The organism is Kribbella sindirgiensis (assembly GCF_004331435.1).
Taxonomy (GTDB): domain Bacteria; phylum Actinomycetota; class Actinomycetes; order Propionibacteriales; family Kribbellaceae; genus Kribbella; species Kribbella sindirgiensis.
This window is the reverse complement of sequence record NZ_SJKA01000006.1, coordinates 1-57,671: the sequence shown is the minus strand read 5'-3', so window position 1 is coordinate 57,671 and position 57,671 is coordinate 1. Positions and strand designations below refer to the sequence as shown.

The 57,671-nt window shown below is 67.4% G+C and carries 50 protein-coding genes (1 of these 50 running past the window's edge); 18 read left to right on the top strand and 32 right to left on the bottom strand.

Annotated elements, in window-relative coordinates; all coding sequences use genetic code 11:
• The 6 genes from E0H50_RS18110 to E0H50_RS18085 form a co-directional block, all read left to right on the top strand.
• Window positions 1-768 carry the 3' portion of an ArsB/NhaD family transporter gene (locus E0H50_RS18110; protein WP_131289764.1) on the top strand. 522 nt of this gene lie to the left of the window's left edge, so only the last 768 of its 1,290 coding nucleotides appear in the window; the start codon falls outside the window, past its left edge; the stop codon is at window positions 766-768.
• Between the two features lie 177 nt (window positions 769-945).
• Window positions 946-1,614 carry a TetR/AcrR family transcriptional regulator gene (locus E0H50_RS18105; RefSeq protein ID WP_131289762.1) on the top strand — a complete coding sequence of 223 codons (669 nt, stop codon included), beginning with the start codon at window positions 946-948 and terminating at the stop codon, window positions 1,612-1,614.
• Between the two features lie 81 nt (window positions 1,615-1,695).
• Window positions 1,696-2,598, top strand: a complete 903-nt coding sequence (locus E0H50_RS18100) for an ABC transporter ATP-binding protein (protein WP_131289760.1) — start codon at window positions 1,696-1,698, stop codon at window positions 2,596-2,598.
• Window positions 2,595-4,199, top strand: coding sequence for an ABC transporter permease (locus tag E0H50_RS18095; protein WP_131289759.1), 1,605 nt, complete (start codon window positions 2,595-2,597; stop codon window positions 4,197-4,199). The genes E0H50_RS18100 and E0H50_RS18095 overlap by 4 nt, the downstream gene beginning before the upstream one ends.
• A 129-nt stretch (window positions 4,200-4,328) precedes the next feature.
• Window positions 4,329-5,309: a calcium/sodium antiporter gene (locus E0H50_RS18090; protein ID WP_131289756.1), complete on the top strand. Its 981-nt coding sequence runs from the start codon at window positions 4,329-4,331 to the stop codon at window positions 5,307-5,309.
• A gap of 267 nt (window positions 5,310-5,576) precedes the next feature.
• On the top strand, window positions 5,577-6,527 hold the full coding sequence (locus E0H50_RS18085) for a hypothetical protein (protein WP_131289754.1): 951 nt from the start codon (window positions 5,577-5,579) through the stop codon (window positions 6,525-6,527).
• A 132-nt stretch (window positions 6,528-6,659) separates the two neighbouring features.
• Here E0H50_RS18085 and E0H50_RS18080 read toward each other — a convergent pair whose 3' ends face one another.
• The 4 genes from E0H50_RS18080 to E0H50_RS18070 all read right to left on the bottom strand — a co-directional run bounded on the left by E0H50_RS18080 (window position 6,660) and on the right by E0H50_RS18070 (window position 10,391).
• Window positions 6,660-7,169, bottom strand: a complete 510-nt coding sequence (locus E0H50_RS18080; RefSeq protein ID WP_238151044.1) for a CinA family protein — start codon at window positions 7,167-7,169, stop codon at window positions 6,660-6,662.
• On the bottom strand, window positions 7,166-8,350 hold the full coding sequence (locus tag E0H50_RS18075) for an alcohol dehydrogenase catalytic domain-containing protein (RefSeq protein ID WP_131289752.1): 1,185 nt from the start codon (window positions 8,348-8,350) through the stop codon (window positions 7,166-7,168). Before E0H50_RS18075 ends, E0H50_RS18080 begins: the two co-directional genes overlap by 4 nt.
• 167 nt (window positions 8,351-8,517) lie before the next feature.
• On the bottom strand, window positions 8,518-8,817 hold the full coding sequence (locus E0H50_RS43005) for a hypothetical protein (RefSeq protein ID WP_165547189.1): 300 nt from the start codon (window positions 8,815-8,817) through the stop codon (window positions 8,518-8,520).
• 62 nt (window positions 8,818-8,879) lie between these two features.
• On the bottom strand, window positions 8,880-10,391 hold the full coding sequence (locus E0H50_RS18070) for an alpha-L-arabinofuranosidase C-terminal domain-containing protein (protein WP_131289750.1): 1,512 nt from the start codon (window positions 10,389-10,391) through the stop codon (window positions 8,880-8,882).
• A gap of 121 nt (window positions 10,392-10,512) precedes the next feature.
• Between E0H50_RS18070 and E0H50_RS18065 the strand changes: the two genes are divergently transcribed.
• Window positions 10,513-11,772, top strand: coding sequence for an ROK family transcriptional regulator (locus E0H50_RS18065; protein ID WP_131289748.1), 1,260 nt, complete (start codon window positions 10,513-10,515; stop codon window positions 11,770-11,772).
• Between the two features lie 81 nt (window positions 11,773-11,853).
• On the opposite strand, the gene E0H50_RS18060 is transcribed toward E0H50_RS18065, so the two are convergent.
• From E0H50_RS18060 to E0H50_RS43000, 9 genes are all read right to left on the bottom strand, one after another.
• Window positions 11,854-13,452 (bottom strand): arylsulfatase, encoded by a 1,599-nt coding sequence (locus tag E0H50_RS18060; RefSeq protein WP_131289746.1) that lies wholly within the window; start codon window positions 13,450-13,452, stop codon window positions 11,854-11,856.
• A gap of 34 nt (window positions 13,453-13,486) precedes the next feature.
• Entirely contained in the window at window positions 13,487-14,224 is a 738-nt protein-coding gene (locus E0H50_RS18055) for an SDR family NAD(P)-dependent oxidoreductase (protein ID WP_131289744.1), read from the bottom strand.
• Entirely contained in the window at window positions 14,221-15,114 is an 894-nt protein-coding gene (locus E0H50_RS18050) for a carbohydrate ABC transporter permease (RefSeq protein ID WP_131289742.1), read from the bottom strand. The genes E0H50_RS18055 and E0H50_RS18050 overlap by 4 nt, the downstream gene beginning before the upstream one ends.
• Window positions 15,104-16,024 carry a carbohydrate ABC transporter permease gene (locus E0H50_RS18045; RefSeq protein WP_131289740.1) on the bottom strand — a complete coding sequence of 307 codons (921 nt, stop codon included), beginning with the start codon at window positions 16,022-16,024 and terminating at the stop codon, window positions 15,104-15,106. The genes E0H50_RS18050 and E0H50_RS18045 overlap by 11 nt, the downstream gene beginning before the upstream one ends.
• Window positions 16,021-17,130 (bottom strand): enolase C-terminal domain-like protein, encoded by a 1,110-nt coding sequence (locus tag E0H50_RS18040; protein WP_131289738.1) that lies wholly within the window; start codon window positions 17,128-17,130, stop codon window positions 16,021-16,023. The genes E0H50_RS18045 and E0H50_RS18040 overlap by 4 nt, the downstream gene beginning before the upstream one ends.
• On the bottom strand, window positions 17,127-18,353 hold the full coding sequence (locus tag E0H50_RS18035) for an ROK family protein (protein ID WP_131289736.1): 1,227 nt from the start codon (window positions 18,351-18,353) through the stop codon (window positions 17,127-17,129). Before E0H50_RS18035 ends, E0H50_RS18040 begins: the two co-directional genes overlap by 4 nt.
• On the bottom strand, window positions 18,350-19,672 hold the full coding sequence (locus E0H50_RS18030; protein WP_131289733.1) for an ABC transporter substrate-binding protein: 1,323 nt from the start codon (window positions 19,670-19,672) through the stop codon (window positions 18,350-18,352). Before E0H50_RS18030 ends, E0H50_RS18035 begins: the two co-directional genes overlap by 4 nt.
• A complete protein-coding gene (locus E0H50_RS18025; RefSeq protein WP_131289731.1) occupies window positions 19,669-21,165 on the bottom strand; it encodes a sulfatase-like hydrolase/transferase in 1,497 nt (498 codons plus the stop codon). Before E0H50_RS18025 ends, E0H50_RS18030 begins: the two co-directional genes overlap by 4 nt.
• Before the next feature lie 294 nt (window positions 21,166-21,459).
• A complete protein-coding gene (locus E0H50_RS43000) occupies window positions 21,460-22,044 on the bottom strand; it encodes a helix-turn-helix transcriptional regulator (RefSeq protein ID WP_165547188.1) in 585 nt (194 codons plus the stop codon).
• A gap of 65 nt (window positions 22,045-22,109) precedes the next feature.
• Between E0H50_RS43000 and E0H50_RS18015 the strand changes: the two genes are divergently transcribed.
• Window positions 22,110-22,838 (top strand): 4a-hydroxytetrahydrobiopterin dehydratase, encoded by a 729-nt coding sequence (locus tag E0H50_RS18015; protein WP_131289729.1) that lies wholly within the window; start codon window positions 22,110-22,112, stop codon window positions 22,836-22,838.
• 2 nt (window positions 22,839-22,840) lie between these two features.
• Here the strand turns inward: E0H50_RS18015 and E0H50_RS18010 are convergent, their stop codons facing one another.
• Genes E0H50_RS18010 through E0H50_RS17990 form a run of 5 tightly spaced genes read right to left on the bottom strand, consistent with a single transcriptional unit; the run spans window position 22,841 to window position 30,351 of the window.
• Window positions 22,841-24,274, bottom strand: coding sequence for an alpha-L-fucosidase (locus E0H50_RS18010; RefSeq protein ID WP_202868195.1), 1,434 nt, complete (start codon window positions 24,272-24,274; stop codon window positions 22,841-22,843).
• Window positions 24,275-24,286: 12 nt separating this feature from the next.
• Window positions 24,287-25,981, bottom strand: a complete 1,695-nt coding sequence (locus tag E0H50_RS18005) for a type 2 periplasmic-binding domain-containing protein (RefSeq protein WP_131289725.1) — start codon at window positions 25,979-25,981, stop codon at window positions 24,287-24,289.
• Between the two features lie 44 nt (window positions 25,982-26,025).
• On the bottom strand, window positions 26,026-26,976 hold the full coding sequence (locus tag E0H50_RS18000) for a carbohydrate ABC transporter permease (protein WP_131289723.1): 951 nt from the start codon (window positions 26,974-26,976) through the stop codon (window positions 26,026-26,028).
• On the bottom strand, window positions 26,973-27,962 hold the full coding sequence (locus E0H50_RS17995; RefSeq protein WP_131289721.1) for an ABC transporter permease: 990 nt from the start codon (window positions 27,960-27,962) through the stop codon (window positions 26,973-26,975). The genes E0H50_RS18000 and E0H50_RS17995 overlap by 4 nt, the downstream gene beginning before the upstream one ends.
• 25 nt (window positions 27,963-27,987) lie before the next feature.
• Window positions 27,988-30,351, bottom strand: a complete 2,364-nt coding sequence (locus E0H50_RS17990; RefSeq protein ID WP_131289719.1) for a glycoside hydrolase family 95 protein — start codon at window positions 30,349-30,351, stop codon at window positions 27,988-27,990.
• A 135-nt stretch (window positions 30,352-30,486) separates the two neighbouring features.
• Between E0H50_RS17990 and E0H50_RS17985 the strand changes: the two genes are divergently transcribed.
• The 3 genes from E0H50_RS17985 to E0H50_RS17975 are packed head-to-tail and all read left to right on the top strand — an operon-like array spanning window position 30,487 to window position 34,596.
• Window positions 30,487-31,803, top strand: coding sequence for an L-fuconate dehydratase (locus E0H50_RS17985; protein WP_131289717.1), 1,317 nt, complete (start codon window positions 30,487-30,489; stop codon window positions 31,801-31,803).
• Window positions 31,800-32,537, top strand: coding sequence for a FadR/GntR family transcriptional regulator (locus E0H50_RS17980; protein ID WP_131289715.1), 738 nt, complete (start codon window positions 31,800-31,802; stop codon window positions 32,535-32,537). Before E0H50_RS17985 ends, E0H50_RS17980 begins: the two co-directional genes overlap by 4 nt.
• A gap of 7 nt (window positions 32,538-32,544) precedes the next feature.
• On the top strand, window positions 32,545-34,596 hold the full coding sequence (locus tag E0H50_RS17975; protein ID WP_131289713.1) for a glycoside hydrolase family 36 protein: 2,052 nt from the start codon (window positions 32,545-32,547) through the stop codon (window positions 34,594-34,596).
• Here the strand turns inward: E0H50_RS17975 and E0H50_RS17970 are convergent.
• Both E0H50_RS17970 and E0H50_RS17965 read right to left on the bottom strand, forming a co-directional pair.
• Window positions 34,554-37,109 carry a glycosyl hydrolase gene (locus E0H50_RS17970; protein ID WP_131289711.1) on the bottom strand — a complete coding sequence of 852 codons (2,556 nt, stop codon included), beginning with the start codon at window positions 37,107-37,109 and terminating at the stop codon, window positions 34,554-34,556. The two genes, E0H50_RS17975 and E0H50_RS17970, sit on opposite strands and share 43 nt — an antisense overlap.
• Before the next feature lie 4 nt (window positions 37,110-37,113).
• Window positions 37,114-39,876, bottom strand: coding sequence for a GH39 family glycosyl hydrolase (locus E0H50_RS17965; protein WP_131289709.1), 2,763 nt, complete (start codon window positions 39,874-39,876; stop codon window positions 37,114-37,116).
• A gap of 99 nt (window positions 39,877-39,975) precedes the next feature.
• Between E0H50_RS17965 and E0H50_RS17960 the strand changes: the two genes are divergently transcribed.
• Window positions 39,976-40,971 carry a LacI family DNA-binding transcriptional regulator gene (locus tag E0H50_RS17960; protein WP_131289707.1) on the top strand — a complete coding sequence of 332 codons (996 nt, stop codon included), beginning with the start codon at window positions 39,976-39,978 and terminating at the stop codon, window positions 40,969-40,971.
• Here the strand turns inward: E0H50_RS17960 and E0H50_RS17955 are convergent.
• The 5 genes from E0H50_RS17955 to E0H50_RS17935 form a co-directional block, all read right to left on the bottom strand.
• Window positions 40,944-41,816 (bottom strand): NAD-dependent epimerase/dehydratase family protein, encoded by an 873-nt coding sequence (locus E0H50_RS17955; protein WP_131289706.1) that lies wholly within the window; start codon window positions 41,814-41,816, stop codon window positions 40,944-40,946. The two genes, E0H50_RS17960 and E0H50_RS17955, sit on opposite strands and share 28 nt — an antisense overlap.
• On the bottom strand, window positions 41,813-42,685 hold the full coding sequence (locus E0H50_RS17950; RefSeq protein WP_202868194.1) for a carbohydrate ABC transporter permease: 873 nt from the start codon (window positions 42,683-42,685) through the stop codon (window positions 41,813-41,815). The genes E0H50_RS17955 and E0H50_RS17950 overlap by 4 nt, the downstream gene beginning before the upstream one ends.
• A complete protein-coding gene (locus tag E0H50_RS17945; RefSeq protein WP_238151043.1) occupies window positions 42,682-43,524 on the bottom strand; it encodes a carbohydrate ABC transporter permease in 843 nt (280 codons plus the stop codon). The genes E0H50_RS17950 and E0H50_RS17945 overlap by 4 nt, the downstream gene beginning before the upstream one ends.
• 34 nt (window positions 43,525-43,558) lie before the next feature.
• Window positions 43,559-44,935, bottom strand: coding sequence for an extracellular solute-binding protein (locus E0H50_RS17940; protein WP_131289700.1), 1,377 nt, complete (start codon window positions 44,933-44,935; stop codon window positions 43,559-43,561).
• 85 nt (window positions 44,936-45,020) lie between these two features.
• Window positions 45,021-45,746 (bottom strand): helix-turn-helix domain-containing protein, encoded by a 726-nt coding sequence (locus E0H50_RS17935; RefSeq protein ID WP_165547187.1) that lies wholly within the window; start codon window positions 45,744-45,746, stop codon window positions 45,021-45,023.
• A 72-nt stretch (window positions 45,747-45,818) separates the two neighbouring features.
• On the opposite strand from E0H50_RS17935, the gene E0H50_RS17930 reads away from it, so the two are divergent.
• On the top strand, window positions 45,819-47,345 hold the full coding sequence (locus E0H50_RS17930) for an FAD-dependent oxidoreductase (protein ID WP_131289696.1): 1,527 nt from the start codon (window positions 45,819-45,821) through the stop codon (window positions 47,343-47,345).
• Window positions 47,342-48,469, top strand: a complete 1,128-nt coding sequence (locus tag E0H50_RS17925) for a glycoside hydrolase 5 family protein (RefSeq protein ID WP_131289694.1) — start codon at window positions 47,342-47,344, stop codon at window positions 48,467-48,469. Before E0H50_RS17930 ends, E0H50_RS17925 begins: the two co-directional genes overlap by 4 nt.
• A gap of 187 nt (window positions 48,470-48,656) precedes the next feature.
• On the opposite strand, the gene E0H50_RS17920 is transcribed toward E0H50_RS17925, so the two are convergent.
• The 5 genes from E0H50_RS17920 to E0H50_RS17905 form a co-directional block, all read right to left on the bottom strand.
• Window positions 48,657-50,222: a M12 family metallopeptidase gene (locus E0H50_RS17920; protein WP_202868193.1), complete on the bottom strand. Its 1,566-nt coding sequence runs from the start codon at window positions 50,220-50,222 to the stop codon at window positions 48,657-48,659.
• A 12-nt stretch (window positions 50,223-50,234) separates the two neighbouring features.
• Window positions 50,235-50,489: a hypothetical protein gene (locus E0H50_RS43450; RefSeq protein ID WP_202868192.1), complete on the bottom strand. Its 255-nt coding sequence runs from the start codon at window positions 50,487-50,489 to the stop codon at window positions 50,235-50,237.
• Window positions 50,490-50,516: 27 nt separating this feature from the next.
• The gene (locus E0H50_RS17915; protein ID WP_165547186.1) at window positions 50,517-50,813 is read right to left on the bottom strand and encodes a YbaY family lipoprotein; all 297 of its coding nucleotides are present in this window, start codon (window positions 50,811-50,813) and stop codon (window positions 50,517-50,519) included.
• A 233-nt stretch (window positions 50,814-51,046) separates the two neighbouring features.
• Window positions 51,047-51,274, bottom strand: a complete 228-nt coding sequence (locus E0H50_RS17910; RefSeq protein WP_131289690.1) for an ANTAR domain-containing protein — start codon at window positions 51,272-51,274, stop codon at window positions 51,047-51,049.
• Window positions 51,275-51,317: 43 nt separating this feature from the next.
• Window positions 51,318-52,331, bottom strand: coding sequence for an SDR family oxidoreductase (locus E0H50_RS17905; RefSeq protein WP_131289688.1), 1,014 nt, complete (start codon window positions 52,329-52,331; stop codon window positions 51,318-51,320).
• Window positions 52,332-52,524: 193 nt separating this feature from the next.
• Here E0H50_RS17905 and E0H50_RS17900 point away from each other — a divergent pair, with 193 nt between their 5' ends.
• The 3 genes from E0H50_RS17900 to E0H50_RS17890 all read left to right on the top strand — a co-directional run bounded on the left by E0H50_RS17900 (window position 52,525) and on the right by E0H50_RS17890 (window position 55,401).
• Window positions 52,525-53,502: an AraC family transcriptional regulator gene (locus tag E0H50_RS17900; protein WP_165547185.1), complete on the top strand. Its 978-nt coding sequence runs from the start codon at window positions 52,525-52,527 to the stop codon at window positions 53,500-53,502.
• A 106-nt stretch (window positions 53,503-53,608) separates the two neighbouring features.
• Window positions 53,609-54,655, top strand: a complete 1,047-nt coding sequence (locus E0H50_RS17895; protein ID WP_131289684.1) for a hypothetical protein — start codon at window positions 53,609-53,611, stop codon at window positions 54,653-54,655.
• A gap of 8 nt (window positions 54,656-54,663) precedes the next feature.
• Complete coding sequence (locus tag E0H50_RS17890; RefSeq protein WP_131289682.1) at window positions 54,664-55,401, top strand: LppM family (lipo)protein; 738 nt, start codon at window positions 54,664-54,666, stop codon at window positions 55,399-55,401.
• Between the two features lie 245 nt (window positions 55,402-55,646).
• Here E0H50_RS17890 and E0H50_RS17880 read toward each other — a convergent pair whose 3' ends face one another.
• Entirely contained in the window at window positions 55,647-56,390 is a 744-nt protein-coding gene (locus tag E0H50_RS17880; protein ID WP_131289680.1) for a hypothetical protein, read from the bottom strand.
• A gap of 93 nt (window positions 56,391-56,483) precedes the next feature.
• Between E0H50_RS17880 and E0H50_RS17875 the strand changes: the two genes are divergently transcribed.
• On the top strand, window positions 56,484-57,254 hold the full coding sequence (locus tag E0H50_RS17875) for a maleylpyruvate isomerase family mycothiol-dependent enzyme (RefSeq protein WP_131289678.1): 771 nt from the start codon (window positions 56,484-56,486) through the stop codon (window positions 57,252-57,254).
• Here E0H50_RS17875 and E0H50_RS17870 read toward each other — a convergent pair.
• The coding region (locus tag E0H50_RS17870) for a transposase (protein WP_202868191.1) at window positions 57,251-57,671 on the bottom strand (421 nt) is incomplete at its 5' end. The genes E0H50_RS17875 and E0H50_RS17870 overlap by 4 nt on opposite strands.

Sequence of the window (57,671 nt, the reverse complement as noted above, 5' to 3'; positions counted from 1 at the left end):
ATCCATCTCGCCCCGCTGGTCGTGATCGAGCTGATCGTCTTCACGCTCGTGCTGCCGCGACTGTTCAAGGGTTCGTTCGCGGCCGACCCGGAACGCGTGGACGACGTGATGCGCCTCAACGAACGCGAGGCGATCCACGACCGCACACTGCTGATCAAGTCCGGCGCGGTACTGCTCCTCGTGTTCACCGGGTTCATCGGTCACTCGGCCTTCCACATCGAACCGTCGATCGTCGCCCTGCTCGGCGCCGGCCTGCTGGTCCTGATCTCGAAGGTCCCGACCCGCGACTACATGTCCAGCGTGGAATGGCAGACACTGCTCTTCTTCGCGGGTCTCTTCGTGATGGTGGGCGCACTCGTCAAGACCGGTCTGATCGCCGACCTGGCGGGCTGGGTCGGCGACATCACCAACGGCAAGCCGCTGCTGGCCACGATGCTGATCCTGGTCGTCTCGGCGGTCCTGTCCGGGATCGTCGACAACATCCCGTACGTCGCCACGATGAGCCCGGTCGTCCTGGAACTGACCAAGACCATGAGCGACCCAGCCCACGTGCACGCGCTGTGGTGGGCCCTCGCCGCGGGCGCGGACTTCGGCGGCAACGCGACCGCCGTCGGCGCCAGCGCGAACGTCGTGGTCATCGGAATCGCACTGCGGGCCGGGAATCCGATCAGTTTCTGGGAGTTCACCCGCAAGGGCGTGGTGATGACCGCCATCACCATCGCCGTCGCCGCGCCGTACCTGTGGCTTCGGTACTTCGTTCTGGCCTGACGACGGGAGTCGCGCCGCCATCGAGGAACTGCACCTCGGCCAGTACGCCGAACGCCGGGCCGGCAAACTGTCACTCGGCAACAAGCAGCGCCTCGAGTTGGGTCGGACCGTGGACAGCTCCGTACCCCGACACGCCAACGCTTGCGGTCGGATTGAACATGCGTTTAATGTTTGAACGTGCGTTCAACGCGAGCCTCGGACAGCGGGCCGCCGGTCGGTACGGCCGCGCGGATCCGGGATGCCGCGGTCGTACGGTTCGCCCGGGACGGGTTCTCGGCGGGGTTGCGTGCGGTGGCGGCTGATGCCGGTGTGACGGCGGGGCTCGTAGTGCACCATTTCGGGTCGAAGGACGGTCTGCGGGCGGCCTGCGACGCGTTCGTGCTGGACTTCATCCATTCCGAGAAGATGAAGGCGACGACGCGAAGCGTGAACGCGATCGCGCAGCTCGCCGAGGTCGAGCAGTACGCGCCGTACGCGATGTACGCGCTGCGCAGCATCCAGGCCGGTGGCGAACTCGGGAAGGTGTTCGTCGAGCGGATGGCCAAGGACGCCGAGGACTACCTGGAAGCCGGCGTGCAGTCCGGGATGATCCGGCCGAGCCGCGATCCGGCCGCGCGCGCTCGGTGGATGACGTACCAGCACACCGGCTCGCTGCTGTTGTGGATGTCCTTGCACGGCAAGGCGGTCGAGGTCGACGAGTTCCGTGCCGAGCTGCGCCGGATGTCCGACGAGATCACGCTGCCTGCGCTGGAGCTGTTCACCGACGGCCTGTTCGTCGACCGCACGATGCTCGACGACTATCTGATGTACGTCCCCGACCCGCCGGCCGAGTCCGAGCAGCGGTAAAGCACGCGGACACGGCGCTGCGGCGCCCCCTGGACGACATCACGCCGGGAGTATCCCGGAACACTCTGGAAAGGCTCAGCAATGCCTGCTGCCCTGGAGATCTCGCAACTGCACAAATCCTTTGGTCAGGTCAAGGCGCTCGACGGCCTCGACCTGTCCGTCCCGACCGGTCAGGTGGCCGGGTTCCTCGGCCCGAACGGAGCCGGGAAATCCACCACGATCAGGATCCTGCTCGGCCTGCTGCGCGCCGACGCCGGCGACGTGTCCGTCCTCGGCAAGCAGCCGTGGAACGACGCGGTCTCACTGCACCGCCGCCTCGCGTATGTCCCCGGAGACGTGAGTTTGTGGCCGAACCTGACCGGCGGCGAGGCGATCGACCTGCTGTCGCGACTGCGCGGCCGCCCGGACAAGAATCGCAAGAACGAACTCCTCGAACGCTTCGAGCTCGACCCCACCAAGAAGGGCCGCACCTACAGCAAAGGCAACCGGCAGAAGGTCGCTCTCGTCGCCGCACTCGCCGCCGACGTCGAGCTGCTGATCCTGGACGAACCGACCTCCGGGCTCGATCCCCTGATGGAGACCGTCTTCCAGGAGTGCATCGCCGAGGTCAAGCAGGACGGGCGTTCGGTCCTGCTGTCCAGCCACATCCTTGCCGAGGTCGAGAAGCTGTGCGACACGGTCACGATCATCCGCAACGGCCACGCCGTCCAGTCCGGCACGCTGGCCGAACTCCGGCACCTCACCCGAACAACCATCACGGCCACGATCGACCGCCACCCCACTGCGCTGGCGGCAGTCGCAGGGGTTCACGATTTGCAGTACGACGAAGGCACGGTCACCTTCGACGTCGACACGGACCAGATGCCGAGCGTGGTGCAGTCACTCGGGCAGCTCGGCGTACGCGCTCTGCACAGCGCTCCCCCGTCGCTCGAGCAACTGTTCCTGCGCCAGTACGGCGACGAGCTCGTCGGAGCGGAATCATGAGCAACGAATCCTTCGCCGCCACCGGCACCCTCGTCCGTTTCGCGCTGCGCCGGGACCGGATCAAGCTGCCGATCTGGATCGCCGGGATCGGGCTCGGGATGCTGTACGCCGTCAGCGCCCTGCCCACTGTCTACTCCACGCCGGCCGAGCGACAGGTCCGCGCGGGCCTGATGGACTCCCCCGCCGCCAAGATGATGTCCGGCCCCGGCTACGGCCTCGACAACTACAGCCTCGGCGCCATGATCACCAACGAGATGGTGCTGTACCTCGCCGTACCCGCCGCCATGATGAGCATCTTCCTCATCACCCGCCACACCCGCGCCGAGGAGGAGACCGGCCGCGCCGAACTCATCCGCTCGACCGTCGTCGGCCGGCATGCCGCAACCACCGCCGCCCTCATCGTCGCGGTCATCGCCAACACCGGCGTCGCGCTCCTGACCGCACTGGCGATGCTCAGCGGCGACCTCGCCGCGGCCGACGCATTTGCCGTCGGCATCGGCATCGGCCTGACCGGCCTCGCCTTCGCGGGCATCGCGACCGTGACCGCTCAGCTCGCCGAACCCTCCCGGGCCTCGTCGAGCCTGTCCATGGCCGTAGTAGGAGCTGCGTTTCTGCTGCGCGCGATCGGCGACGTCTCGCAGCAGGGCGGGAACTTACTGTCCTGGCTGTCGCCGCTTGCCTGGGTTCAGCAGACGCGCGCCTTCGTCGACCTCCGCTGGTGGCCGCTGCTGCTGCCGATCCTGGTCCTCGTCGCGACCGTTGCCCTCGGCTACTTCCTGTCCGTACGCCGCGATGTCGGCGCCGGACTCGTACCGCCGAAGCTCGGCCGCGCCACCGCTGCGCCGTCGCTGTCGACACCGTTCGGACTCGCGGTCCGCCAGCAACGCACCGGACTCGTCGGATGGGCCATCGGCCTGTTCATCTTCGCCGCGGCGACCGGTTCCCTCACCGAATCCGTCACCGATGCGGTGGCCGAGAACCCCCAACTGGGCGAGGTCTTCACCGCCAACGGCCAGGATCCGCTGGATGCCTTCTATGCCACCATGGCGTTGTTCTTCGCGCTCCTGATCGCCGCGTTCGCCGTGACGTCGGTACTCCGGCTACGGGCCGAGGAACGCACCGGACACACCGAAGCGGCGCTGGCCACCGCGGTCAGCCGACCGCGCTGGTACTTCTCCTGGCTCGGCTTCACCACCCTCGCCTCCGCAGGCCTCCTCCTGATCAGCGGCCTCGGCGTGGGGATCGGCGCGATGAGCGGCAGTGCAGACTTCGGCACCCTCGTCGAGGTCACCGTCGCCACACTCGCCTACCTACCAGCCGTCATGGTCGTCGCCGGCCTCACCGGCGCTTTGTTCGGCGTCCGTCCCGGGTTGTCGTCCCTGGCCTGGATCGTGGTCGGCTACGGCTTCTTCTTCGGCATGTTCGGCGCGCTCCTGGACCTGCCCGACATCGTCAGCGACCTGTCCCCGTTCGCCCACACCACACCCATGCCACTCGCAGACCTCCCACTCGCACCCCTCGCCGTACTCACCGCCCTCGCGGCTGTCCTCGTCATCGCCGGCAACCTCTCACACCGCAACCGCGACCTGGAATCAACCTGAGCACGCCTACCGATCCGTGAACCCGCCGACCGCAGCCTGCGGCCGTCGACAAGGCCAGCGGGCGGTGTACGGTGTCCGTGGTGTGCCGGGAAGCCTGGTCGGCGTCCGTCGACCTGTTGGAGCATCCCGATGATTGTGCAGATTCTCGTTGCCTTGGCAGGCCTGGTTGTTCTGACGTTCGCAGCCGACCACCTGGTGCTCGGTTCGTCGCGGCTTGCGGAGCGGGCACGGATCAACCCGGTCGTGGTCGGCGTCGTCGTGATCGGCCTAGGTACGTCCGCGCCCGAGTTCCTGGTTTCCGGCGTCGCGGCCGCCCGTGGGGACACCGGTCTGGCGGTCGGGAACATCGCCGGCTCCAACATCCTCAACCTGACCCTCGTCCTCGGCATCGCCGCGCTCGCGGGGTCGATCGCGGTGACCTCACAGGTGATCCGCCGCGAAGTACCACTCGCGGTCGGCGCCGTCGTCCTGTTCGCCTTCCTCGCCTGGGCGGGCCTGAACTCGATCACCGGCGGCGTGCTCGCGATCGCTGGTGCCGGAGCGATGTATCTCTTGCTTCGCTGGGCAACCCGAAGCCGCAGCAACGACGAGATCGCCGACGACGCGAAGGAGTTCACACAGGCAAACGCACAGGTCGATGTGCCGGTTCCGCCGTCGAGACTGCCCGCATGGTTCGAGCCCGTCCGAGCGCTTCTCGGGCTGGGCGGCGTACTCGCCGGCGCGCAACTCCTGGTCAGCAACGCGTCAGCGATCGCCGAGGACCTCGGCGTACCTCAGGTCATCATCGGCTTCACACTCGTTGCCCTCGGCACCTCACTGCCGGAGCTGGTCACCACGGTCCAGGCCCAACGCCGCGGCGAGGCCGATCTGGTCGTCGGGAATCTGTTCGGCAGCAACCTGTTCAACAGTCTCGTCGGCGGTGCCGTCGTCGGGTTCGCCTCCGGCTCGCACGGCACGGGCAAGGCAACCGTCGCCCTGAGCGTCACGATGATCCTCACCGCCGGGCTGGCCTGGGCGCTACTGCGTCGCGGCCTGGCCCTCACTCGGGTCGAAGCCCTCGTGCTCCTGGCCGCCTACCTCCTCACGATGCCGCTCCTGCTGTCGACGTAGCCACATCTGTCCGCGGGCGATCGAGCAGCCGGAGGATCAACGTGCCTGCCAGGTCGGGACCGCACACACCCTGACTCCCCCCAACAATTGCGGGACTGAGAAAATTCTCAGTAATTGCCGCGCCATTGTTCCTGAGAATTTTCTCAGTAACTGCTCATAAAAAGAATCACAAATCGCAGTCAACCGAACCACCCTGCCGTGCATCCAAAACCCATGTACGGGCGATACGCCCGTGGGGGTTATGTATAACGAGAGGGAACTTCTGTGTTGAGTAAGCGACGTGTTGCGCTGACGATGGCCGGCCTCAGCCTGGCCGCGGCAGCGGCGGTCCCTCTGACCGCGGGCGCGACCGCGCCGGGGCCGGACTCGTTCCGGGCCGCCGGTAAGGCCGCCGCCACCCTTCCGACCACCGCCGCCCAGGCCGCCACCACGGCCTGCGGCGTCGCGGTCGGTGCCGTCAACACCACCGGCACCGCCGGCGGCTACCACATCACCGCCACCAAGCCACCCACGGTGGCCAACCTGAGCCAGTACAAACTGTTCGGCGTCCGGGCCAGCTCCACCTGGTACGAAGAATCCGACCGGTCCACCGACGCCTACTACGGCATGATCCTGCAGGGCTCCAACCTGTACGCCGCCGCCACGATCTACACCGGCACCGCAACCACACCGACCGTCCGCGCCACCAAGCTCGGCACCGGCTGGAGCGGCTTCAACCACATCACCGACTCCAACTACGTCTACGGCCCCAACCAGCACTACTTCCTGTACGGCCTGCACGCCAACGGATCCATCTACCGCTACAAGATGTCGCCCACACCCAAGGCCTACGGCTCGGCCCCGGGCTTCAGCTCGGTCCGGGCAATGACGCTGATCGCCGAAACCGCGACGTACGACACGCTGCTCGTCACCACCCGCGGCGGCCAGCTCTACACAGTGCGAATCCCCGTCACCGCGCCGATGAAGCCGATCGTGACACAGGTCCGCGCCACCGGCTTCGGCGGCTACGACGAACTGGTCGCCCAACGCTGCGGCGCCACCAGCACACTGCTCACAGCGTTCGACCACGACACCAACCTCGCCACCGTCTTCGCCGTCGGCCACACCACCGGCCCCACCACCCCGATCCGCAGCTTCGGCAGCTTCAAAACAACCTTCGGCGCAAACGTCAACTTCCTCCTCACCGGCGCCTACGGCCCACAACGCCTCGGCGACTGAACCAACCGCACGACACACCCCTGCCCCGCCCGGCACAGCTGGACCGGGGCAGGGCAGTGCGGAGGCCTAGGGTCAGGGCTGGATTGCCTTGGTCCAGCACACCTGCGCGGACTCGGGGACGACCTCGGATGGTCAGAGTTTGTCGACGGCGGCGCGGAGCATCTCGATCGCCGCGACTGTTGCCTGCTCGACGACCTCTCCAGGCGGACCGTCGAACTTGTGCCGGTCCACGGTCTGACCGGCAGCCGAACTGACGGCCACGTAGACCGTGCCCGGCGGGTGGCCCTCGTCGGGATCCGGACCGCCGACGCCGGTCACCGCGACCGCCAGATCCGCGCCGAGCAACTCGACGCACCCCCTCGCCAGCTGTACGGCGCACCGCGCGTTCGCGACCGGCCCGCGGTCCACGTTCAGGACGCGGAACTTGGTTTCGGCCGCATACGCCACGACCCCGCCCGCGAACCAGACGCCGGCCTCCGGCGCGGCCCCGAGCCGAGAGGCGATCGCTCCGCTCGTGAGCGACTCGGCAACCGCGATCCGAAGGCCTTTCTCGAGGGCAGCGACTCCGACCCGCTCCGCGAGTTCGGCCGCGGCATTCACCCGGTCGCCGCCGGCCGGGGTCCAGCGGGACGTTGGGTTCACCCGCGGTCGCCTGGTTTCAGCAGGACCTTGACGGCGCCGTCCTGCTTGCGCTGGAACATCTCGTACGCCGCCGGCCCGTCCGCCAGCGGGAGCCGGTGGGTCGCGAAGGAGTCGACGCCGAGGGGGTCGTCGTCACCCAGCAGCGGCAGGATCTGGCCGGACCAGCGCCGTACGTTGGCCTGCCCCATCCGCAGCTGGATCTGCTTGTCGAAGATCGTCAGCATCGGGAGCGGGTCGGCCATGCCGCCGTAGACACCGATCAGCGAGATGGTGCCGCCACGCCGTACGATCTCGATGGCCAGACAGAACGCCGCCAACCGGTCCACACCGGCGGTCTGCATCACCTTGCGCTGCATCGCGTCAGGCAGGGCGCCGGCGAGCTTCAGACCGGCAGCTGCCACCGGCGAACCGTGGGCTTCCATGCCGACGGCATCGATCACCGAATCGGGCCCACGCCCGTCGGTCAGGTCCCGTACGGCGTCCGCGACATCGTCCGCGTACTCCAGCACCTCGACACCGCGCATCCGGGCGCGCTCCAACCGCTCGGCGACCAGGTCGACCCCGAGCACCCGATGACCGCGATGCAACGCGATGCGCGCGGCCATGTCGCCGATCGGGCCGAGGCCGAGGACGGCAACGGTCCCGCCCGGCGGAACCGCGGCGTACTCGACCGCCTGCCAGGCCGTCGGGAGCACATCGGACAGGTAGACGAAACGATCGTCGGGCGGACCGTGCGGAACCTTGATCGGGCCGTACTGCGCCTGCGGGACGCGCAGGTACTCCGCCTGCCCGCCGGGGACCTGACCGTAGAGCTTGGTGTAGCCGAACAGCGCGGCTCCCATCCCCTGCTCGCGCACCTGTGTCGTCTCACATTGGGTCTGCAGACCCTGCGCGCACATGAAGCAGGTCCCGCAAGCGATCTGGAACGGCACGACCACGCGATCCCCCACCGCCAGACCGGTCACGTCATCCCCGGTCTCCTCCACCACGCCGATCGTCTCGTGACCGAGCACATCACCCGCATCGAGAAACGGCGCCATCACCTCGTACAGATGCAGGTCCGATCCGCAGATACCACTCGACGTCACCCGGATCACCGCATCGGTCGGCTCCTCGATCCGCGGGTCGGGAACGTCGCCGTACTCGATCTTCCGTTTTCCCTGCCAAGTCAGTGCTTTCACGTCACTCCTCCGGTGGCCGCGCCGTCACTCGCCTTCAGAGAGCGCGGAGAGCACCCTTCACCCGACCCTCGACCACACCGGACTTGTCCCCCACCCTGCCCTCCGAGCGTTTCGGATCTGCTCCCCTGCCGGTGCCCCTCAGCTGCGCACCAACACCCCGCAGGTCGCTACGGTCGGCGGTCGGTACGTCGTTCACTCAAATCGATGCGTCGGCTACGCACCAGGAAGAATGTCCCGCCACCGACAACGGCAGCCACGACCACCACGGCGGCCACCACCCAGCCGGCACCGTCGTAGTCCCTCGGACTCGAGTTCGCGGAACCCGGCAGATCCGGCGCGGTCGAGCTGCTTGAGCCCGGCGACGGCGACGGCGCGGCCTGAACAATGACCGGTCCAGCAGCGAACGGTGCCAGGGCAAGCACCAGCACAGCCGCCGCAGCCAGCATTCGCCACGCTCTGCTGATCATGACCTGCCGGTGCCCACGGCGCACGGCGGCAAACGACCTCGGCCCGACGTGTTTCCCGCTGGTCATGGCACAACCGGGGCTGCTGTCGACAGTTCGATGATCGAGTACGAGCTCGGGGGAAGCTCGACCGCGAGATCCTCGTCCAACTTGAGCTCTTCGGAGCGTGGAACCACACGGTGCGGATCCGACAGGCTGTTCATGGCCAGCGGGTCGTCGGTGCTGAGCTGGTCGATGCGTACGACGTTCGTTGCCAAGGGCCGACCGAGGTCGATGAACAGCCGGACGGGACTGTGGCGGTCCCGGTTGACGACCGACAGCCAAACCGTCGAACCGCCCGGGTCCGCGGAGATGCTCGCGTCGATGGCCGGGATCTGGACAGGTGTGCGCTCCAGCGTCTCGCCGGCGACCGTTCCGCAGATGACGTCGCCGGCCAACGAGATCCCGCCGCTGTGGTGACGCTGCATCCACAGTGGCCAGTAGACGGTCTCGTGAACGACCTGGTCCTCGGTCACGGCCAGAGCACCGACAACGTTGATCGTCTGCGCGAAGTTCGCCAGACCGACGGAGCCGCACCGACGCTGCATGACGTTGAGGAACGACGCGACCGCGAGCGCGTCAACCGTCCGGTAGCGGGTCTCGCCCGGACGCCACAACGGACTCATCTCGAACCTGGTCGCGTCGGCACAGTTCCACTCGGTGAAGGCCAGCATCGGCTTCGGCGTACCGGGCTTCTCCCGGGCGACGAGGTCGACGAGTCCTTGGATCGCGTCGATCGCAGCCTCGGTCCGGTGTGGCCCGCTGAGGACCCGCTCGTAGTCCCCGCCTTCGGCGTTCGGGTCGAAGGGCCAGTAGGTGTGCAACGTCAGAAAGTCGATGTACTCCCAGGCCTCACGTAGCAACGCGAGGTTCCAGTCGACCGCCTGCGTCGGCTCGTAGCAGCCGACCGCGAGCACCTTCAGGCTGGGGTCCATCCGCTTGATGGCCTTGGCCCACTCACGACAGCGGACGGCGTTGTCCTGCGGGCCGAGCTGACCGAGCTCCCAGGTTCCCCACTCCTCGTTGCCGATCTGCCAGTAGCGGACGTCGAACGGTTCCTCGTAGCCGTGCGAGCGTCGCAGGTTCGCCCACACGGAGTCGCCGGAACCGTTGCAGTACTCCACCCAGGCGAGTGCCTCGCGCAGTGAGCCGGTGCCGGTCGTCAGGTTGATCTGCGGCTCGGCCCCGATCCGCCGGCAGAAGGCAACGAACTCCGCGGTCCCGAACCCGTTGCCGACGTCGTAGCCGAAGTGCGAGTCGACCGTCCGCTCGCGCTGGTCCGCCGGGCCGATGCCCCGTCCCCATTCGTACGACGTTCCGGTGCATCCGCCGGGCCACCGGACGACCGGCGTGTCGAGCTGCTCGACGGCCTCCAGCACTGCTCGGCGAAGGCCGGACGCGTCGGCGTCGGGATGGCCAGGATGATGCAAGCCCTCGTCGGCCACCCACCGGCGACGGGAGAGGAACTGTCCGTAGATCTCCGGACGAATCGTCCCGTTCACCGTCCCGCGCAGCTTGAACGTCGCTTGATTGCTCATCGAGCAAGGTCCCTTCGCTTATTTATCTCTAGGCTGAAGATAAATAAGCGGACTGCAGGTGTCAACGGTCGGCCGACCGTCGGCTGGGTCCCGGCGATGAGCCGTGTGTTACAACCGGAGGATGAAAGAGCCGACGGGGACACGCGAGGTTGCCGCCTCCGGGACGACCTCTCACCCGGGCAAGTCTCGCTCGACCCAGCTCGGCGACATCCGGGAGCAGAACTATTCGACGATCATGCGAGAGCTCATGCGCTCCGGTCCGACGGCTCGCACCGACCTCGCCGCGGCCATCCGGATGTCCACAGGCTCGGTGACCAGGCTCACCGGCGCCCTCGCACGCGCCGGTCTGCTCACGGAGGTTGCGGAGCCGGCGCAGCGCGCCAAGGGTCGTCCGAAGGTCCCGGTCGCCATCGACGAGTCGACGTACGGCGTGGTCGGAGTGCACTTCGGCCTGTACCGCGTCAACGCGTGCGTGATCGATCTGCGCGGACAACTCGTCGCCGAGGTTCACACGACGGAACGGACGACGCGCCTCGAGCCACTCGTCCGCAGCGCGGCCCGTTCGGTGCGGAAGCTGGTCGACGAAAGCGGCCTGACGATCCTCGGCGTCGGAGCGAGTACCGGTGGCTGGGTGGACAGTTCGGCCGGCCGAGTGCAGAGCCAGCCGGTCCTCGGCTGGCAGCGGGCCCCGCTGGCTACGGCGCTCCACCAGGCGACCGGTCTGCCGGTCCTGATCGATTCGCAGGTACGCGCACTCGCGCTGGCAGAACACTGGTTCGGCGCTGCGGCCGGAGTGGACAATTTCATCCACCTGTTCGTAGGCAACGTCGTCGGCGCCGGATTCGTCTTCAACGGCGCACCGTACCGGGGCGCGCACTCTGCCGCGGGTGGGCTCGACCACCTACCGGTCGCCGGCCGATCCAGCGAGACCTGCGTCTGTGGGAGCCGGAACTGCTTCGTCGTTGTCGGTGGCGACCTCGAGGTCGCCCGTCGCGCTCGCGCGGCCGGTCTGATCAGCGCGGAGCAGGAGGTGTACGACGTGTTCCGGCTCGCGGGGTCCGGCGATCCACGGGCCCGGCGGCTGCTCCAGGACCGGGCCGCACTGGTCGGGAAGGTCACCGCCACCTTGATCGAGATCCTCGATCCCGAACTGGTCGTCATCGGCGGCGGGATCAGCGCCCCCGTCGACCACGTCGCGATCCTCCGCGACACCGCTGTGCAGGAACTCGCCGCCGGTCGCGGCGGCGATGCCGCAACGCGGATCCTGCCGAGTGCCTTCGGACCCCACGCATTGGGCATCGCCGCCGGTGCGGTCATCCTGGATGCCGTGTACCGCTCCCCCGAGACCTTCGTGCCGGCACTGACCGCGAACGCCGGCTAGTACGTCAACCGGCGTGCCCGCTCGACCGCGCACGCGGGGCTGCCATGTTCTCCATCCGGTGTCCTTTCAGGGGAGTCACTTTCAGGCGGGCTGAACGGGCATCGTGGCGCGGGCCGCGAGGACATCGCCGTACGGGATCACGCCGACCTCGTCAGCCCAGGACTGCCACCGTGCGGCCAGATCGGCGACTCGCTCCGGGTGATCCGCGGCCTGGTCGTTGCTCTCGCTCCGGTCCACCGCGAGGTCGTACAACTCCCACGGGCCACCGAACTCCCGGACGAGTTTCCAGCGACCGGATCTGATCGCCGCGTTGCCGATGTGCTCCCAGAACAGGTCGTGTTCAACCGCGGATCCGCCGTGCAGGAGCTCGAGCATGCTGACGCCGGGCAGAGCCGGCACCCGCCGGCCCGAGCGCTCGGTCGGTGCCGGCACACCGGTTGCTTCGAGCAACGTCGGCGCGATGTCGGTCAACTGATGCGGCGCGTCGATGACGCCGCCGGTGAGGTCACCTGCGGGCCAGGACACGATCAGGGGCGTCGCGATGCCGCCTTCGTGCACCCAGCGCTTGTAGAGGCGGAAGGGGGTGTTCGACAGGTTCGCCCAGGCCTGGCCGTAGCTGGTGTAGGTGTCCGCCGTACCCGGCCTGATCTCGGGCGAGTTGCCCACACGCATCGGCGTACCGTCGGGTGCGCTCGGCGGAATGATCAGGTGGTGCCGGCGGAACCGATCCGCGCCTTCAGGATCGCTGCGCAGCTCTTCGGCGCAGCCTCCGTTGTCGGACAGGAACAGCACGATCGTGTTCTCGCGTTGTGCCGTGTCGTCGAGCGCGGTCAGGATCGTGCCGACCGCACGGTCCATGGCCCGTACCTGAGCGGCGTACGCCTCCATCCGCTCGAGTTGCCATTTCTGCTCGGGTTCGTCGTCCCACGCAGGAACGTCCGGATCGCGGCGGTCGAGTGTGGCGTCGGCCGCGCAGATGCCGGCGTCCAGCTGGCGCTGCCGCCGTCGGGTACGCAGGACGTCCCACCCCTCGTCGAACAGTCCCCGCGTCTCCGCCAGATCGGAGTCCTTCGCGTGCAGCGGCCAGTGCGGCGCGGTGAAGGCGACGTACCCGAAGAACGGGCGCTCGTCGTCGGCCGCATCCCTGATCGCCGACGCGGCATGCGTGCCGATCTCGTCGGTGTAGTAGAAGTCCGGGCCAAGGTCGTCCACCGGTACGGGCGTCTCGCCGTCGTGCAGCGTGGTGGTCTGGAAGTAGCTGCCCGCGCCGCTGATGGTGCCCCAGAAACGCTCGAACCCGCGACGCGTCGGCCAGCTCCGGTCCGGTCGCTCTCGCTCGTTCGACAGGTGCCATTTGCCGGTCATGTGCGTGTGGTACCCGGCTGCGCGGAACGTCTCGCTCAGCGTTGTGCAGTGCTCGGTCAGGCTGCCGGGATAGCCACCGGGGCCGTCGTTGTTCACGAGCTCGGCGACGCCGGTCTGGTGCGGATGGAGCCCGGTCAGCAACGAGGCGCGAGAAGGGCTGCAGCGGGCGGTGTTGTAGAAGTTCGTCAGTCGTACGCCGTTGCCGGCGAGACCGTCGATGTTCGGAGTACCGATCTCACCGCCGAAGCAGCCGATGTCGGAGTAGCCCATGTCGTCGACCAGGATGATCAGGACGTTCGGTCGCACCGTTGTCATCAATACCTCGCATTCATGGGATTCTGTGTCGTTGTCAGGCCCAAGGCGGCAGCATGGCGAGCATGCCGCCGTCGACCGGGAGGGATACGCCGGTGACGGCTCGCGACTCAGGGCCCAGAAGGAAGGCGACGACCTGCGCTACGTCCTCGGCCGTGACGAACCGCCGCAACGGATGGTTGGCCAGGAGGCGGGCGGACATGCCTGGCTCGGACCAGCGTTCCTTGTTCCGCTCGACCGGAACGAACCCCGGGAGCACGGCGTTGCATCGCACCCCCTGCGGGCCCCATTCGACCGCACCCGCACGGACCAGCGCGTCCAAGGCCGCCTTTCCGATCGCGTACGCCGCCATGCCGGGCCCCGCGCGTTGAGCATGGACGCTGGAGACGTGCGCGATCGAGACCTCGTCTCCGGCGGCCGCGTCGACGACCGCCGTACTCCAGGCCCACGCCGCTGCGACCTGTACGTCGAACACTGCGCCGAGGGCCGCCGAGTCGAGGCTCTCGAGCGCCCCGCGCTGCTCGGTGAGGGTCGCGGTCACCAAGCCGCTCAACCGGCCGAGGCCGGATGCGACCGCGACTGCTCGGTCGATGGTCGCGTCGTCGCGCACATCTCCGACGACCCAGCCGATCGCCTCGTTCGGGTCAAGTGCCGCCGGCCGCTCCACCAGGTCGACGCCGACCACCGCCCAACCCTGCTTCGCCAGCGTCGCCACGACCGCCGAGCCGATCCCGCCGCCCGCACCGGTCACCAGCGCGGAGGATCCGGACGTCATCCCTTCAGTCCCGAGGTGGCGACGCCGTCGACGATCTTGCGCTGGAACGTGACGAACAGGACCAGCGGCGGCACCAGCGCAAGGGTGCTCATGGCAAGCATCGGGCCCCAGGACGAGTCGCCCGTCGAGTCGAGGAACTGGCGCAGGCCGAGCGGCACGGTGAACAGCTGGACATCGTTGAGGTAGATGAGCTGTTTGAAGAAGTCGTTGTACGTCCAGATGAAGGTGAAGATGATCGTGGTGACCAGCGCGGGGCGCAGGAGCGGGAACACGATGTAGCGGTAGGTCTGCCACGGCGAGCAGCCGTCCAGCCGCGCGGCTTCGTCCAGCTCTCGCGGCAGCGACCGGATGAACTGCACCATCAACAGGACGAAGAACGCATCGACCGCGAAGAAGTGCGGCACGAAGAGCGGGTAGAAGGTGTTCACCCAGCCGAGCTTGTTGAACAAGATGTACTGCGGCACCAGCGTGACGTGCGTGGGCAGCATCAGCGTCACCAGCATCGTCGCGTAGGCGATCCGCCGGCCGATGAAGTTCAGGCGCGCGAAGGCGTACGCCGCCAGGCTGCAGGAGATCACGTTGCCGATGATCGCGGCCACCGAGATGAACAGTGAGTTCTCGATGAAGATGCTGAACGCGGTCGACACACCCTTCCAGCCCTCGGCGTAGTTCGACGGCTCGAAATGCCGCGGAACCAGACCAGGCTGGGAGAAGATCTCGTCGGTCGGCTTGAAGGAGCTCGCCACCATCCACACCAGCGGGTAGAGCATGACGAGCGTGACCACGATGAGTGCGAAGTGTGCGAGCAGGCGGCGGCCCGGCACCCATCGACGGGTGGTCGGACGACTCTCGACGTCGTCCCGGATCGCGGTGAGTCTCTCAGTCGCCATAGTGCACCCAGAACTTCGCGAAGAAGAAGTTGACCGCCACGACGGCGCCCGCCAGGAGTACCAGCATCCAGGCCATCGCCGCGGCGTAACCCATGTCGAAGTTCACGAATCCTTCCTGGTAGAGATAGAGGGAGTAGAAGAGCGTCGAGTCCGCCGGACCGCCGGAGCCGTCGCTGATGATGAAGGCCGGCGCGAACGCCTGGAACGACCGGATCAGCTGCAGCGTGAGGTTGAAGAACAAGATGGGGCTCAGCAACGGCATCGTGATGCTCCAGAACTGACGGACCCGGCTGGCACCGTCCACCTGCGCAGCCTCGTAGAACTCCCGCGGTATCTGCCGGAGCCCGGCCAGGAAGATCACCATCGGCGCTCCGAATTGCCACACCTCGAGAGCGATCAAGGTGCCGAGCGCGGTCTGCGGCTCCGAGATCCACGACGGACCCTGGATGCCGACGAATGCGAGCAACTGGTTGACGAGACCGTCGCCGTTGAAGACTTTCCGCCACAGCACGGCGATCGCGACGCTGCCGCCGAAGAGGGACGGCAGATAGATCGCGGACCGGTAGAAGTCGAGACCACGGAGCCCGCGATTGAGCACGACGGCGACAGCGAGGGCAAAACACAGGCTCAGCGGCGTACCGACCACGACGTAGATCGCCGTCACCTTGAGGGACTGCAGGAAGAGCGGATCGTCGCCGAACATCCGGCGGAAGTTGCCTGCGCCGAGCCACTTCGGCGCGGACAGCAGGTCGTACTTGGTAAAGGCGAGGTAGAGCGACATCAGCATCGGCCCGGCGGTGAAGGCCAGGAAGCCGATCAGCCACGGCGCCAGGAAGGCCAACGCCCAGCCGTTCTGGTAGCGGGTACGTCGCCTGCGTTGCCCACGCATCGTTGGATAGGTGATTGTCATGAATTACTCCTTCCGGTTCGCGTCCGGCCACCGATACCTGGACCCGATGGCTTCAGCACCCCGTCGACGACGACCTCCGCAGGCTCGAGCAAGGCAGCGCGATCGACCTCGCCCCAGGCGTACTCGAGCCAGGTCGTCCGACGGGCCAGCCCGGCGAGGTGCGCGGCGTGGGCGGTGCCGACCGGACCGCTGGGATTGTGGAAAGTCAGCTGTGCGTCACCGATCGCCTCCGCGATCCGTGCCACGCCCGCCGGCCCACCGGCATGCTTGGGATCGACCAGCCAGTACCGGAGCGCACCGTCTGCGCAAGCCGCGGCCGCGATCTCTGGACTCCAGATGTGCTCCCCCGCGGCCAGCGCGACACCGCCTGCCGCCGCCAGGTCCATGGCAGATCGATCGCCGACCCGCACGAGGTCTTCGATCCAGTACAGACCTAGCGGCGCCAGCTCTCGGACGACGTCGTGCAGCAGCTGGGGCGGCACCAGGTAGTGACAGTCCACCATCAGGTCGACCTCGCGCGGGATCGCGTCGCGCACACGCCCGACGAGCGACAGGCCGGCATCGATCAGCCGGCTGCCGGACAGCCCCGAACTGTGGCTGTCCAGGAACGGCGCCACTTTCACAGCCGTGAACCCGTTGCCTGCGGCACGGATCGCCTCGGCCACGATCGTGTCTGCTCCGTCCGCGCCGAACCTGCGGTTGAGGTTGGCATACAGGCGCACCGGCGCGGGCTCGCCAAGCCCCAGCGACGTCGACAACGCTCGGCCCTCGAGCCGTGCGACGACATCCGCCAAGGCGCTCTCGTACCCGCCGAGAACCGTCGACCACAGGAACGCATCGGGTTCGGTGCCCGCCGCTCTCAGCCCGCGCAGCCGCCGTCGCAGCACGGTCCGTGCCTGCGTCAAGGGCCGGCCGACGACCTCGGAGCGCATCGACCGGGCAGCCGCCAGCAGCGTGTCCAGCGCGGCGCCGTCGGAGAGCTCACCGACGCCGCGTACGCCGCCGGCCACCACCTCGACCATCGCCCAGGTACTGCGCCGCGATGCCCGGTGCGACCAGACCAGCACGGAGTCAATACAGGCGTCGGAGTCGATCAAGCCGGTCACCCGTACCGCAACTCGAGGAGACCCGGAACGAACTCGGAAGGTGCAGCGTAGATCCGGTCGAGAATCACACTGGCTGCCGACACCGCGACACCGTCGGTGCCGAACGCACTCAGTCGCACGACCGATTCCGTGTTCACGGGCCGCTTGTCCCGCAGGTAGGCGCGGGCTCCCCGTTGAACGGACCTCAGATACTCCGGCGCGTCCACAACGCCGCCGCTGACGACCACCATCGCGGGGTCGAGCATGTCGATGAGGGCGCCGGCCGCGACTCCGACCAGTTCGGCTCTGGCGACCAGCAAGCCATCGGCACGCACGTCACCGTTCCGGGCCGCCTGGATCAGGTGCTCCAGCGTGCCTCGGGTTCCGATCAGACCGGCGCGGCGCGCTCTGGCCAGGACAGCCAGGTCACTCGCTGCCACGTGGAGACAATCGTGACGCCCGCAGCTACAGCTCTCGTCGGCCGTCGCACCGACCGACAGATGATCGACGGTCCCCGCGGCGGCCTGAAACCCCCGGAACACCCGGCCTCCGAGGACGAATCCGGCGCCCACCACGTTGCCCACGAACAGGCTGACGAGATCGTCGACGTCCTGGGCACCGCCGAACCAGCGTTCGGCCATGGCGAGCGAGCGGAAGCTGGAGTCGACCTCGGCGCGCAGCCCGAGCCCGTTGGCGAGGGCATCACGCAGCGGTACGTCGCGCCAGCGCAGCACCCGGTGATCGCGAACCAGCCCTGACTCACGGTCCACCCAACCGCCCGTGCTCGCGCCGACCCCCAGGACCTGACCCGGCGCCGCTGAGACGAGCTCGCGGATTCCCTCGACCGCCTGCGCGACGAGCGGCTCGAAGCCGCGGCGCCGGTGCGGCAGCCGTGTCTCGGCCAGCAATTGCCCGCGCAGGTCGAGCAGACAGACCGTCGTTCGTCGCAGGCCGAAATGGACGCCGACCACCCTGAACGTTCGTTCGTCGATGACCATCGGTGTCCTCGGACGTCCTGGGACACCATGCTCCTGCTCAGCTGGGAGTTCCCGCAGCAGGCCCGCCGAGCAGAGCAGGCTGGTGAGTCGTGTGACGGTGCCGGTCGCCAGGCCCGTCAGCCCGGAGAGTTCCGACCGTGCGATCGGCCCCCGCTGCATCGCCGTACGCAGAATCGCCGAGCAGTTCTGCTCCCGCAGGTCGTACTGCTGCGCGGAGCGTAGTCCTCTGGAATCGACACTGATCACTTGAGCGCGGCCTGGGCGTCGGAGAAGAACTTCGTCACGGCCTGCGTGACCGTGCTCTTCCCGAATCCGACGACCTGGTTCACGTTCGGCAGCGAGGTCTGCAGCAGCTTGCTGGCACCTGGCGGATACATCTGCAGTGCCGCCGGGCCCTGGGACGCCACCAGCGCGTAGTTGTCCAGGACCAGCTTGTTCAGGCCGGTCGCGGACGTCGCGACCGTGGCGCGGATCTTCTCCGGAATCGGCACGCCGCGAGCCAGACCCATCGCGTTCGCGGCCCCGGTGTCGCTGGTCAGGAACTTCAGCATCGACACGGCGCCCTCGATGTTCTTCGACTTCGGCGAGATCGCGAACCAGCCCGCAGGAATGATGTTGGTTCCGGGCTGCGACCCCGGACCACCGGACGGGAACGTGCCGAGGCTCAACGTGTCCTTGGTCAGACTCTGCATCGACGGCAGACCTCGCGAGGTCGCCGTCCCTGTGTATGCCGCCTTGCCGACCGTCACGGGGTCGTTCTGGAAGCCGTTCGCCGCCGCGGTGACAGCCATCGGTACGGCGGATCCGTTGCTCCGCAGGTCCTGCCAGAGCTGCAGCCATGCGGCCATGTCGTCCTCGCCGAAGCCGAGCGAGCTGCCGTCACCGAACAACGCCTTGCCACGGCCGCGCAGGAAGGACTCGAGAGCGATCGGGCTGCCTCCGAGGTCCGCCGTACCGGCTAGCTTGTGGCCGCTCTTCGCCCAGACCTCGCCCATCGTCGCCTTGTACTGGTCGATGGTCCAGTCGGTGCCCGGCGCGGCGAGGCCGAGACCCTTGAGTTTCGTCGTGTTGACGATGACGGCCGGCTGAGTCGCGGCTCCGAGCAGTGCGAAGTAGTACTTGCCGTCTGCTTTGGTGGTCGTCGCCACGTAGTCCGGCATGGAGTCGAGTCCGAGCTGGTCCTTGTACTGGTCCAGCGGCTGCACCGCCTGGCGCTTGATGTACTCCATCAAGTACGGCAGATGGATCTGGAACACATCCGGTGGGTTGCCACCGGCAACCCGGGTCGCGAGCTTGTCGTAGTAGCCGGAGAAGCCGGAGTACTGCGGGCTGACGGTCGAGGCCCCCTCCGTCTTCTGATACAGGTCGAGCGCCGCGATCAGCTTCTTGTTCTGGTCGCCCTCGCCCCAGAACATGAATTCCAGCGTCTTGGCCGACCCGCTGCCACCGGACGATGATCCGCCGAGGCCGCGCGAGCAGGACGACAGGGCGGCGACGCCTGCCGCTGTCGCTCCCCATTGCAGGAGCGATCGCCGTGTGACCTGAGTACCTGTGAACGACGTCATGATGTGCCTTTCGATGTCTGTGCAAAGGGGGCGCGGATCAGGGTCGCCGCGTCCGGGAGTACGTCGGCCACCTCGTCGGCGACCAGTTCGGCCAGCCGGGTCACCACGGAGGCCGCCTCCGGGGTGGCCGCGAGATTGCGTTGTTCGTGAGGATCGTCGACCAGGTCGTAGAGCTCGGCCTCGTCGTGCGACCGGAAGACATAGCGATGGCCGGCGGTCCTGACGGAGACGTTGAGACTGTCCCTCGGCCACTGCCAGTCGCGGGCATGGAACGGCGAGCCGTCACCACCCGGACGGCCGTCGTGCAGCATCGTTTCGGCCGTCACGTAGTCACGAATCGGAGCGGCTGATGCGTTGCCGACCATTGCGGCGAAGGATCGGCCGTCGTGAGGCTCGCGCCACGGCACGTCGGTCATCTCGCACAAGGTCGGGCCGATATCGCACAGCGACACGAAGTTCGCGTTCCTGGACTGCCGTCCATCGGGGTGCCGGACAATCAGCGGGACCCTCAGGTCCTCCTCGTAATGGAGCCAGTGCCCCTTCTCCATAAGCCGGTGCGCACCCATCATGTCTCCGTGGTCGGAGGTGAACACGACCACGGTCCGGTCCCACTCACCCGCATCCTCGAGGTATCGGCGGATGCGTCCGAACTGAGTGTCGACAAGGGCACACAGCCCGAGGTAGTGGCTCGTCACCTCGATCCAGTCCTGCTCGGAGAGGTGCTCGAAGTCTCGAGCGAAGTGGGACTCCCGCACTTCGCGCGGCTTCCCCGCGGTGCCGGTGGCATGGCTTTCCGGCAACCGCACCTTGTCCCGATCGATGATGCGGTCGTAGGGCGAAGGGACCAGCATCGGGAAGTGCGGCGCGTTGAACGAACACACTGCGAGCCACGGAGTGTCCGCAGGACGTTGGTCGAGGTTCTCCAGGAACCGGTCGCACTGCCAGGTCTCGAGGTAGACCTCCGGCGGGAGGCTCGACGTCGCGTACGGCCGCTCGGCCAGGGCCGCGATGTCCTGAGCAGTCAGGTTCTCGATGTGCCTCGGGTCGAACGTATACCCCTGCTCCGCCACCCACTCCCGGTATTCCTCGATGTAGCGACCGCGGTCCTGGCCGTTCAGCACGGCCGGAATCGCACTGCTGCTCGCCCAGCCCATCCGGTCCGGCGTCGTACCAGGCACGTGCCACTTGCCGTTGTAGTGCGTGTAGTACCCCGCACCGGCGAAAGCCTGAGCGACACCCGCCGCCCGCAACCGCGGCTCGATCGGGCGCCAGTTGCCCAGCACCCCGTGATGGCGTGGCATCAGGCCGGTCCACAGACTCGTCCGCGCCGGACAGCAGAGCGGGAACGGCGTGTAGCACGCATCGAACACCGTCGACTCCCCGGCGAGGTCGTCGAGGTACGGGGTCCGCGCGGCTGGATTGCCCGTACATCCCAGGGTGTTCCAGCTCTGCTCGTCGGCCATCACGACCAGCACATTCAAGCGGCGCGTCACCCGTCACTCACCTCACGTGTCGTCAGGAGCCAGTTTCCTTCAGCCTGAAGCCAACTATTTACTGCAAGCTGAAGTTAAATGCGTACGAGCGGTCTGTCAACCGCTCGCAGCCGCCGCCAACGGTCGCCGAGCACGGTGACGAGGCCTCACCACTGCCAGTGCCGGCAGGAGACCGCAGGATGGCGCCGGTGCTCAGTCGTGGCTTGCGTACGGGCGTACGGCGGACCTCATCCGCCAGGCCTTCACCGCGTCAGCACCGAAAGGATCCGGCTGCTCCTCGACAGCACCGGTTGGTCACCAGTTCGGGGTGTGGGTGGCGATCAGGCGGTGTCCGATGCGGACCAGTTCGGCGCGGACGGAGGGTGGTTCGAGGGCTTGTACGCCGTCGCCGAGGTAGATCAGCTCGCAGGCCGCCTCGCGGACCGAGCTGAAGGTTGCCGTGAACCGGCGGGCCGGTCCGGTGTCCGTGTCGATCGGCCGGGGCTGGGCGTCTTCGGGAAGCACCGAGGTGACGCGACCGAGGTCCTCCGGGCGAACCTGGAACACCACCTCGACGCGGTTGTACCAGCACGGGACATGGCGGCGATTGACGTCCTCCCACGCCCGGACGAGGTCGAAGTCTTCGGGCCGTTCGACGGCTTCGGTGGTGGCTTCGGCCTTCACGATCCTGGAGACGCGAAACGTCCGCAGACCCGTGTCCGCGCCGGCGCCGAGGTGACCCCCTGTTCCAGACCGAGGCCGGCCGGAGAGCAGCAGCGCGTCCAGGTCACGCCGGATCGTCCGCTCGGACACATCGAGGCGTCGCGCCAGCTCGGGCGCGGTCAGCTTTCGGTGCGCTTGCAGCAGCAGCGCGACGGTCACCAGACGCTCGGCGCGCATACCTGCAAAATTAGCAGGAAAACAGGACATACGGCTGGCCAGTTTTGTTGCGTACGGTCGCACCTATGACCACACAAGTGCTGACCGGCCAACAGATCGCCGCGGCGGAACTCGACGGCTGGACCCTGCTGCTGTCGTTCGGGCAGGGCGGCCTGGAAACGCGCATCCACACCGAGAACTTCACCCAAGGGCTGCGGATCGTCGAGTCGATCGGGAAGGCTCCTGAGGAGCTCGGCCACCACGCAGACCTTGATCTGCGGGCCTTTCAGGTCGATGTCCGGCTGTCCAGCCGCGACGGCGGCGGCGTGACCGAAACCGACGTGACGTTGGCTCGTCAGGTCACCGATATCGTCGCGGCCGCGGGTGCCGAACTCGAATGCGGCAGCCTCACCCATATCGAGCTCGACCTGGACACACCGGCCTACGCCAAGATCGCGCCGTTCTGGGCGGCTGTGTTCAACTCCGAGCATGTCATCGGTACCGAGGACTGGGGCGACGTCGGTGACCCCCGCGGAGGACTGCCGATGATCTGGTTCCGGACCGCAGAGGCTCGAACGGAACAGCGCGTCTGGCATCCCCACCTGTGGGTCGACCCAGCCCAGGTGCGGCCACGGATCGACGCGGCGTTGGCCGCCGGCGGCGCCCTGGTCAGCGACCAGGGCGCGCCGTCGATCTGGGTGCTGTCCGACCCCGACGGGAACCTCCTTTACCTGAACACCTGGCAACCCGGCGACAGCTCCCTGTGCGATTCGCAGTACCGCCCCGGAGGCTCCAACTGGATCGACCGCAGCTGACGCTATTTCGGCGACACCTCGACTGCCAGACAGTTCGCGACCGCGACCGGAGCGGTCTCCGGCAGACGGACGACCAGGACGCCTTCGGCCTGCTCGAAGGCGACCGGACCATGACCGAGAAGTCGCACTCCCGTCACTGATTCGTCCACGAAGCTGCGGATCACGGCACGGCCGTCGGCGGGCCAGGCGAGCTGGAAGGCGTAGACGGTGTGGTCGCGACGGGTGAAGCGGAAGTCGGAACTCGTCCACCGCACCCGGTCCTCGGTGAAGCCCTTGATCAGCACACTCGACGGTCCCTCGCCGAACACCCGGAAGGGCCGCGTGCCGTAGATGCCTTCGCCGCACACCGACGTCCAGGCACCTAGCTCATCCAGGATGTGCGTGCATTCGGCGTCGATGGTGCCGTCCGGCAGCTGCGGCACGTTGAGCAGGAGATTGCCGTTCTTGGACACGATGTCGACGAGCATCTCGACGACGTGGCCGGCGGTCTTGTAGACGTCGCGAACGTTGTAGAACCAGTCGCCGACCGATGTGTCGGTCTGCCACGGCGTCGGATGGATCCCGGGCGTCTGGCTGCGCTCGATGTCCATCACCCCGACCGCGCTCACCTCGGGACTCCGATCCTTCTGCTGGTACACGGCCCGGTTCGTCCCGTGGATCCGCGCGCTGGTGTTGTACAGCTGGCTGACAGCCTGCAGCCCCGGCGCGTACGTCGCCTCGCCGAAGGGCAACGGACCGTCGGAGTAGAGCAGATCCGGCTGGTACCGGTCGATCATCTCCGTGACGGACTCGAGCCAGTGCGCGTGCCACCCGGGATCGTTGAGGTACCACGGGTCCTGGACGACGACGTCCTCGGCCGGCAGGTACTGGGCGTTGTCGAGGTAGAAGTCGCGGTACCGCGGATCCGTTCCGTCGTACGGTCTACCTGCGAACGGACCGTGCTTGTCGCTGCCTTTCGTGACCGCCAGCCAGCCGAGCGTCGCGCCGAGGTGCTCGGTGAGGCCGAACGGCAGACCGCGCTCGTCGGCGGCGGCCTTCCAGAGGCCGACGATGTCCTTGCCGGGACCGACCTTCACCGAGTTCCAGGGGTTCACACTCGAGTCGTAGTTGAAGAAGTTGTCGTGGTGCACGGCCTGCGCGACGAAGTAGCGGGCACCGGCCGCCGCGAAGCGGTCCATCAGGCCGTGCGGGTCGAACTTCTCGGCCTTCCACAGCGGTACGACGTCCTTCCAGCCGACCTCGGACGGGTGACCGTAGGTCCGCAGGTGATAGCGGTACTGGTCGCTGCCCTCCCGGTACATGTTGCGCGCGTACCAGTCGCCGTACCGCGGCACCGATTGCGGACCCCAGTGCGACCAGATACCGAGCTTCGCGTCCCGGAACCAGTCAGGGCATTCGAACGTGGTCAGGGATTCGAAGGTTGGTTCGAACGGCATTGGTCGCTCCATCTACTTGTTGGGTACCTTGTCGTACGCGGTCTGCTGGATCTCCAGGTAGCGCTTGAGGCCGAGGCTGTCGAGGCCCTTGACGTACGCGTCCCAGTCGGAGTCGATGTTCTTCGAACCGGTGACGAACTGGAGCGTGTTCTGCTGGATGTAGTTCTCGAGGTTGGTCTGCAGTGTCGCGACCTCGCTGCTCAGCGTCGGGTCGATCCACACCCGCCAGAACGGGTAGATCTGCGCCTTGTCCTCGTGGCCGGCGTACAGCTTGGTGGCGTCGAACAGCTTGCGTTCGTACCCCGCCTGCGAGGAGGTGTCGGTGTCGATGACCTCGGAGTTGCGGTACTTCGCGGTGTTGTTGTACTGCGCGAGCGGGCCCCACCCGGAGTTCCGCGGCTTGGAACCCGGCTTGAGCGGGATCTGCTTGAAGCTCGGCTTCAGCGACTTGTCGAGCGCCACATCGCCGGGACCGGGCTTGGTCCAGGCCTTGCCCTCCGTGCCGAACTGTCCATTGTTCTGTCCCTCATCGGTGAAGATGTAGTCGAGCATCTTGATCGCCTGGATCTGCTTCTCCGGTGTGGCCTTCGACGTCAGCACGAACGTGGCGCCGGGAATGCTCGGGAAGACGTAGCTGGCGTAGTTCGCGCCACTCGGACCGGTCAGCGGCGGCACCGCGTCGTACTGCTTGTCCCGCCCGTCCGCCGAACCGATGGTGACGAAGATGCCCGAGTGCATGACGGTGCCCGCGCCGAGGATGACCGAGCCGCCGTGGTTGCCCTGCTGCTGCATCGCGTCCGGGTTCTGCGTGAAGGCGCCTTTGTCGATCAGGCCTTCCTTGTACAGCGAGTTGATGTACCGCAGGCCCTCGCGCCAGCCGTCCTTGTTCGCCTGGACGTCGACCTTGCCGTTGTTGAGCACCAGCGTGGTGTTGTTGCCGCCGCTGTTGTTCTGTCCTTGCGGATCGTAGATGAAGGCGTTCATCAGGTACGGGATCAGGTTGTCGCGGACGTTCGCGCTGAGCGGGATCTCGTCGGCCTTGCCGTTGCCGTTCGGGTCCTGGGTCTTGAACGCCTGGAGCACCTTCCGCAGGTCCTCGGTGGTCTTCGGCTGCTCGAGGCCGAGCTTCTTCAGCCACGCCGAGTTCATCCACAGCTTGTCCGGGTACGAACAGTGGAAGCAGTCGACCCACTGCGGCATCCCGTAGATCTTGCCGTCCGGCGCGGTCGCCATCGCCTTCCACTCCGGCGTGGAGTCCAGCGCCTTCTTGATGTTCGGCGCGTACTGGTCGATCAGCTGGTTCAGCGGTACTACGACGCCCTGCTTGCCGAGCTTGAGCAACTCCGCCGTGGTGAACTGGTCGACCCACGGGATCAGCAGGTACAGATCAGGGTAGTCGCCGCTGGCCAGCGAGATCTGCCGCTTCTCCTTCGCCGGGCCGCCGTCGAACGTCGTCGTCTGCCACTTGATGGTGAGGTTGAACTTCTGCTTGATCAGCTTGGTGAAGTCGGCCGTGGCGAGGTTCGAGTCCGCCGCCTGCTGCGAGAAGACGTTCAGCGTGACGTCCGGGTTACCGGTGATCGTCGGCAGTGGTTTGTTGCTTTCGTCATCGTTCGAGCTGCCCCCGGAACAGGCCGCGAGGGCGAGGGCAAGGAGGCTGATGCCGGCGATCGCGGCACGCCTGCGCCGATTGAGCTTGACAGACATGATTTCCTCACAGGGGTCGGGACAGGTCGGAGTGGTACCGGGGATCAGCCCTTGACGGCGCCGATCAGGATTCCCTTGGTGAAGTAGCGGGCGACGAACGGATAGATGAGCAGCACCGGCACGCTCGCGACGACGATCAGCGAGTACTTGAGCAGGTCTGCCAGTTGCTGGCGCTGGATGACGACGGACGCGTCGACCGCGCCGCCGCCGGTCGTGTTCAGGATCAAGATGTTGCGCAGCACGATCTGCAGCGGGAACAGATCCGGGTTCTTGAGGTAGATCAAGGCGTCGAAGTACGAGTTCCACTGCATGATCGCGTACATCAGCGCGACCACCGCGATCATCGGCTTGGCCAACGGGATCACCACCGCCCAGAGGAACCGCAGGTCACCGCAGCCGTCCAGCTGCGAGGCCTCGACCAGTTCGTCCGGGATCGCGGTCCGGAAGTAGGTCCGGGCGATGATCACCTGCCAGACACCGATCGCCTGCGGGATGATCAGGGCCCAGCGGGTGTCGAGCAGGCCGGCCGACTGGACCACGAGGTACGTCGGGACGAGTCCGCCGGTGAACAGCATCGTGAACAGGATCAGCGTCATCACGACGTTCCGGCCGACGAGCGTACGGCGCGACAACGGGTAGGCGATCGCGATCGTCATCGTGACGCTGACGATCGTGCCGACGACGGTGTAGAACAGTGAGTTCAGGTAGCCCTGGATGATCTGCGGGTTCGCGAACACCGCCTGGTAGCCGCGCAGCGAGACGTCCACGGGCCAGAACCGCACCCGTCCGGCCGACACCGCCTCCGGGCTGCTGAACGAACTCGCCACGATGTACAGCAGCGGGGCGAGTACGACCACGAGGAAGACCACGAGCAGCAGGTAGATGCAGAACAGGAAGATCCGGTCGGTGCGCGGTTCGCGGATCCGGCGCGCCCTGGCCGCCCGGCGCTCGAGCTTCTTGCCGGTCGTCGTCCGCTCTTCGGTGAGAGTCGTCATGACCACAGTCCGTTCCCGGTGATCCGCTTGGCGATGACGTTCACGATCAGCAGCAGGGCCAGGTTGATCACCGAGTTGAACAGCCCCACCGCGGTCGCCATGCTGAAGTCCGCGTTCAGCAGACCGGTCTTGTAGACGTACGTCGCGATGATCTCCGACTCGCTCAGGTTGAGCGGGTTCTGCAGCAGGAACGCCTTCTCGAAGCCGATCGCCATGATGTTGCCGACAGCAAGTACCAGGATGATCACCGCGGTCGGCATGATGCCCGGCAGATCGACGTGCAGAATCCGCCGCAACCGGCTGGCCCCGTCGACCCGGGCGGCCTCGTGCAGTGCCGGGTCGATCCCGGCCAGCGCGGCCAGGTAGATCACCGCGGAGTACCCGGTGGTCTGCCAGACGTCCGACCACACGTAGATGTGCCGGAAGTAGTCAGGGTTGCCGAGGAAGTCGACGGCCGGCACCCCGAAGAAGCCCAGTCCTTCGTTGACGATCCCGAGCCGGGGCGACAGGACCAGGATGGTCATCGACACCACCACGACCGTCGAGATGAAGTACGGCGCGTACGTGACCAGCTGCACGGTCTTCTTGAACAGACCGGTGCGGATCTCGTTCAGCGCCAGGGCGAGCACGATCGCGAGCGGGAAACTCGCCGCGACGGTGTAGAGCGACAGCACGAAGGTGTTCTTCACCAGGGTCCAGAACACCGGGTTGTGGAAGAACAGGTCGAAGTTCAGCCAGCCGACCCAGGGGCTCCCCCAGATGCCCTTGATCACGTTGTAGTCCTTGAACGCGAGCACGGCGTTCGACATCGGGATGTACTTGAAGACCACGAACCAGATCAGCGGCACGACCATCAGCAGGTACAGCGTCCAGTGCCGCGCCAGGCTGCGCCGGAAGCCCTTGATCCCGGGACGTTCCCGTCGCCGGCGAGGCCGGCGGCCCGGAGTCTCGCCGGCCGGCGGCCGGACTGTCGTCAGAGTTGCCATCGAACCTCCTCGTCCGTGCCCGTGGTCATGCCGTGTGCACGCGGTGACCGATGCCGGCGGTCAGCCGGATCCGCACCTGGTCGTTGCCGAGCCGGACCGTGCGTTCCTGGTCCCGGTCGGCGGTCAGGACTGCTTCGGTCCCGTGGGGTGTCCACGCGATGTCGACGACCACGCCGCCGCGCGCCCGGAGGCCGGTGACCCGGCCGCTGCGCCACGCCTGCGGCAGCGCGGGCAACAGCTCGATCTCGCCGGTGTGGCTCTGCAGCAGCAGCTCGGCGATGCCGGCGGTCGCGCCGAAGTTGCCGTCGATCTGGAACGGCGGATGCGCGCAGAACAGGTTCGGGTAGACGCCCGCGCCGCTGCCCGGCCGACCGGTCGCCGAGTCGTCGGCGGGGCGCAGGAACGCCTGGACCAGACGGTGCGCGGCGGCGGCGTCGCGAAGCCGCGCGCGGAGACAGATCTTCCAGGCGAGCGACCATCCCGTCGCCTCGTCGCCACGCAGATCGAGGGTTCGCTGCGCCGCCGCGGCGAGTTCCGGCGTTCCGTCCGGAGTGATCGCCTCGCCCGGGTACAGGCCGACGAGATGCGACATGTGCCGGTGGTGCGGGTCCTCTTCGGGCAGGTCGGCGGCCCACTCCTGCAGCTGCCCTTCGGCGCCGATCGATGGATCGGGCAGCCGTTTTCGTGCGGTGGACAGGTCGGCGAGCAGCGGATCCACCACATCCAGCAACTCCGCGGCGTCCTCGACCCGGCGGAACAGGTCGGAGATCAGCGCGAGGTCCATCGTCGACGACACGGTCACCGAGGCGGGCTGCCCGTCGGCCGCGAGATAGTCGTTCTCCGGCGAGGTCGAGGGCGCCGTACCGAGGCTGCCGTCCGGTAGCTCGGTCAGCCAGTCGAGACAGAACTCCGCGGCACCTCTCAGCGCGGGCCAGGACTCACCGAGGAACGCGAGATCGCCGGTGAACTCGTAGTGGTCCCACAGGTGCCGGACCAGCCAGGCGCCGGCCATCGGCCAGTTCGACCAGCGCGGATCCCCTTCCACCGGATTCGTCCAGCACCAGGCGTCGGTGTTGTGGTGCGCGGTCCAGCCGGCGCAGCCGTAGCGTTCCTGGGCGGTGCGGCGCCCGGCCTCGGCAAGATGATCGATAAACCTGAGCAGGGGCAGGTGACATTCCGGCAGCCCGGTCGTCTCCGCCGGCCAGTAGTTCATCTCGGTGTTGATGTTCACGGTGAAGTTCGAACTCCACGGCGGGCGCAGGATCTCGTTCCAGATCCCCTGCAGATTCGTCGGCAGTCCACCGGGGCGGGAGCTCGCGATCATCAGGTAGCGGCCGTAGTTGAACAGCAGCGCGGCCAGCGCCGGATCGTCGGACTCACTCGATCGCGCTACCCGCTCGTCGGTCGGCAGTTCGGCGGCATCGGTCCGGGGCAGCTCGAGCGAGGACCGCCGGAACAGACGGCGATGGTCGTGCTGATGCTCGGCCAGCAGGTCGGCGTACGGGCGTTCCGAAGCAGCGCGTGCCGTCCGGTCCGCGATCGTCCAGCATTCCTCGGCCGTGCGTACGGGTGCCTTCGACGGCCCGTCGTACCCCGTGCCCGTCGCGAGGAACAGAGTGAGCTCGGTGAAGTCGCGGGCGGTGACGGCGGCGTCGGTGGTGCTGATTTCACCGTCGCTCGTGGCCCGCACCGCGATCGCGGCCGCCATTCCGCGATCCGCGCCTTCGGAGTACCGCACCGGCTCGGGTACGTCGCGGTGCGGTGGGGCGACATCGGCGGGAGCCTGCAGCAACAGACCGAGGCCGCCGTGCGGCCGCGACCGTAGCTTCGACGTCAATCGGCCGGTGAGCTCCAGCACAGGTTCGGAGACCGTCAGCCGCACGACCAGCACGCCGGCAGGCGCGCTGACAAAGACGTTCTGGCGTACGGCGACACCGCCGACGTTGTACTCCGCCGTGGCGACCGCCGCGTCCAGGTCGAGCATCCTGCGGTACTGCGTCACATCGCCGGCCGCCGGTGTGCTGCCGTCGCGCGTCAGGTCGAGCAGGAGGTCACCGAGCGGGAGGTACGCCTGTGAGTAGCCGGAGTGAAAACCACATGCCAGTTCGTGAGCGCGCCGGACCTCACCCGCCCACAGGGCCTCCCGGACGTCTTGAACGGCATCGGCTCCGGTCGCACCGAGCGGCGTCGACAGCAGGCGCGCGGTCTCCGGACCACCCGACCAGAGCGTCTCGTCGTTCAGCCCGATCCGATCGGTTCCGGTACCGCCGAAGCACATCGCGCCGATCCGGCCGTTGCCGAGCGGCAACGCCTCGAGCCAGCTCACCGCCGGACGGTCGTACACCAGCCGCTGCCCGCCGGCCGGATCAGCGCTCACCAGGTCGCTCATCTTCAGCCCTCCGTCGTGACGACGAGGATTAATCCCATGAATTTCCGGGATCGTAGCGCTCGTGGGCGGAGTGGTCCATACTGAACGGCATTGCAGTGCAAAAAAGATCCCATCTATTCACAGGATGAGGCCGCCATGCCCCGTATCACCTCGGTCGAGGCCGTCGATGTCCGCTTCCCGACCTCGCTGACCCAGGACGGGTCCGACGCGATGAACAAGGACGGCGACCACTCGGCGGCGTACGTCGTTCTGCACACCGACGCCGACGGCCTGGCCGGGCACGGATTCACGTTCACCATCGGGCGCGGCACCGACCTGTGCGTCGCGGCGGCGCTGCAACGCGCCGAGCCGCTGATCGGGCGGGACGTCGGTGAACTCTGCGACGACCTCGGCGCGGTGTACCGCGAGCTGCAGTCGGACACCCAGCTGCGGTGGCTCGGCCCGGACAAGGGCGTCGTCCATCTCGCGCTCGCCGCGGTGATGAACGCCGTCTGGGATCTCGCCGCCCGTCGGGCCGGCGTTCCGCTGTGGCGGTTGCTGTCCGAGATGTCACCGGAGCAACTGGTCGACGCCGCGGACCTGCGGTACCTGACCGACGCGCTGACCCGCGAGCAGGCGATCACCCTGCTGGCTTCCCGTGAAAGTGGCCGTCGGCAACGGATCGCGGAACTCGAGGTCAGCGGCTATCCCTGCTACACCACGTCGGCCGGCTGGCTGGGGTACTCCGACGCCAAGCTGCGCAGGCTCTGTGAGGAAGCCGTTGCCGCCGGCTACAACTACGTGAAGCTGAAGGTCGGCGCCAGTCTCGACGACGACATCCGCCGCTGCCGGATCGCCCGCGAGGTGCTGGGACCGGACGTCCACCTGATGATCGACGCGAACCAGGTGTGGGACGTGCCGGAGGCGATCGAGTGGGTGAAGGCGCTGGCCGCCTTCGATCCGCTGTGGATCGAGGAGCCGACCAGCCCCGACGACGTCCTCGGTCATGCCGCGATCCGCAAGGCGGTCGCGCCGATCGGCGTCGCGACCGGTGAGCACGGCATGAACCGGGTGCTGTTCAAGCAGATGTTCCAGGCCGGCGCGATCGACTACTGCCAGCTCGACGCCGCGCGCCTCGGCAGTGTCAACGAGATCCTCGCGGTGTACCTGCTCGCCGCGTGGTTCGACGTACCGGTCTGCCCGCATGCCGGCGGCGTCGGGCTGTGCGAGCTCGTCCAGCACCTCGCGATCTTCGACTACGTCGCGGTCTCCGGCTCACTGGACGGACGGGTCACGGAGTACGTCGACCACCTGCACGAGCACTTCGTCGAACCCTGTGTGATGCGGAACGGCGCGTACGTCCTGCCGGGGGCGCCCGGTTACAGTGCCGAGATGTACAGGCAGTCGCTCGACACCTACAGCTTTCCGGACGGCAGCTACTGGACGGCACGTGCTGCCGGCGCGTCGACATGAGCACCGTCAAACCCGCCGTACCCGGGCGATCCCCTGGAGCCTCGCAGACCGACGTCGTGGTGCAGAGCATCCGGCAGATGATCATCGACGGCCGGCTCCGGCCCGGCGGCCGGCTGCCGATCGAGAAGGAGCTCGCGACCTCGCTCGGCGTCTCCCGGAACGCTTTGCGCGAAGGCGTCCGCGCGCTCTCGATCATGGGGGTGCTGGAGACTCGGCAAGGCGACGGGACGTACGTCACGGCACTGGATTCGTCGATGCTGCTCGCACCGATGGGTTTCGTGGTCGACCTGCAGCACGCGAGCGGGACGCACCATCTGCACGCGGTACGGCGGATGCTCGAGACCGAGGCCGCCGCCTTGGCCGCACGGCAGATCGACGTCGACGCACTGGCCGCGGCGACCCAACTCCTGCAGCGCAACGAGACCGAGCTGACGCTGGCCGAGCCCAACCACGAGACCGTGATCGAGAACGACATCGCGTTCCACCGCATCATCGCCGAGGCGGCCAGAAACCCCGTGCTGTCCGCACTCATCGACGCACTCGGCGGTCGCACCATGCGGGATCGGCTGCGCCGCTCGATCGCCCAGCCCGGAGCCGACGAGACCGCCCATCGAGAGCACCTGTCGATTCTCGCCGCGCTCACCACCGGCGACCCCGACCGGGCCCGGACCCGGATGGCCGCCCACCTTTTCACCGTCGAGGACTACCTCCTCGAACGCCGTACAACTGAGTGAGGGCTCTGTGGACAACCTGCTGCTCTGGACTACGCCTGACCTGGCATTGACGTTCGTGCTCGACGACGGGCCGGTCCGCGTGGCCGTCGCGCCGGGCACCACCGACGTACCGAGTCAGCCGCTCGTCGAGGTGGAGGCCGTGGGCTACGGCCGGTCGCCGAGCAGCAACCGGCACGTCGACACGATTCTCGGTCAGCAGTTGCGCTACGTCCGGCACGAAGACACCGGGAGCGCGCTACGCATCGTTCAGGAAGCGCCAGGCACAGGCCTGCAGGTCACCAGCGTGTTCGAGGCAGGAGCCGGCGTACGGGCCTGGACCGAGGCGTCGATGACCGGCGCGGGCGCGCTGGACCTCACCTTCGTGTCCTCGCTCGTGCTCGCACTCCCGTCGGTCGACGCCGACCTGCACTCGGCCACGAACAGCTGGATGGCCGAATCCCGCTGGTCGGTCCGACCGCTGCGCCCCGGTCATCTGGCGGACATCGTCAGCGATGCCCATCGGCACGTCGCCAGAAGCCGGTACGCCGCGACCAGTACGAACTCGTGGTCCACCGGAGAACGACTGCCCGTCGGCGTCCTCGTCGAGCAGAGCAAGTCGTACGCGCTCGGCTGGCAGATCGAGCACAACGGCCCGTGGCACTACGAGATCGGCGTAAGCCGGCGCGGTGGCTACCTGCTGCTGAGTGGCCCTACTGATCAGGAGCACCAGTGGAGCGCGCGGATCAACGCCGGCACACCGTTCGTCACGGTGCCGGTGTCCCTGGTCGCCGGCACCGATCGGGACAACGTGTTCGCCGCCCTGACCCGCCAGCGTCGCGCCGTACGACGCCGGCGGCCGGCGGACGACCGGATGCCGGTGATCTTCAACGACTACATGAACACGCTGCTCGGTGACCCGACGACGGAGAAACTCCTGCCGCTCATCGATGCCGCCGCGGAGGCCGGTGCGGACTACTTCTGCATCGACGCCGGCTGGTACGCCGAAGGCGACTGGTGGAACACCGTCGGCGCCTGGCAACCGTCGACCACCCGCTTCCCGAACGGCCTCGCCGAGGTGATCGACCGGATTCACGACCGGGGCATGGTGCCCGGCCTCTGGCTGGAACCCGAAGTGATCGGTGTCCGCTCCCCCATCGCCGAAGCTCTTCCTGACGAGGCCTTCCTCACCCGGCACGGCCGTCGGGTGTCGGAGTCCGGCCGCTATCTTCTCGATCTGCGCAGTTCCACGGCCCGCAAGCACCTCGACGAGACCGTCGACAGACTGATCGCCGACTTCGGTGTCGGCTTCTTCAAGTTCGACAACAACACGATGACCGGGCCAGGCACCGACAAGGACGGGACGTCCCTCGGTCAGGGTCTCCTGGAACACCAGCGGGCGCTGCTCAGCTGGCTCGACGATCTGCACGCGCGGCATCCCGAGCTGCTGATCGAGAACTGCGCGTCCGGCGCGATGCGGATGGACTACGCGATGCTGTCCCGGCTGCATCTGCAGTCGACGTCGGACCAGGAAGATCCGTTGCTCTACGCACCGATCGCCGCCGCGGCGCCGGCCGCCGTACTGCCCGAGCAGGCGGGCCACTGGGCCTACCCGATCGCCGGGACGACCCAGGAGGAGTTCACCCTCGCGCTGGTGAACGGCGTCCTCGGCCGCCTGTACCTGTCCGGCCACCTGAACCGGATGACCGCCGCGGAACTCGACCTCGTCCGATCGGCGGTCGCCGCGCACCGCGTCGTACTGGAGGATCTCGACACCCTCGTACCGACCTGGCCGCTGGGGCTTCCGGACTGGAACGACGAATGGGTCGCGCTGTGCCTTCAGGGTCGCGACGCCGCGTACCTGTCGATCTGGCACCGCCGTCCCGGCCCGGCCGAGATCACCCTCGACATCGCGCAGGCGGAGATCACACCGCACTTCCCCGCCGACACCGGCGGCTGGACCTGCACCTGGGCGGCGGACGGCAAGCTCACCGTCGCCACCCAGGTGCTCGAACCATCAGCCCGCGTCCTCCGCCTCGCTCATGGTGCCGTCACCGAGGTGACGGTGGACCCGGTGACGTAGGTCGGCGAGACGCCGACCGACAGGGAGATCTTCCCGTTCGCGTCCGGGGTGCGGGTCGTCGAGACCCCGTAGAGGTTGGTGACCTGGATCGGTCCGGTCGCGGTGACCGTGACGGTGGTGCCGGTGCCGGTGGCGGCCCAGATCGCGCGCAGTGGTGTGCCGTCGTTGGTGGCGAACACCTGGTCGATCAGCCCGTTGCCCGGGAACTCCTTGCCGAGGAACGTCGCGCCGCGGAGCTGACGGGCGCCGGTGGCGTAGGCGACGTACGACGGTTTGGGTGTGTACGGGCCGAGGGCGTCGGCCGGGTTGTGGATGAGACCGAAGTTGTGCTCCTTGTTCGCGAGGTCGATGCCGTCGTTCATGAAGTCGTAGAGGTAGTACCGGTCGGCGCGGCCGAGGGCGGCGAGCTGAGCGCGGGCGACGTACATCGCCTGGGTCGGCTCGCTGACATTGCTCTGGTAGGTGCCCGTGTACCAGCCGGACTCGGTGACCCAGATCGGCTTGTCGACACCGCCGTTGTACTGCCGGATCAGCGCGCGGACGCGGTCGATCGCGGCGCCGAGGCCCTCGGGCGCGTTCAGGAAGTTGTACGGGTGGATGGACACCACGTCGAGGTACTTCAGCCCGCCGAGTTGGCAGAACGCCTCGAACCAGGCCACCTGGGTCACGTCGGTGTCACCGCCGCCGACAACGGTCAGACCCGGGTGGTTAGCCTTCAGCTTCGGGTATGTTGCCTTGAGCAACGCTAGGTAGCTCTCCGGTGTCTTGTTGGACGGGCCGGACGCGTTGACGTCCCACTCGTTCCAGATCGCCATGTTCTTGATCTGCGGGAACTGCGTCGCGAGCGTGTCGGCGTAGGTGGCGAACGCGGCGCGGCCCGTGTCGGTGAACGGCGCGTTGAACGCGTCGTCCGGTACGTCGTCGTACAACGGGTTGCCGTAGTCGGCGATCACCAGCGGGTCGATGCCGTTGGTCTGCAGGGTCTGGAGATAGTTGGTGACCTTCGCGGGGAAGGCGATCGTGCCGCGGATCGTCTCGGCCTGGTCCCAGACTGCTTCGTCGCGGGTCCCGCGGACGCCGGACTGCGCGACCAGCGGCAGCGGGGCCGCGTTCCACGATTGGCCGAAATGGGTGCCTGCGCCGATCACCGACGAGGCCGTGGTCGCCGTGACCGCGTCGACGTTGACCGTTGCCGTCGTACCGCCGTTGATGATCTCGCTGCGGTCGAGCGTGAGCATGATCGATTTCGCCGGACCGTGCCAGATGCCGTCATCGGCACCACCGAAGTGCAGGTAGCCGCTGCCGCCGTCGAAGCGTGTGACGGTCAGCTGCTGCCATGAGGTCGAAGCGGACACCGGCAGTCGTTGCTGGTGCACCTGCCCGGTGGCGTCGGTCAGCCGCAGCCCGAGGGCCGACAGTTGGCTGGATCTGACGGACAGGCTGAGAGCGGCCAGGTTGATGGGAACCATGGTGCGCTGGGCGGCCACGTAGTTGCCGCCGCCGGAGAAGTTCGCCGAGAGCTTGGCCGACTGGGTGCCGGCGGCAGCCGCGGTACCGTCGAGCGCCAGGCTGCCCGTCGCTCCCGGGAACTCGCTGCCGGGATAGAACGACCAGCCCTCGGCCGCGCTTTCGTAGTCGCCGAGCGGTGTGGTCGGCTTGCCGGCCGGTGCGTTCAGCGCAAGGTCGTCGAGGTTCAGAGTCGTGGTCGTCGCGCCGCTGATCGCCGCCTTGTCCAGCACAACCTCGACCGCCTTGGCCGGGCCGTGCCAGACACCGTCGTCGGCACCGCCGAAGTGCACGTACTGCTTGCCGCCGTCGAACCTCGTCACGGCCAGCGCCTGCCAATCGGTTGCCCCCGACAACGACAGCCGCTGCTGATGCACCTGGCCGGTGGAGTCGGTCAGACGGAACGTGAGGAACGACAGGTTCGGCGACTTCGCCCAGAAGCTGACGCTGGTGGCGTTGACCGACGGCAGCGACCGGTTGACGCTGACGTAGGCGCCGCCGGCACCGAAGTTCGCGGACAGCTTCCCCGAACTCGAGCCGGCGTGGTTGTCGCTGGTGTCGAGCGCGAAACTGCCGGTGGCGCCGGGAAATTCGCTCCCGGGATAGAACGTCCAGCCCTCGGCGGTGTTCTCGAAGTCGCCGATCCGATTCGACGTGAGTCCGGCGATCGGCGACGTACTGACCGGACTGACGATCGCGAACGTGGTCTGGGCGGTCGTCGTACCGGCTTGCACCGTGAGCTTGTACCACCCGCGCGTGGTGACCGGGAGCTGCAAGGTACTGGCCGCGGCCTGGCTGCCGCTGGCGACGACGGTGCCGTTGACATCGGCCGCCGACCAGGTGACCGAGGCCGCGTCCGTGTTGAGGGAGAACTTCACCGGCTGGCCGTCGGTGAAGATATTGCCGAGGGTGATCGGCGTGAGCGTCAGTACGGCGGCCTGTGCGGTGGCGACCGTGCCGAAGCCGAGGAGGCAGACCGCGAGGGCGATGGCGAGCAGGCGTCTCATGGCATCACCGGGTCGCCGGGTCGAGGAACACGGAGTTGAACAGGGCCGGGTTCTTGGCTTCCGCCACACCCTTGCCCCAGGTCAGCCAGCCGCGCCGGCCGGTGCCGTCGTTCTCGTTGACCACCACGGTCGTCGACAGGAGCCGATCCTTGGCCGCGAACCCGAGCGTGCTCCACGGGACCGCGATCTCGTACGTCGTGGTGTGCGCGGCCTCGTCCCGTACAACCTTGGCCTGGACGCCAGGCGGCGTACCGGTCTGGCTGGTCGGTGTCCAGCGCCACGTGTCCACCGCACCGGCGTCTGTCAATGCGACACCGATCTCCTGGGTCGTGGTCGCCTCACCGGGCGCACCGGCCGTCATGCCGAGCTGGATCCCGTCGCCGCCCCAGATGTTGCCGGCCCGGTTCGGCTGCGAGAACACGTCGTCGGTGATCTTGGCGGACAGGTACAGGTTCTGGTCGTCGTGGTTGAGCCACAGCGATCCGGACAGGTCGCTCGGACCACCCCAGCCGGTGACTGGCGGCGTACCGGTGCCTTCGAGTGCGATCGCGGGCTGTGCTGCCACTGCCGGGTCGATCGCGCCGTCCAGCGTCACGGTGTGCCGTTTCGCAGCAGTCGCCGCACTCACCGGAACCAGCTTCCCCGAGGCCGTGATCCCCGCCTCCCCCGTCCGCCGCAAGGTAGCCGACCAGGTCGAGGGACCCGACAGGGTTATCGGCACGTCCACCTCTCGTGTGGCGTTCGCACCGATCGTGCAGCCGGCCAGCAACGTCCCGGACGACGTACCCGACGCCCAGTCGAGGCCTGCGACAGGCAGGTCATGCGACGAGGCGTTCGTAACGCGGAAACGGAGCAGGTCCTTGCCGGCGCCGTTGATCACGTGCGAGGCGGTCACGGACAGCGGTGGCGTCGCAGTACCTGTGGCGGAGACAAGGGCAACCGCACGGCCGTCTACTGTCACTGTTGCCGAGTAGGTCCGCGGACCGGTCGAGTCCTGCGCCGGGTAGGCAACGGGTGCCGTTGTAGTAGCGCCTGGAGCGACCGAGCCACTGGTCTCGGCACCCCCTGCGGCGACGGTGAATGCGTGAGTGACGGCATCGGGGTTGGTGAACGTCAGGGTCCCGGTCGCCGGGTCGCCGGCGATCTCCGGAGCGACCGACAGCGCGAAGCGACTGGACGGGAGCATGGGTCCAGTGATCGCGCCCTTCAGATAGACCGGGTTCGGTCCGGCTGTCACCCAGACGTGTCCGCCCGGGTCCGCAGTCAGTGTGGTCTCCGCGCCGTACAGGTCCGTGACCTGGACAGTCGAGCCGGCCGGAGCTGTCGCCGCCACCACTCCGGGTGTGGCCGACCAGACCGCGTGGACCGTCTGCCCACCACCGGCGTCGAACGTCACGTCGTGCCCGTTGCTGCCGAAGCGGGTCTGGCCGACCAGCGGGAGCTCATCGATCTGCCGGGCCAGTACGGCGGTGGCGACGTACGACGGCTTCGGGACCAGCGCCCCCCGTGAGTCGAGCCGGTTGCGCACCAGGCCGAACCGGTGCTCGATGTTCGACGGGTCCGTACCGGAGTCCATGAAGTTGTAGGAGCTGTAGCGCGCCACACCGTTGCCGTAGGCCAGCAGATTGCCGCGTACCAGGTCGCGGGCCTGCGTCGGCTCCGACACCGCGCTGGGGTTCGTACCGGTCGCCCAGCCCTGCTCGGAGATGTAGATCGGCTTGGTCGAGCCATGCGCCGCCATGATGTTGCGGATCGTGTTGACGTACGTGACCGAGGCCTCGGGGTCCAGCGGCTGCACGTACGGGTGGATGGTCACCGCGTCCACGTAGTCCAGCCCACCGAGGTCGGCGAACTTGGTGAACCAACCCTGCCAGTCGTTGATGACCGCCAGCGACGGACCGGTCAGCTTCACGTCCGGGTGCTTGGCCCGCACCGCGTCGCTCACCATTTTCAGCAGCGCGACGTAGTTCTCCGGGCTCGCCTTCGCGGCGCCGTTCGGGTCCCGCAGGTTCCACTCGTTCCACAGCTCGTACGTCGTGTGCTCGGTGCCCCACTCGTCGACGGCGGCCACGGCGTACCGGGTGAACGCCGCGCGCTGCTCGTCGGTGGACGGCGCCTCGTCGGGGTAGTACAGCGTGTTCCCGTAGTCGAGGATGTTCAGGAAGTCGATGTTGTTGGCGTCCAGCGCCGCCTTGTAGTCCTTGTACCGCTGCGGAAACTGGATGACGCCTTTGGTGGTCTCCGCGGCCGACCAGAACGCCTCGTCACGGTCGGTGGAGATGCCGCCCTTGGCCATCAGCGGTACGGCTTCCAGACCAGGATTGGCCGCGCCGCCGAACGCCAGGGCGCCCGCGACGCCGATCCGGGTGTCCGTCGACGTGGAGAAGTCGTGCGGCGTGAGCACGGCGAAGTCGGTGCCGCCGAGTGTCGTCGTACCGTCGGACCCGATCGCTGTCAGGTCGGTCTGGTACCAGCCGGGCGTACTGATCGGCAGGGCGAGCTGTCCGTTGAGTGTGGCGGCCGGTGCGGAGCCTTTGGCCACCTCCGTGCCGCTCGCGTTGCGGACCGTCCAGCCGACGGTGGCGGCGTCGGTGCTGAAGCCCAGCTTCACCTGCTGCCCGACGGTGAACGTGTTGCCCACCGTGGTCGGCGTGATGGTCAGGGTCGGCGCAGCCGTCGCGGCCGCGCGGGCGGGTGACTGAAGAACGGCGGCCAGCAACAGGCCGGCCGTGAGAAGACTGACTGCGCCGGAGCGGCGACGGGTCATGGAGAGTTCCCCTCTCGGAAGCGAAAGCGGTTTCGCAAATCACACCTTGATACCCGGCGAGCCCCGTGTCAACGGCTCGGACCTGACTACGATGAGGACATGGCCGACCAGGTGATCACGCTGTCCGATGTCGCCGCTGCGGCCGGGGTGTCGCTGTCGACGGCCTCGAAGGCGCTGAACGGCACCGATCGGATCTCGCAGGCGACCCGCGAGCACGTCCGCACGACCGCGGACCGGCTCGGGTTCCGGCACAACGCCCTCGCGCGCTCGTTCGCCCGCGGCCGCAGCCAGACGATCGGCGTCCTCACGCACCGCGCCTCGAACCCGTTCACCCGCGTGGTGCTCGCCACTGCCGCCACCGAGCTGGGCGCCAAGGAGCAGGCCATCCTGCTGTACGACGCGCGGATCGGCGACCGCGACGTCACCGAGAGCATCCTGCAGCTCCGGGCCCGCCGGATCGACGGCGTGATCGTGATCGGCACCGGTACGTCGTTCCCGAGCCCGTCGCTGACCAGCCGCTTCGACGTACCGGTGATCTACGCGTTCACGTTCACCGAGGACCCGGACGACGTCACGATCACTGCCGACGACGACGAGATCGGCCGGCTCGCCGTCCGGCACCTGCTGTCGAAGGGACGCCGGAAGATCGCCCACATCACCGCGGAGCCGCACGACAACGCCGCCCAGCGCCGGGCGGCCGGAGCGCAGGAGGTCCTGGCGGACGCAGGATTGGAGTGGGTGAGCCCGGTGCGGTTCGGCCGCTGGCGGGAGGGCTGGGGCGCGGAAGCGGCCGCCGAGCTGCTGGCCGAGGTTCCCGACGTCGACGCGATCTTCTGCGGCAGCGACGCGATCGCCCGCGGCGCCGAACGCGTCGTGCGCGCGTCCGGCCGGGAGGTGCCGGGCGACGTCGCGCTGATCGGCGTGGACAACTGGGAACAGCTGATGCACGACCAGCGGGTCTCGCGGCACCTGACCACGATCGACGTCGGCCTCGAGGAGATCGGCCGCCAGGTCGCGGCCCATCTCCTCGAGCCCGACCCGCAGCCCGGCATCCGCTACGTCACTCCTCAGGTCGTGACCGCGGAGACCACCTGATCCTCCTCGTCGTGGATCGAGTAGCGCGGTTTGAAGCCCAGCAGCTCCTGCGCTCGCGTGGTGTCCACCAGCCCGTCGCGTCCGCGCACCGGCCGCCGCAGCGGCACACCTGACGCGTACTCGTGCAGCAGGTCGCTTGTCTGCCGGTCGATGAGGATGTCGTCGGCCGCCAGACCGACCACGTGCGCTCCAGCCGCCGATGACTCCAGTGCGGCGATGACAGCCCGGATGCCGTCCCGCAGGTCCAGGTAGGCCCACCCCTCGCGAGCCATCATGGACGGGTCGCGCTCGGCCATCGCAGCGAACCGGAACAGGTCCTCACGAGTCTTCACCAATGGGAACCGCAGGGCGATCACGTTGGTGCCCCACCGTCGCCACGCCATCCGGGCGCTCTGTTCGTCGACGCTCTTGGACAGCGAGTACGCATCGGCGATGTCGGCTTCCACGTCCTCGTCGAGCGGGTAATACGCCGGCTCCACCTCGTTGACGTTCATCGGTACGCCGAACGCGTTGATGCTGCTCGCGATGACCACGCGGGCGATGCCGGCCTGTCCCGCCTGCGCCAGCACGTTGAACGTCGCCGCCACGTTGTTCTCGAACACCTCCTCCGGCGTACCCAGGCTGGGATGCGGTATCGCGGCCAGGTGCAGCACAGCGTCCACACCGTCGAGTGCCGCGGCCACATCCTTCGCCGACCGCGCGTCGCCGACCAGTGGGCGGTCCGCCGTGCTGGTGTGGTCGTAGCGCAACGACAGGCCGATGACGTCGTACCCGGCGGCCTGCAGCCCTTGCACCGCGGCGCGGCCGATCGAACCGTCCGCGCCGGTGACGAGAACCCGCTTCACGCCTTGATGCCCCCAGACAGGCCCACGCCACGCAGGAACGCCCGCTGGAAGACCAGGAACAGCAGCACCGGGATCAGCAGGGCCAGGAACAGACCCGCCAACTGGATGTTGAGCTCCGTCACCTTGGCGATCTTGGGCAACGCCACCGAGACCGGCTGCAGATCCGGATTCGTCAGCACCAGCAGGGGCCACAGGTAGTCCTTCCAGGAAGAGATGATGCTGAGCAGGACGACCACACCGAGGATCGGCCGCGACAGCGGGAGCACGAGCGAGGTGAACACGCGGATCGACCCGGCGCCGTCGATACGGGCCGCTTCGAAGTACTCGCGCGGGATGCTGTCGAAGAACCGCTTCACGATCAGCACGTTGAACGCACTGGCCGCGGGTGGCAGCCAGACCGCCCAGAACGTGTTGGTCAGGTTCGCGTGCACCACAGGGACTTTCAGCACAGTCAGGTACAGCGGGACGAGCGAGACGATGTGCGGTACGAACAGCGTCGCCAGGATCGCGCCGGACAGCACAGCGCCCCATTTCGGCCGGAGCACGCTCAGCACGTAGCCGGCCGTCGTACAGACGATCAGCGACGCAACCGCCGTACCTGCGGCGATCATGGCGGTGTTGCCGAGGTAGTACCCGATGTGGCCCTGCTGCCAGGCGGTGGCGAGGTTCCCCCACTGCACCTCTCCGGACGGGAACCAGGCGAGTGGCGACCGGATGCTGTCCTGCGTCGGCGAGATCGCTGCCTTGAGCAACCACAGCAGCGGTCCGAGCCCAGCGACGAGCAGTCCGATCAGTACGACGACCTGACCGATGATGAACGGCACTCGGATGCGGGTGAGCTTGCGGTCCGCATCCGACAGCACACTCACTCGGTACTCCAGCCACGCGTGGCCAGCTGGAAGACAGCCGACAGTACGGCGAGTGCCAGCGCCAGGAGCACGCTCAGCGCGGTAGCGGCGCCGTAGTCACCGTTGACGAAGGCGTAGTTGTAGATGAGTAGCAGAATCGTCATCGTCGACCCCTGTGGTCCACCGCCGGTGAAGAGCAGCGGCTCGGTGAACAGTTGCATCGTTCCGATCACCTGCAGGAGCAGCATCAACAGCAGGACGCTGCGGAGGTGCGGCAACATCACGTGCCACACCCGACGTACCACTCCGGCACCGTCCAGTTCGGCTGCCTCGTACAGGTCAGGGCGTACGGACGTCAGCGCGGCCAGGTAGATGATCACTGCGTTACCCGCACCCGCCCACGTCGCCTCCAGCACGATCGACGGCATCGCCGACGACGGACTGTCCAGCCAGAGGTACGGCCCGAGTCCGACGTGGCCGAGGATCGTGTTGAACATCCCGCTCGGCGACGGGTCGTAGAAGAACCGCCAGAGCAGGATGGCGACCACCGGCGGCGTGATCACCGGCAGGTAGGCCAGCATGCTGTAGAACCAGCTCCGGCCGCGCAGCTCGGACAGGAACATCGCCAGCAGCACCGGCACCGGGAACCCGAACAGCAACGCCAGCAGCGTGAACCACAGCGTGTTCAGTGAGGCCTGGCCGACCGCCGGGTCGCTCAGCACGTACCGGAAGTTCTCCAGCCCGACCCACTTGACCGGGTCGATCAGATTGGTCTGCTGAACGCTCATCACCAGGCCCTTGACGATCGGGCCCCACGAGAACACCAGGAAGACCAGGAGCACCGGCAGTGCGAACAGCACTGCCGGTACTCCGTTGCGTAGCCGGCGGAGCAACTCAGCGCCCGAGCTTGGCATTGACGGTGCCGGCCGCCGTGGTCAGCAGTGCCGGGATGTCGGCCTTCGGGTTACCCAGTACGGCTTGCACCACCGGGTCCAGAGCGGCGTACACCTCCTGAGCCTTCACCGGCGGCTCAGGGATGATCTTCTGGTCGGCCGCCACCTTGGTGTACGGCGCGAAGTTCTCGAGCGGCACGTTGACGTACGGCTTGATCCAGCCCTGGTACGTCGACCACTGGTCCGCATTGACCACCGGGAGACCCGGGGTTCCGACCGGCAGCTTCGCCGCCACACCGTTCTTGGCACTCGTCACCGCGGCGTCCTGGTTCACGTACTTGTTCAGGTAGCAGAACTTGATCCACTTGATCGCCGCGGCCTTCTCGGCGTCCGTCGCGTTCGGGCTGACGATCTGGACGCTGCCACCGCTGAGCGTGCCGTGGTCACCACCCTGCTGCGGCATCGGGCCGATGCCGAACGCCGAGGACTTCAGGCCGTTCGTCTGGACCAGCGTGCGGTACTGGTCGGGCGCCGCCATGTACATGCCGATCTTGCCGGCCGCGAACGCCTTGGAGATGCCGTCCATGTCGTAGAGCACCGCCTGACCCATCGACTTGTCGGTCCACTTCATGTCGTGCAGCAACTGCAACGCGGCCTTGGACGGCGCGTCGTCGAAGGTCGCCTTGCTGCCGTCCTCGTTCTCGATCGAGCCGCCGAACGCGTAGGTCTGGGTGGTGAACATCCAGCCGCCGGTGTTGTTCGTGGTCATCTGCGCGTAGCCGGCCTGGCCGGTCTTCTGCGTGATCGTCTTCGCGGCCGCCCGCACCTCGTCCCAGGTCGCCGGCGGCTTGTCCGGGTCCAGACCGGCCTTCTTGAACAGGTCGCGGTTGTAGATCAGGCCGATCGAGTACGCGGCCGTCGGGACGGCAAACACGTTGCCGGACTGGTCCTGGGCGATCTTCAGCACGTTCGGGTTGAGCTCGTCGAGCAGGCCGTCGTCCTTGAGCACCTTGGTCAGGTCGGCGACCTGCTTGCGGGCGATCATGCCCTGCGGCTCGGTGAACGGCACGTTGAGCACGGCGGGCAGCTGCCCGCCGGCCGCCTGCGCCTGGAAGGTGGTCGCGTCCCAGATGGTCTCGACCGGGTTCAGCTTGATGTCCGGATTGGCCTTCTGGAAGTCGGCCACCTTCTTGTCGAAGGACGCCCGGTTGGCCGGATCGGAGCTGGACGGACGGTCACCGACCGTGAGCGTCACCTGCCCGGACCCAGCGGGCGCGCCCGCAGAGGACGAGGGGGCGCTGGAGCAGGCCACCAGTCCTGCCAGCAGGACCAGGGAGGTCGTGAGCGCTGCGGTGGAGCGAATCGGGGGTCGGTACATGCGAACTCCTCAGCGGGGATAGGGCGCGAGCGGCCGTTTCCGCAGAGTAGCGCAAGCGCTTTCGCAAATGCTAGACCCAGCTTTGTCAGACCCGGCTGCTGTCGCGGTACTGGGAGGGAGATTGGCCTGTATGCCGGCTGAACACACGGCTCAGGTAGAAGGCGCTGCGGTACCCGCACTGCTCCGCGACCGCCTGCAGTGTGTCGTCGGTCTCGGCGAGGAGCTCGCGCGCCTTCCGGATCCGGAGACGGCGGAGGTACAGAACCGGGGTGACGCCGTGAACCGCTTTGAACCGACGGGACAGCTGCGCGGGACTGATGCCGAAAGCGGTGGCCAGGCCGCCGAGTGAGAGGTCCGGCGCGGTGAAGTGGTCGTGGAAGGCCGCCGTCGCACGCTCCACCAGCTCGTCCCCCGGCGCGTCCTGGTGCGCGCGCAGAGTCATCAGGACGAGGTCTGTGACAACGTGAGCCGCCACCAGGTCCGGGTGCGCATCTGTTGCCTCGAGCATCTTCAGGTCGGCGCGCAGACGGTCGAGATCCCGCACTCGCCGACAGCCGGCCGGCGGCTCCAGTTCGGTACTGAAACGTGCATGGAAGAAGGACATCGGTGACCGCATCGTCCGCCGCAGCGTCCCGCCCGGCGGGCAGATGACGATGTCTCCGAACCTCGCCACCCCACGCGACACCCCCACCACCTCGAAGGCGAACGCTCCGCTGCGCGGCAGCAGCAGACTCCAGGTCTCGTAGGTGTCGGACGCGAGGCTGAAGCTCGCCCGGCGCGGCGCGAGCAGGTAGCCATCCAGGGTCAGCACGGCAAAAAAGTACATGCGCGTGCCGAGATCCGCCATGTTCACGAGGGTTTGTGCGGCGTCACAGTGCATGTCATGGTCGATATCTGTATCTACGGAGGCACTCCCGCGGGGTGCGTCGCCGCGATGACCGCCCATCAGGAGGGCGCGTCCGTCGTCCTGATCGAGCCGAGCCGGTGGCTCGGCGGCATGCTCGCCGCCGGGATCAAGCCGGCGCAGGACTGCCCGATCCCGGCTGCCGTCGGCGGCCTCACCAGCACCGCGGTCTTCGGTTTCGGCACCAGCCCGCACGACGTCCAGCGCGCGTTCCAGGACTGGATCGCGGACGCGGGGATCGAAGTGATCTTCGAGCACCGCGCCCGTTCGGTCACCCGCGACGGCAACCGCATCACCGCCATCCAGCTGGAGACCTCGGCACCGGACAAGTGGGGCGTCCCACTGCCGGCCTCCGAGTCGCTCCCGGCCGGCGAGGTACGAGCTGCGGTCTTCGTCGACGCGTCGTACGAAGGCGATCTGATGGCACTCGCCGGCGTCCCGTACCGCACCGGACGCGAGGCACGCGAGGCCTACGGTGAAGATCTGGCCGGCGTCCAGCCCGTCACCAACTGGACGCCGATCGACCCGTACGTCGTGCCCGGCGACAGCACCAGCGGACTGCTCCCCCTGCTCGAGCCGGACCACGGCCTGCCCGCAGGCGCCGCGGACGACTACACGCAGGCCTACAACTACCGCTTCTACGTCACGACCGACCCGGCACGCCGTGCGGAACTCACCCCGCCCGACGGCTATTCTCCCGCCGACTACGAGCTCGTACGCCGCTATGTCGAGCACCTCGACCTCGAAGGACTCCGCGGGATCTTCCCCGGATGGATGAACTCGGGCGAGTACAACTACCAGCGCGCATCCCTGATCACCAACGCCCCGCTCGGAGTGAGCCGCGCGTACCAGGACGGAGACTGGGACGAGCGGTCCCGGATCTGGCGCCACCACATCGACTACTTGCGCGGACTCCACCACTTCCTGTCGACCGATCCCGCCGTACCGGCAGAGTTCCGGGCCGAGACAGCGGCGTACGGGCTCGATGCGAGTGTCTTTCCGGAGACGGAGGGCTGGCCGCCGCAGCTGTATGTGCGGGTGGCGCGACGGCTCGACGGCGTCAGCACCGTCACGCACGCCGACGTGGCCAACCAGACCGATCCCGGCGACAGCATCGGGCTGGCGCTCTTCGGCGTGGATGTCTACCCGGTACGGCGGATCCCGCACCGCGATCGGGAGACCGGACAACTCGGCGTCGCGACCGAAGGCGATATGTTCATCGGCGGCCACCTGGGGACAGGGCGTCCGTACCCCATCCCGTATCGGGCGATCACCCCGCGGCAGGACGATTGCGGCAACCTTCTGGTTCCGGTCTGCCTGTCGGCGTCCCACATCGGGTACGCCGCGACTCGGATGGAGCCCGTCTTCTGTGTCCTGGCTGAATCCGCCGCGGTCGCCGCGGTGCAGTCCTTGCGCGAGCAGACCGACGTACAGGAGGTCGACGTCGCCAAACTCCAGGACCGGCTCGTCGACCGAGGGCAAATCATCACGTGGACGGCGGAATGATGACCCCGGATCGGCCGGCTTTCGGGGTCAACTATGTGCCACGCGAGCAGTGGTGGAACAGCTGGCTGGACTTCGACGAGAAGTCGATCGCCGAGGACCTGACCGCGATCGCGGGCCTCGGCTGTGACCACATTCGCATCCAGTGCCTGTGGCCGGTCTTCCAACCCTTCCCGACCTCCGTATCGGCCAGTGCCATGGCCCGGCTGTCCATCGTCCTCGATCGCGCGCACGACGCCGGGCTGGATGTCTGGGTCACCGTCCTGAACGGTTTCCTCTCCGGCTGGGTCTTCCGGCCGCCGTGGCTGACGCGGCACAACCTCTTCACCGACCCGCTCGCTGTCTCCGCCGCCGGACTCCTGCTCCGCTCAGTCGCCGAACTCGTCTCCGCACACCCGGCCGGCGCAGGCATCGACATCGGCAACGAGCCGAACATGCTGGTCGGCTACGAGCCACAGACGGTCACCCAAGAAGACCTGGACAGCTGGGCACGCGCCCTGATCGGAATCGTACGATCCGCCACGCCCGACCTGCCTGTCGTCCTCGGCGCGGATCATCAGCCATGGACCACCGACCAGGTCGGCTTCAGCCGGGCCCTGCTCGCCAACGAACCCGACATCACCACCGTCCACGCCTGGCCGTACTTCAGCGGATTCCTGGGCCACTTCGGCGAAGACAACGACCTGGCCTGGTCGATCGGCGCCTACCTCGCCCAGGTCGCGGCCGCACATCAAACCACCCCGCGGCCGATCTGGGTGCAGGAGATCGGCGTCGCCCCGGAGTGGATCTCCAGCGTCGGCATCGAGAACGCGGTCGAACGATTGATCCGGCACGCCATGTCGATCCCCGGAGTCGCCGGGCTGTCCTGGTGGGCGTCGCACGACATCCGATCCGACCACGGCGGCTTCGCGGAACTCGAGTACGGGCTCGGGTTGCTCGACGTACACAACCGGGTCAAACCCGCCGGCCATCGCTTCGCCGACGTCATCGCCGAACTCCGAGCAGACCAGCAACGCACTCTGGCCCCGACGTCGATCCGGCTCCCGCGCGACAGCCCCGCAGACCTCGACTTCGCCACCCACTGGTCCCACAAGTGGTCAAACGGCCGACCACCACAGGTGCTCTGATTTCGGAGTCTGACGGGCGGATGCATCCGCACGCGTTGCGCTGTGTGAACGGCGTACCGCGCCGGCTGTCGTCGCAGGCCGAGGGTGAGTCGTTCGCGTACTCGGTGATGGACGACGGACTCGTCCTCGGTAGTGCATCCCGGCGGCGGCTGCCCATACCCCGGCAGCCGCCGCCGTGTGCAGTCGATCAGGGGAACCAGAGTTCGTGGACGTGGCCGTCGGTGCCTCGGTAGACGACATGCTGGGTACGGTCCACGTCCCAGGTGTAACCGGCCGGGTCGCCGGCCGCGTTCGGCGCACCGGCCGCGGCCACCAGATCATTGCGGTTCCAGGTGCCGTTGAACCACAGCTCGCGAATGTGTCCGTCGGCGGATCGGTAGACGACGTGCTGAGTGCCGTCGACGTCCCAGGTGTAACCGGCCGGGTCGCCGGCCGCGTTCGGGGCGCCGGCCGCGGCCACCAGGTCGTTGTGGTTCCACGTCCCGTTGAACCACAGCTCATGAATGTGCCCGTCGGCCGCGCGATAGACAACATGCTGAGTGCGATCCACGTCCCAGGTGTAACCGGCCACCAGGGCGACCGCGTTGGGCGCGCCGGCCGCGGCTATCAGGTCGTTGTGGTTCCAGGAGCCGTTGAACCACAACTCGTGAATGTGCCCGTCCGCGCCGCGATAGACGACGTGCTGAGTGTTGTCGACATCCCACGTGTACCCAGCCGGATCACCGACAGCACTCGGCGCACCCGCCGACGCCACCAGATCGTTGTGGTTCCACGTCCCGTTGAACCACAGCTCATGAATGTGCCCGTCACCACCGCGATAGACCACGTGCTGAGTGTTGTCGACATCCCACGTGTACCCAGCCGGATCACCGACAGCACTCGGCGCACCCGCCGACGCCACCAGATCGTTGTGATGCCACGCCCCGTTGAACCACAACTCATGAATGTGCCCGTCACCACCGCGATAGACCACGTGCTGAGTGTTGTCGACATCCCACGTATACCCAGCCGGATCACCGACAGCACTCGGCGCACCCGCCGACGCCACCAGATCGTTGTGATGCCACGCCCCGTTGAACCACAACTCATGGATATGGCCGTCACCACCGCGATAGACCACGTGCTGAGTCTTGTCGACGGACCAGGTATAACCGGCCGGTACGCCGGTCGCGTTCGGCGCACTCGCCGACGCGCTCAGGTCCTTGTGATGCCAGCCGACCGTGGGGTACATGGCCAGCACAGCCGCGATGTCTCCGGCCGACAGACCCGTTCGCTGTCCGATCTGGGCGTTCGGATCGACGGGCGTGATGGTCTCTCGCCCGTTACTGCTGAAGGCCGTCCTCGGGTAATGCATGATCGAGCCGTACTCGTAGCCGTCGAGGTCGTCGCCGTCGGTGATGTGCTGATCGAAGTTGTGCTCCATCCCCGCCTGGATGTTCGCCCAGTTGATCGTGACGAACCGGTCGCGGTCCTCCCGGCTCTGCTCGTGCCACAGCCCGACCGCATGGCCGATCTCGTGGATCGCGTTCCCTCGCGTACACCCGGCCCCGAGGCTGATCGTCTGCGACCCGCCCTGCATCCCGACCGACGACCAGCAGCCGCCGGCGTCCGCGAAATGCACGAAGTTGGGAAAGTCGCCGGCGTTCGCCGCGGTGCGCTCGGGGAACCGGATCGGCGTGTTCGCCTCCCAATGCGCGATGGCGTCGCGGACCCGCTGCTGATTCGGCAGATTCGGGTCGATGTCGAACGGCACCTGCGAGCGCGGTCACCGGAAGCGCACGCCGGTGATCCCGACGCCGGCTTGGACGTCACCGGCGATCCTGCCCTGCAGCTCGCTCATTCCCAGCTCGAGCTGGTCGACGGTCCCGAGCACGATGTCGCCCTCGAAGACAGCCAGGCCGTCCACCGCGCTGTACACCACTGGCGCGGACGAGAAGGTGACTCCCGAGATCACCGCCGTACCGCGTTCTCCGCCCCGGAACTCTCCTGCGTTCTGCCAAACTCCGTTGTCCTGTGTCACTTCTTGCTCCCCCTGGTCACCGCGTCGTCAAACCCGTCGTACCTCCACTGCCAGCTCACCCGCGTCGAACTCGACCGGGTACGACGTCGTGGAGATGAAATCCTCGGGGGTCACGCTCGCGGTCCCGGAGACGTCGACATGGACCCGCACCGAATACCGCAGCCGCGGATCGATCGAGGCGGACCGTACGTCGATCGCGAACGGCAACCCGCGCTCGTCCCGCGGCAGGACCACGTGTTCCTGCACCTGCTCGGCGATGATCACGGCCGGCGCGTCCGCGCGCGAAACCTCTTCGACCCTGGCCACCACCCGCGAGGCTTCCACAGGTCGATCCCCGGAAGGGAAAACGATCCGCCCGGTCAGCAACATGCCGAAAACACCACTCCCCCGATCGCGCCGCAGCGCGCCCCCTTTGTCCGACCATGCGCCGCACCCCACCGGGCAGTCAAGATCGCACAGCCATCCCCCCGGAAACCCTTGGAAAGCACACGTTTCAATCACTCCACCGATCGAACCTGTTGCTGTTCGCTTCGTCGGAGTACCGACGTACGGATGGGTCAGAGCAGGGAGCGGGTGGCGACCAGCCAGCGGGCCACCTCGATGACCTGCAGGCGGCGTGCGGCCGCGTGCCGGCGCAGGATCTGGGAGGCCACCTGCGAACTCACCTGGTGCCGCTCCATGAGCATTCCTGTCGCGATGTCGACGGTGTAACGCTCGTCGACCACTCCACGGCTGCTCGGCGGATCCACCACCAGCACCCGGTGCCCCGCACCGGCCGTCCGCATGCACCCAGGCCCGCAGCGGTTGCCGAAGCCAACCTCTCGCGTGTCAGTTCTTGCGGCTTGCGATCACCAAACCAGCGGCGGCAGCTGCCGCCGCGGCCAGGCCGAGGAGACCCCGGTGCCGGGACGCCCACAGCTGATAACTGCGGGATGTGGATCGATCGTCGAAGGCGCCGTGCGCTCCGTAGTCATGCCCGCCGCGATGGTCGGCCGGTGACCAGAGGTTCGCCGCCCGATGGGGGTCGCCCGGCATGTCGATCTGCTGGGACCGATAACCCGTCCGGGCGAGGTAGCGGTCCAGGAGTCCTGCTGCGAACTTGTTCGCGATCAGCGTCGCCGCCGTCGGGGCACCGACCCAGTACTCACGTCTGCGCGGATGATCGGCCGCATACAGTACGGCGTTCGCGGCCACCTCGGGCTGATAGATCGGCGGCACCGGCTGAGGATGCTTCGACAACCTCGACAGCACCCACGAGAACTGCGGAGTGTTCACCGCGGGCATCTGCACCATGGTGACGTTGACCTTGCTCTTGTCATGCAGCAGTTCGCAGCGCACCGATTCGTGGAACCCTTGAATGGCGTGCTTGGCCCCGCAGTACACCGACTGCAACGGGATCCCCCGGTAGGCCAGCGCCGACCCGACCTGGACGATCGTCCCGCGATCGCGAGCCGTCATACGATCCAAGGCCGCCCGCGTCCCCCAGACATACCCGAGGTAACTGACCTCGGTCGCCCGCGTGAACTCCTCCGGCCGGATCTCGGTGAACGGCGCGAACACCGAACTGAACGCTACATTCACCCACACATCGATCGGACCGAACTCCCGCTCAACCCGCTCCGCAGCCCGCTCCACCTGCTCGTAGTCAGCGACATCCACCGCCAACGCCAACGCCTCACCACCGGCCGCCTCAACGTCCTCAGCCGCCCCCTTCAACCCGGCCTCCCCCCGAGCCAACAACGCCACCCGATCGCCCCGGCGCCCGAAGGCGACAGCGGCCGCCCGCCCAATCCCCCCACTGGCCCCAGTAACCACGACAACCCGCGATCGCTGACTACGCATAGCTCCTCCGGTCGGATGGCTGGGCAGCCGCACGACGAACAGGACCGCCTTCGAGTCCTCCCGGTACCCATCACATGCCGACGAAACCGGCACATCACCTCCGTGACAGACTCCCGCGGCGGGTCACGGGCTCGAACCTCTCGAACTCTAGAATGGCGTTGAGTGATGGTGTTGTTACGGAACGGAGGTGAAGGTGGGCGAGTACGTTCCGCTGGGTGGGCACGAGGTGCTGCGGACGCGGGACGTCGACGAGGCCCGGTTCCGGGTCGGGCAGACGTTCGCCGACCATCGGCTCGCGATCAGCCGGCAGCCGGAGCGGTTCGAAGCGCGCCACCATGTGGTGCCTCTGGGGTCGATGGCGCTGTGCTATCTCGACTACGGCTCGGAGGTCTGGCTGACGCCGGGGCCGATCGACGACATGGTGCTGGTTCACCTGCCGTTGAAGGGCGCGGTCGACACGTACGGGCATCGGGAACGCCTGCTGTCCACTTCCGCGACGGCGACGATCGCACAGCCTGATCAGCCGTTCGCGATGCACTGGCAGGCGGCCAGCCCGCATCTGCTGGTCAGGTTCTCGGCGACCGAGCTGCGTCATGCGCTGGCAGGGATGATCGACGCCGACCTGAAGCAGTCGCTGTCTTTCACGCTCGGTCAGGATCTTCGGACGGAGCGAATGAGCGCCTGGGTGGACGTGGTCAAGCTGGTCTGCCGGCAGGTGGACAGCGGCCACGATCTCCTCACCCACCCGCTCGCGGTCCGCAATCTCGAGGAACTGCTCACGTCGAGTTTCCTGCTCGGAAGTACGCACTCCTGGACCGAACAACTGCACGCACCAGCACACTCTGCCGCACCCCGCTGTCTGCGGATCGCACTCGAGTTCCTGCACGCTCATCCGGCCGACCCGATCACCGTGGAAGACGTCGCATCCGCGGCGGGTGTGGGGGTCCGCGCGCTACAGGAAGCCTTTCGCCGGCACCTGGACACCACGCCCACGGCGTACCTGCGGAGTCTCCGCCTGGAGCGTGCGCGCAAGGATCTCGAAGCGGGTCGTCCGGCGAGTACGTCGGTCACCGACATCGCGCTGCGGTGGGGCTTCGTTCACCTCAGCAGGTTCGCTGCCGATTACCGGAAGGCCTTCGGCGAGTCCCCGCGCGAGACGCTGCGCCGCTGAGGACGCCGTTCGCAGATCGGCTAGCGGGGCCGCGTCGATCGGATAGTCGCTCATCGATCGCGTTCCTAGGGTTTGCTCGACTGCCCGTAGCCTGCTGGGAGATGGTGTGACGCGACGAAGTCCATGGCTGATAGCACTTGGTCTGTTCATCTGCGGTGCTGTCACCGCATGTGGTGACAACTCCGCGCCGCAACCTGGACCGGCGGCGAGCCCGGCATCGACGACACCGGCGGAATGGACCCGGCCGGACGGCATCGCCATCCTGACCAAATCCTCCACCGGCTACACCGTTCGGATCTCTGACTGGGCGACCGGTGCGAGAGTCGACGATCTGCCGGTCAACATGACCGATGGCGGCTTCGAACCCCACGTACGCTCCGACCTGCGGTACGCCGCTCGACGCAACGGCTATGCCACGATCGAACTGTACGAGCCGAAGGTGGACAGCGGCTACGTCCTGACGGCGAGTCTGAAGGATCAGGCCGCGAGTTTCAGCGGCGGCAAGGTGGAGCTCGACGAACCTCGCTTCAACCCTGCCACGGGCAGGCTCTGGGTGACCGCCACGCCCACCAAGGGAGAGGCGTACTACCTCTCCTTCGACCCCGAGAAGCCGGACGCCGAGCCTCGCCGGGAGGCCACCAGATCTGCGGGGTTGCATCCCTGGGAGTGGGGATTCGACAGCAAGGGCGCGTTGGTGGAGACACCTGACTGGCGCAAGCAGACCATCATTGTGGGCGGCAGCAAGGGGTACAAGTTCAAGTACGCGACATCGAAGTCCGGCGAGGTCGTGTACGCCGGTCTGACCTTCACGGCTGATCCGACGTACAGCCGCGACGCGTATCAGTTGCTGGCCGAACTCGCGCCCGGTGATCTGCTGCTGCAGTACATCTACCCCAACGCCAATGACGACGAGGGCGCACTGCTGCGCGTGACGTTCGACGTACGCGCCAAGACGGTCAAATACCGTACGGCGATCCCGGCCAGCGCGGACCGCGTTCTCTTTCAGGCGCTGTCCCCCGACAAGCGCTCCGTCCTGGTCGCCACCGAGCCCGGGTGGTACCGCGTACCGCTGACCGGGAACAGCACTGAGGCACAGCCCTTGCCGTCCACGCGGTCCCGGGAGATCGGCGAAGAGGTCGAGGTCATCAGGTGAGCCGCATCATGCGTAGGCAGTTGATCATCGTGATGGTCGCGGCGGCGGTGTTCTCGTTGGCCGGCTGCTTCCGGTACCGGGCGGAAGGCAGGATCGACGCCAACGGGCTGGTGAGCGGGTCGATCGTGATCGGGTACGACCGTGAATTCGTGAAGCAGCAACCCGGGCGGGGCATCTACGACGACCTCAGCCGGTTCATGAAGTCGAACGCGGCCTCGGTGTCACGCGGTACGGCGTCGGTGCAGCCGATGGACGCCGGGCAGTTCCGCGGGTTCCGGACGACCTTCTCCGGTGTCGCGCTGACCGACTTCGTCCAGTTGATGCGGCACGAAGCGGTCGCCCCGGGTGAGACCGGCGGCGTCGACTACCGACTCACCCGGCAGGGCGACCAGTTCGTGTTCGACGCGCGCGTTCTGACCGAGAAAGGCCAGATCCCGATTCCGCCCGAGGCCTTCGAGCGCGCCGAAATCGCCGTGTCGCTGACCTTCCCGGGGCCGGTCGTATCGTCCAACGGCACGGTGTCGGGCGACACGGTGACGTGGAGCCCGACCATCACCGACGCAACCCGACTGACCGCGACCGGCAAGATCGCCGAGCCCGCTGAAGCGCCTGTAAAAGAGACCACGTCAGTCGGTGCAGGAGGGACAGGCGGCGTACGAACAGCGCTGGTTGCGGGCTCGATCGTGGTGCTGGCAGCCGCCGTACTCGCTGCCGGGCTGATGCTGCGCCGCCGCTCTCGACTCTGACGGTTTCCAACTGGTCTTCCGGATACCGAGCCGCAGACCGCCGCGGGCAAGGTGCTTTGGCACTTCACGATGTCGCTCGACGGATTCATCGCCGGGCCGAACCACCGGCGCCATCCTCGGCGGCCGGGACGGGTTCGACGCCTTCCCCGACGCCGACTCCACGTACGACGGGACGTGGCAGGGAACCGTGTTCATCAACGGCGACAGCCCCACCGCAGGGATCAACGTCCGCTACCGCCCAGCCACTAGCTGAGTTCCGAGCGGGCCAGCCGGAGGAAGGCTTTGAGCCCGGCGATGACTTCCTGGTTGTCGGTGAGCCGGGTCAGCGAGTGTTCGAACTGGCGGGCGTGGGCATCCACCTTGGCGTGCAGGGCCCTGTCGCGGGCGATGGCGTTGGCTTCGGCGGCCGCAAGGCCCTGCTCCAGCTGCGTGACACGGCGAGCTTGAGCGTCTGACGTGTCGTGCAAGCCCTCGAGGTCGGTCCTGACGGTGTCCAGGCGGCGCATGGTTTCGATCACGTCGTCGCGGGGGTGCTTGACCTCCTGCAGCATCGTGCTCATCCGGTCGCGCAGGTAGCTGAAGTAGGCACCGGCCGGCCGGAAGAACGTGCTGACCAGGTAGAGACCGGCCAGGTAATAACCGATCGCGCCGTCGGACAGATAGGTGATCAGGGCAACGAGTGCCGCGGACACCAGATGGGACCCGATCGCGAACCAGCGCATCCGCGAGGCGATCCGGCGCGCCTCCGGCTCCCGCCCATCCGGTACGTCGATCCCGCGGTCACGGCTCGTCCGGATCTCGTGGATCAGCGCGTACGCCTGGAAGTAGAGGTTCCACGGCACAGTCAGCAGCAGGATCAACCAGAGCAGGCACAGCACCCCGAGGAACAACGACAGGATCTCCTGAAGCGACACGTCCGCGATCGCGACCAGTACGACGGCGACGATCGTCACCACCACAGCTCCGCAGAACACCCAGATCTTCGACATACCCAGCAGGCTGCCCGAACCCGCCGTCCGCGGAATCGGTACAACTACTCAGCACGCCGGAAGAAAGTCGTGGGCTGCGAGGTTGGGGCTCGTATGACCACACTTGCCGACCGCGTCCTCGCGGCGCTCCGTGCCAACCACGACACCCTCGCCGCACTCGTACCGAACCTGTCCGACGCACAGCTGAAGGGCCGCAGCGGGGCCGCGGAGTGGACTGTCGCCCAGGCGCTCTCACATCTCGGGAGCGGTGCCGAGATCTCCCGCAAGCCGATCGCGATCGCCGCCGGCGAGCACGTCGAAGCCGAGGACAACCAGGCGATCTGGGCCCGCTGGAACGCCGCGTCCCCGGGCGACCAGGCGGCCGGGTTCGTCAAGTACAACGCGGCGTACCTCGACACTGTCGACGGGCTCGACGCCGAGCAGCGTGATCTCCCGATCGACCTGGGCTTCCTGCCCGAGCCGGTGTCGCTGGTGGTCGCGCTCGGCCTGCGCCTCAACGAGGTCGCCAACCACGCCTGGGACGTCCGCGTCGGGGTCGACCCGTCAGCCACATTGGAGCCGGGCTCGGCCGAGCTGCTCCTCGAGCTGTTCGGCGGCCCGCTGGCGTTCCTGCTCGGTTTCTCCGGCAAGCCCGACCAGCTCGAGCAGGAGGTCCGTCTGGCGATCCCGGGCGGCGGCATCACGATCACCGACACGATCACCGTGACCGACACGATCAATGACCCGACGGCCACTTTCGAGGGTCCGGCAGAGGCCGTGGTGCGGCTGCTGACCGGACGGCTCAGCGCAGAGTACGCCGCAGGCGTCAGCGTGACCGGCAACGTCACGCTGGACGAACTCCGGAAGGTGTTCCCGGGCTACTAGTGTCCTGCTTCTGAAATTCGCGACATAAGTTGGTCTGGGGTAGTTTGCCCAGTGATTCGTTGGAGGTAGCGGCTGAGGGAGTCCAGGATTTCGTCGGCAGTCTTCTTCCAGATGAACGGTTTCGGGTCGTCGTTCCAGGACTTCACCCAGGCGCGGATGTCGGCTTCGAGGGCCTGGACGCTCTTGTGGGCTCCGCGGCGGATCTTCTGGTCGGTGAGGTAGGCGAACCAGCGTTCGACCTGGTTGAGCCACGACGACCCGGTCGGGGTGAAGTGCATGTGGAAGCGGGGGTGTTTGGCCAGCCAGGCCTTGATCGCGGGGGTTTTGTGGGTGCCGTAGTTGTCGGCCACGATGTAGACGTCCAGGCCCTCGGGCACGGTTTTGTCGATCGTGGCCAGGAACTTCTTGAACTCGGTC

Coding starts and splice junctions, on each gene's coding strand:
- E0H50_RS17965 (WP_131289709.1), bottom strand. CDS start 39,876: ATGACCCGTCGCCGCTCCGGCGCAGTCAGTCTTCTCACGGCCGGCCTG.
- E0H50_RS17905 (WP_131289688.1), bottom strand. CDS start 52,331: ATGCGTAGTCAGCGATCGCGGGTTGTCGTGGTTACTGGGGCCAGTGGG.
- E0H50_RS17995 (WP_131289721.1), bottom strand. CDS start 27,962: ATGGCAACTCTGACGACAGTCCGGCCGCCGGCCGGCGAGACTCCGGGC.
- E0H50_RS18065 (WP_131289748.1), top strand. CDS start 10,513: ATGAAAGAGCCGACGGGGACACGCGAGGTTGCCGCCTCCGGGACGACC.
- E0H50_RS17930 (WP_131289696.1), top strand. CDS start 45,819: ATGGTCGATATCTGTATCTACGGAGGCACTCCCGCGGGGTGCGTCGCC.
- E0H50_RS18015 (WP_131289729.1), top strand. CDS start 22,110: ATGACCACACAAGTGCTGACCGGCCAACAGATCGCCGCGGCGGAACTC.
- E0H50_RS18000 (WP_131289723.1), bottom strand. CDS start 26,976: ATGACGACTCTCACCGAAGAGCGGACGACGACCGGCAAGAAGCTCGAG.
- E0H50_RS18060 (WP_131289746.1), bottom strand. CDS start 13,452: ATGACAACGGTGCGACCGAACGTCCTGATCATCCTGGTCGACGACATG.
- E0H50_RS18050 (WP_131289742.1), bottom strand. CDS start 15,114: ATGGCGACTGAGAGACTCACCGCGATCCGGGACGACGTCGAGAGTCGT.
- E0H50_RS43000 (WP_165547188.1), bottom strand. CDS start 22,044: ATGCGCGCCGAGCGTCTGGTGACCGTCGCGCTGCTGCTGCAAGCGCAC.
- E0H50_RS18090 (WP_131289756.1), top strand. CDS start 4,329: ATGATTGTGCAGATTCTCGTTGCCTTGGCAGGCCTGGTTGTTCTGACG.
- E0H50_RS17960 (WP_131289707.1), top strand. CDS start 39,976: ATGGCCGACCAGGTGATCACGCTGTCCGATGTCGCCGCTGCGGCCGGG.
- E0H50_RS17970 (WP_131289711.1), bottom strand. CDS start 37,109: ATGAGACGCCTGCTCGCCATCGCCCTCGCGGTCTGCCTCCTCGGCTTC.
- E0H50_RS18030 (WP_131289733.1), bottom strand. CDS start 19,672: ATGACGTCGTTCACAGGTACTCAGGTCACACGGCGATCGCTCCTGCAA.
- E0H50_RS17890 (WP_131289682.1), top strand. CDS start 54,664: ATGCGTAGGCAGTTGATCATCGTGATGGTCGCGGCGGCGGTGTTCTCG.
- E0H50_RS18005 (WP_131289725.1), bottom strand. CDS start 25,981: ATGTCTGTCAAGCTCAATCGGCGCAGGCGTGCCGCGATCGCCGGCATC.
- E0H50_RS17910 (WP_131289690.1), bottom strand. CDS start 51,274: ATGCGGACGGCCGGTGCGGGGCACCGGGTGCTGGTGGTGGATCCGCCG.
- E0H50_RS18010 (WP_202868195.1), bottom strand. CDS start 24,274: ATGCCGTTCGAACCAACCTTCGAATCCCTGACCACGTTCGAATGCCCT.
- E0H50_RS18095 (WP_131289759.1), top strand. CDS start 2,595: ATGAGCAACGAATCCTTCGCCGCCACCGGCACCCTCGTCCGTTTCGCG.
- E0H50_RS17925 (WP_131289694.1), top strand. CDS start 47,342: ATGATGACCCCGGATCGGCCGGCTTTCGGGGTCAACTATGTGCCACGC.
- E0H50_RS18045 (WP_131289740.1), bottom strand. CDS start 16,024: ATGACAATCACCTATCCAACGATGCGTGGGCAACGCAGGCGACGTACC.
- E0H50_RS17880 (WP_131289680.1), bottom strand. CDS start 56,390: ATGTCGAAGATCTGGGTGTTCTGCGGAGCTGTGGTGGTGACGATCGTC.
- E0H50_RS17875 (WP_131289678.1), top strand. CDS start 56,484: ATGACCACACTTGCCGACCGCGTCCTCGCGGCGCTCCGTGCCAACCAC.
- E0H50_RS18055 (WP_131289744.1), bottom strand. CDS start 14,224: ATGACGTCCGGATCCTCCGCGCTGGTGACCGGTGCGGGCGGCGGGATC.
- E0H50_RS17980 (WP_131289715.1), top strand. CDS start 31,800: ATGAGCACCGTCAAACCCGCCGTACCCGGGCGATCCCCTGGAGCCTCG.
- E0H50_RS17940 (WP_131289700.1), bottom strand. CDS start 44,935: ATGTACCGACCCCCGATTCGCTCCACCGCAGCGCTCACGACCTCCCTG.
- E0H50_RS18100 (WP_131289760.1), top strand. CDS start 1,696: ATGCCTGCTGCCCTGGAGATCTCGCAACTGCACAAATCCTTTGGTCAG.
- E0H50_RS17985 (WP_131289717.1), top strand. CDS start 30,487: ATGCCCCGTATCACCTCGGTCGAGGCCGTCGATGTCCGCTTCCCGACC.
- E0H50_RS43005 (WP_165547189.1), bottom strand. CDS start 8,817: ATGATCAGCAGAGCGTGGCGAATGCTGGCTGCGGCGGCTGTGCTGGTG.
- E0H50_RS18070 (WP_131289750.1), bottom strand. CDS start 10,391: ATGAGCAATCAAGCGACGTTCAAGCTGCGCGGGACGGTGAACGGGACG.
- E0H50_RS17990 (WP_131289719.1), bottom strand. CDS start 30,351: ATGAGCGACCTGGTGAGCGCTGATCCGGCCGGCGGGCAGCGGCTGGTG.